The sequence below is a fragment of the Anabaena subtropica FACHB-260 genome, from assembly GCF_014697105.1.
GTDB lineage: Bacteria > Cyanobacteriota > Cyanobacteriia > Cyanobacteriales > Nostocaceae > Trichormus > Trichormus subtropicus.
In genome coordinates, this window is sequence record NZ_JACJRF010000005.1 from 1 (window position 1) to 57,671 (window position 57,671).

Here is a 57,671-nt window from a genome sequence, read left to right on the forward strand (position 1 = left end):
GTTCTTCTTCGCTCTCTGCGATTTCAATCTTAAAAGTGCGGCTCATGGTTATTTTAATTTATCGAGTTTGTTTCCTCTATTATATGCACCTTCATATTAAACTGGTATAAGGAGTAAGGAGTAAGGAGTAATGAGTAATGAATCATTACTGAAATATAAGGTTTAAAGCCCAGTGGAATTGTGGGCGTGAGCTTCCCTTGCTCCCTTGGTTGTTCGCGCAGCGTCCCGTAGAGAAGCCCCCACCCGCAAGTGACGTGGTTTTCTCTCCCTGCTCCCTGCCCCCTGCTCCCTTAACTTTGCTACTATCTTCTTTGAGTTCCTACTCTCGCCACAAAGCAATACCGCCCAACAAACCAGTGATATTAGGGATCAGCTTGACATTTAAAGGTAGCTGAAAATTTACCCTAACAGCTTCACCACCGCCGATATAAAGATAATCATAGTTGAATAGTCGTTGCAAAGATGCGATCGCCTTTTCTAAGCGACGGTTCCATCTCTTCTGACCAATTTTATCTAAAGTTGCCCGTCCTAGTTGTTCTTCATAAGTTTCCTTCTTCCGAAACCGATGATGTCCCATTTCCATATTCGGCACTAATTTACCATCCACAAACAACGCCGAACCAAACCCCGTCCCCAAGGTAATCACCAATTCCACACCCTTACCTTTAATAGCACCAAAGCCTTGCATATCTGCATCATTAATCACCCGTACAGGTTTATTTAAGCGTTGTGACAGCGCCGTTTCTAAATCAAATCCAATCCAATCTGAATGTAAGTTGACTGCTGTTTCAGTGACACCAGAGCGTACCACACCAGGAAAACCCACGGAAACCCGATGAAATTCGCCTTGAGCAGCAGCTAACACCATAATGGCATTGATTATAACCTCTGGTGTGGCAGGTTGGGGTGTATCGACACGCGCCCTTTCTGTCACAGGATTTCCCGTAATATCCAAAACTAAAGCTTTGACACCACTACCACCAATATCTACCGATAAAGTGCGAATTGAACCGTTATCTTCAACCATTGAGTCTTTACCTTTTTACTGCTGATGATTTGGCTATTATGCTTTGAAATGAGAGCTAGGGACTAGGGAGATAAGAGAAAGAACTGTTGACTATGGACTCAATACGGTTCGGATAAGCAGGGGGTGCAGGGGAGGCAGGGGAGGGAAGAGAGTTATTATTAAGCAATTTCTCTTCCCCTGCTTCTATTCTCCCCCTGCACCCCCTGCTCGCCTCAACAGATAACTCTGTTAACCGAACCGTATTGACTATGGACTAATGAGTTATGCTCTCATCCAGTTAACATAAAAATGATGCGATATTAGTAGGCGAAAGCCACATTCTTTCATTTTTAATTTCTAAAAATGCACAGTTTTATTCCCCCAGAACGGTTTTTCCCCTACCTTACCTGGACAGAAATTCAGGAAATGCCAAATAAAGAGAATGTGGTTATCATCCAGCCTGTAGGGGCAATTGAACAACATGGACCCCATCTGCCATTGATTGTTGATGCTGCCATTGGTGTAGGGGTGTTGGGAAAAGCTTTATCTAAACTTGATACTAACATTCCCGCCTACGCCTTACCCATCCTCTATTATGGTAAATCCAACGAACACTGGCATTTTCCGGGGACGATTACCCTTAGCACAGAAACGCTGACAGCAACAATCATGGAAGTGGGAGAGAGCATTTACCGTGCAGGGTTTAGAAAATTGGTGTTAATGAATTCCCACGGGGGACAACCCCAAGTCATGCAAATGGCGGCGCGAGATTTGCACGTAAAGTATGGTGATTTTGCCGTGTTCCCTTTATTTACTTGGCGTGTACCACATATAACAAAGGAATTGTTAACACCAAAGGAAGCTACACAGGGAATGCACGCTGGAGATGCGGAAACTAGTATCATGCTAGCGATTCTGCCCGATCAAGTAAAACTAGATAAAGCGGTAGCAGAATATCCCCCAGAACAACCAGCAGGTAGCTTATTAAGTTGGGAAGGCAAATTACCCGTGGCTTGGGTAACGCGAGATATCAGTAAAAGTGGTGTGATTGGTGATGCGACAACTGCAACTAAAGAAAAGGGCGATCGCATTTTAGAATCCGTCTCTGATGGTTGGGTAGAAGCTATCAGAGAAATTTACGCCTTTTGTCCACCTGTGTAAAGCAGGGAGCAAGTGGCGTAGCGGGAAGAGAAAATTAACAACTAACGACCAATGACCAATGATGATCAATTAAATTTGTTAGTGTAGGGTTAGTGGAGTAGTTATAATTTAGCCAAACTGTTTCACAGTTGACGGGCGAGCAATTGCTAAAAAACATTAATAATTAGAGATAGCAGTTATGACGGCATTTGAACCTAACGGACTCAGTTCTTATAGCCAAGAAGATGTACAGCGAATTTTACAGCTGGCGATCGCCCGGCAAGCTGATGACCAAGATAAAGAATTTAGTTATGAGCAATTGTTGGAAATTGCTACTGAGTTACAGATATCACCGGATACTCTCAAGCTAGCAGAAATAGATTGGCGATCGCAACACAACGAATTACGTCAACGGCAAGCATTTAATGCTTACCGCTTCACAAAATTTAAGAAACGCCTTGGTAATTATGCCATTTTCAATAGTTTTCTACTGTTGGTAGATTTTGTTGGTGGTGGTACTATTACTTGGTCGTTATACTTCCTGCTTTTCTGTGGTTTGACATTAGGGTTGGATGTGTGGAATACATTTCAGACTAAAGGCGACGAGTATGAAATGGCTTTCCAGAGATGGAATCGCAAACATCAAATCAAACAAACTATCAATACCTTTATTAATAAATGGTTTAAAGCCTTACAAGTTTAAATTCTGAAGGTGAGACAAAATTAATAACAGGTAAGATAGGCATTCAATTGTAGATTGAATCTAATCAACAAAATTAGGTCGGGCTTGCTGTGTAGCTTTTAGTTTGGTTTCTAAAGCTGACCAATTTTCTTGCTCAATTAGATTAATTAATTCATCAAGATTACGGCGATATTGTTGCAATGACCCTAGTAATGCTTGGCGATTATACTGTGCCATCATTACACCTAACTCTGGATTACCGCCACCCACACGGCTAGTATCTCGAAAACCGGAACTAGCTAGATTTTGGGCTAACTGTAAAACATTGGGATCAGTTTCGCTGATGCAAGCAGCAACTAACGAGGAACTAACCATCACTGGTAAATGAGAAATCCAACTCACAGCGAGGTCATGTTGCTGGGGTTGACAATAGTAAATATTAGCGCCAAGCGATCGCACAATTTCCTCCACAACTGCGATCGCCCCTTTGGGTGTTTTCGCTTCTGGTGTCAACACATAGGGTCTACCAACAAATAAATTTCTTTGGGCAGATTCTATACCACTATCTGTATTTCCCGCCATTGGATGACCACCGACAAAGTTTTCCCAGAGGGGTGAAATCGCTTCAACTATGGGTGCTTTCACTGAACCAACATCAGTCACTATAGTAGCCTGGGGTAGATGATGAATCAACTGCTCCACTTGGGGAACAATAAGACCGATGGGCGTACAAATAAATACCAGCTCTGCGGCTGTTAATAAGTTCATCTCCACAGAGGCTTCATCGACACTACCTAAAGCGACGGCTGTTTCACAGGTAGATTGTTTGCGGCTGACACCTAAGACATGATGACCTTGCGATCGCAAATCATAACCCAATGAACCACCAATCAAGCCTAGACCTAAAATTCCAATTTGCATTTTTAGTCATTAGTCAATAGTCATTAGTTAATAGTCATTAGTCATTAGTCATTAGTCAATAGTTGTTCTTAAGTACGAATTAAAGAAATTATGAGGTATTAGATGAATGTAGAGGAATTGCTGGCACAATACGCAGTAGGAATCATAAATTTTAGTGGTGTTGACCTCTCGGAAGCAAATTTGAGTGGTGTCAAACTCTGTGGTGTGAATTTTAGCAAAGCAAATTTGAGTATAGTTAACCTCAGTGGAGCAAACCTGAGTGAAGCTGACTTCAGCTATGCCAAAATGAACGTAGCCAGACTGAGTGGTGCAAATCTGACGAGTGCGATTCTCAATCATTCCAGCCTCAATGTTGCTAATTTAATTCGTGCTGACCTCAGTCGCGCTCAATTGCGAGGGGCTTCGCTGGTACGTGCTGAGTTAGTTCGTGCTGAACTGAGTCGTGCTGATTTATCTGATGCAAACCTGAACAGCGCTGATTTGCGAGAAGCCACACTCCGCCAAGCCAATCTTCGTCACGCCAACTTAAGCGGAGTGATTTTAAAAGGTGCTTCACTGGTAGGAGCTAATTTAGAAATGGCTAACCTCAACGCTGCTGACTTATGTCGGGCTGATTTAACTAACGCCAATCTGCGAGATGCTGAACTAAAACAGGCTAATCTTCGTCACGCTAACCTCAGTGGTGCAGATTTAAGCGGGGCGAATCTCCGTTGGGCTGATTTGAATGATGCAAATCTGAGCTGGGCTGATTTAAGTGGCGCAAAATTGAGTGGGGCTAACTTAGTTGGAGCAGACTTAAGCAATGCAAATTTAACCAATGCTAGTCTAGTTCACGCAAATTTAATTCAGGCAAAACTAATTAGAGCCGAATGGGTGGGTGCTGATTTAACTAGCGCCATTCTCACTGGTGCAAAACTTTACTCTACTTCAAGATTTGGTTTAAAAACCGAGGGTTTGATTTGTCAGTGGATTGACTTAAGCCCTACAGGCGATCGCTCCATTATCCAAAAGTTTGATACTGAAGATCCACAAGACTTTTTTAATGAAACGCCTCCAACCATCCAGATTATTGTTGATACAGCCTTAGAAGCAGAAGCAAATTTCGCCTTAGCTGGCGCTTATTTTCACATCGCCCAAGAATACCAATTGCTCAAACAACCACCCAGCATGGAAATTGGCTGTCGCCGGACTGTATTTACATTCCGGGTAGATAGCGATGTCGCCTTGTTACCTACAGCTTGTCTAGCAATTTTGCCTTTTAAAGATGCAGTGAATACACAAAAAAATATTGAATTACTTCTGGCAATGATAGACAAAGAAAATATATCTCCATTGGGAGGAAAAACATCCCATCGGCTGAAGCAATTAACTACTGCGATCGCGCAAGCTATAAGTCAAGCACAAATTATTAAAAGAACCAAAAAAAACTTACATTTAGCCGCAAAAATTAAATTTTTCCAAGCTCCTACCCAAATCATCTTAACCAATTCCAGCGCTCAGACTTTGATTGTGTATGACAACCCCAACTTTGGTAAACGATTTATTAACTCTTCCAATACTGAGATGACTTTTTCAGGCGATATATCTAGTGAATCTGTCACCTATCCTCTACCTGCATTAAATTCACTTATAGATTTTGTCAACAGTTTCCACTATGTGAATGAATAGTAAAGGGAGATGAGGAAACAAGGGTGATAACTTACTCAAAGACTCTCCCCCACGCCCAATTCCCAATTGATCAAACAAACTGTCGGAGGAAACAAATACCTGATATGTTCAATAAAATGATGGGTCGGACTCGTTACGTAGTATGTCGCTTGTTTCTGCATTTAAGCGGCTCTGACATAGCGCCAATTTTGGGAGAATTAAATCGGATTGGTAGAGAGGCGATCGATGCAGAAGGTGAGTTACAAGTTTTAGGCGAAGGATTGGTAGAACTTTGCGAAACCCTGTTGCGTTACGATGAATACTGGCTTTCTGCTGCTAATGAAGGTGATGTATTTTGGAGCGAAGGCGAAGCCGGAGATTATGTCAATGATTTGTTTAGCGACTCTGCGGAAAGATATGGCGCTGATTTAGAGTTAGACACTGATGATGTTGATCAACCCCTGTCTTTACCTGCAACACGCAACATCATCATCATGCTGACAGTCGCTTACGAAGGGGAAGTACCAGACTTAGAAACTGATCTGGCTAATATTCAGGCATTGAAGCAAGCTTTAAAAGCTTTAATCAATTTACACTACAACAATAAACTCAGGGCTGTACAGGTGCATTTCTCGCCAGCACGTTTAGGGGATGAACTCAGTAACGATCAGCTATTGCAATATTATCCAGAGTTGATACCTTTATAACTTGTGGGGTTGTCCGTACTACGACCCATCAGAGAACTTGTTAAGCTCGAAAATAAGACGACAATGCCATGATCATGACCATACTACGTAAAGTTACAGTGATTTTTTTAGCAGTCAGTTTGTGTCTGACAACCGTCGCCTGTGGAGGAGGAAACCAAACCACCTCTACAAATCGGAACGTTAGCCAAACTTCTGCTGCTACTAAACTAAATGACGGTCAGTATCAAGTACAACAAGCTACTTATGATGATGCCTCTGGGGAATACACTTTATTTTTACTCAACAGTAATCCCCCAACCTTTGCCACTGAAAATTTACAAATGGCAAGGCTGACCGAAGATGAAGTCAAGGAAGGTAAGAAAAGTTACCTGAAGGTAGAAAATGGACAGCCAGTTTTATACTTGACAGAAGATTTTAAAATTGAGTACGTCCATAACGTCACCGAGAATAGAACTAATCCCCAAACAGGACAGCAAGAAACAGTCGTAGTTCGCCGGGAAAATGGCTTTTGGGCCCCCTTTGCCGGTTCTGTAGCTGGTAGTATAGCTGGTCAAGCAATTGGTAATGCGTTGTTTAGACCCCAATACTACGTTCCCCCCGTGTATCAACCAGGTGGAGTAATTAGAGGTTTTGGTGGATATGGTAATAGTTACGACCAAGCCGTATCCAGCTACCGCAGTCGTTACAACGCACCACCCGCAGCCGTGAGAAATCGGACAGCTTTCCGTTCTACAGGGACTATTAGAAGGTCGCCTAATACTTCCACCGTCCGTACTGCACCACGCACCACAACAAACCGTCCTTCTGGTTCTGGTTTTGGTGGTAGTACTCTCAGACCTTCTGGTCGTTCCAGCACTACCAGACGCAGCCCTAGTGGCAGTAGTTTTGGTAGTGGACGTTCTCCTGCTCGTCGTTCCACTGGTTTTGGTACCAGACGACGCTAGGAAATTCTCGATTAACGTGTGCCTCCGTTGGAGACTCACGTCGATTAATACCGTGCCTCATAGATGCCAATAACCCAAAAAGGAGTATCCAGCGTGCTGGATCTCCTTTCGTTATTTATGATTCTAATTTTATGCTACCACTACTGCTGGTTGTGGCCAGCGTCCCACGGCTTTACCAATGATGGCCAATTCTTGCATTAAGTGGTCGAAACGGTCTGGTGTGAGGGATTGTGGCCCGTCAGATAGGGCTTTTTTGGGGTTGGGATGTACTTCAATCATCAGGGAATCAGTACCGGCTGCGATCGCCCCCATTGCCATTGATGGCACAAACTCTGCCCAACCTGTACCATGACTAGGATCAATCATAATTGGTAGGTGAGTTAATTTCCGCAACACTGGTACTACAGATAAATCTAGAGTATTACGCGTATATTGCCGATCAAAGGTACGAATACCCCGTTCGCATAAAATTACATTGGGGTTGCCTGCTGCTAGAACATACTCGGCCGCCATCAACCAATCTTCAATTGTGGCTGCCATCCCCCGTTTCAGCAGCACTGGTTTTGCCTGCGCCCCTACTTTTTTCAGCAGGGAGAAGTTTTGCATATTTCTTGCACCCACCTGGATCACATCAGCTACTTCCGCAATAATATCCAGTTCCGCCGCATCCATGACTTCTGTGATCACACCCAATCCGCTAACTTCCCGCGCCTTTGCCAACAATTCCAAAGCACTTTCGCCATGTCCTTGAAAGGCGTAAGGTGAGGTGCGGGGTTTATAAGCACCACCGCGCAAAAACTTAGCTCCACTTGCTTTGACACGCTGCGCCGTCTCAATGATCATTTCCTCATTTTCTACGGAGCAGGGACCAGCAACCACTACCAAGGGATGGTTTTCACCAAACACAACTGCACCATTAGGAGTATCAACTACTACTTCCGAGGCTTCGCCATGACGATATTGGCGACTAGCTCGCTTATAAGGCAGTTCTACCCTTAATACTTGCTCAATCCAAGGGCTAATTTCTTGAATTTGTAAGGGGTCTAAGTCAGCAGTTTCACCTACTAAGCCAATTACCACTTTGTGTTGACCAATAATTTTTTCAGGTGTTAATCCCCAGTTACTTAGTTCCTCGCTAATCCGGTTGATTTCTACTTCCGGGGAACCGACTTTCATGACTACTATCATATAAAAATCCCTATTTAACAGTGATCAGTTCTCAGTCAATCTGGTTCTGTTAAGGATACTTTCGCCTAGACCGATGTTTATCGGCGGTTAATTGCGTTCCTAACTGTTGACTGCTCCGCAAAACAGTAGGCTTTATCTTGGTTCTTATATATTAATTTGTGATCTTATCAACGATTTAAAATAAATATTTATACTATAAAATATCCAAGCGCTTAGTGCTTTTTGTTACCGCCTATTGGGTCTATATCCAGTTCATTTAATTACTAACAATATGCTTGGTTTTGCTGTTAATAGGTAATTGGTTTTTACCACCACTTATATTATGAGTGTTTAAAAGAACATGATATGAGTTGATTATGATTAATTTGTACTTAGTAATGTTGAAGTTATTCAAATATAAACTTCAACATTGACTCTAATCATTTACCCAAAAAGACAGTTATCTGAACACTTGAGCGCCGCTTTTTACGCCTTTTTTTGCCGCGTTTCCCGCCAACCTTCTACCATTCGTCCCCAGTTGGTGCTAAATTCACCAAACCCCAAGAGACTACCAGTTCTTTCTTCATCCCAAGAGGCAGACAGAACTCCATAAGTTATCCCCAACACCCCCAAACCAAAAAATCCCATGTTCACTAACAAAACAGCGATGGGAGGTAGTTGGATAGAGGAATAATTAGCAAGCAGATAACTAGCAACTAAAGTCGTGATGCCCAAAGCCGTGGGTACACCACAGAATGCCGCTACACGACGGATCATCCTCTGGCTTACCACTTCGGGAATTGCCATCTCTTGTTTAGTGTAAGGTCGCTGCTTTTTCTCTTGTTTATCGGCTTCTTTTAGCTGTACTGGTGACTTACTTGGAGCTTTTGCAGGTTTTTGGCGCTTTTTTTTCGGCTCAAAAGGCAAACGACTGCGTTCAGATTCTTCAGCAGGCATAAACGGTAGTCCCTATCCACGAATACCCAGACGACTAATCAACGCTTGATATTTTTCCCGACTTTCTTGTTGCAAGTAAGCTAGAAGACGCTTGCGATGACCAATAAGTTTTAACAATCCCCGGCGGGAAGAATGGTCTTTTTTGTTGGCTTGGAGATGCTCACTCAGACGGTTAATCCGTTCGGTCAGCATAGCGATTTGGACATCGGTAGAACCGGTGTCAGTGCCATGAACTTGGTAGTTATTAATTATTTCTTGTTTGCGCTGTTGCGTCAGAGCCATGACTGATTCAATTTATATTTGTTCTAAATGTATGCAGCAGTCTCCCATCATATCATAGCCCCTAAGTTGTGTGGGAAATCTACGACATTAACCAGGAAGCGATCGCATTCCCCCAGTCCGGGGTTTTGGCTATGGACTAAGAGTTGGCGTTATTTTGGTAAGATTCCAACACTCCACTACGAATCATCAGTTGCGGCCAAATCAACAAAAAAAAGCCCATCCAAATTAATATAGGAATGGCAACTATTACAGTCAGCCAAATAAGTTTCCACAATAACCAGCTACCAATAATTATGCTTACACCTGTGAGTAATATTGACCAAGGCTGACACCACCAAGGTTTATAATCCCAAGGATTGACAGTTTTTTGCTCAGACATAAATTATATTTTCTTCAATTTTAAATTGAGATGGTATTTTCTGGTCACCTGGGTGACAAATTGCTCTGCGAGTATTCCCTAGTTCCGGGTTATTCTCGCTCGACTGGGAATCAATATATTAACGCCTTCGTCTTAATTGTTCTCTCCATTCTTCTAAAGAGATGTATCTGTTTTCTATAACATCTAGGGCCTCAATTACACCAGTTGTATTAGAGACACGAAACCAATAAATTGTTGTATTGTGATCTGGCTGATCTTCATAGACGCGAACTTTGTAATAAGGATCATCAGTTACAGGAAAACCATCGACAATAGCAGCTACCTTGATAGTTCCCTTGGATAGTCTTTGAATTGTTCTGACTTTACGTTGTACTTGCGGTAGATTCCAGACTAAGTTAAAAGCTGTTTTTTCATCAATCTCTTTAGCCGCCTGAGCAATATCGACAAGATTAGTGTTATTGCTTCTAGATAAAAGTTGCGGTGAAGCTAGTTCGTTCTGTAGTTGCCTTGGAAAACCTTGAGCGTTCTGTAAGCTTGCTGGAGGCATTGCTTGTCCGGGTATTTCTATTAGTAAAGCACTGATCAGAAAGTACCAGATAGTTCTTTTCATGCAGCTATCCTTCAGGATATTTGTACTACTTATAGCGTTTGAGTTGATTTTTAGATTTCTATTAACAAATTTTAATACAAAATTAGAAAATTATTAAGTATTTGAGTTAGTAATGTAATATTTAAAACAAATCTACTTTGCTAGAGATCATTGATTAAGGTAGGTTTTACTACTTCTTTGCGATTTTATTTTACAGCGTTATACTAGATGGCTAGTCAGAATTACGAGTAAATAAATGAACATAGTTTTATTGGAAATTTGACTACAGGAATTGTATTTGTTTATCAGCGTTGCTTGTCATTATCTTGAGAAGCTAGAGAATAACTCTGAAGCAGTACTGCTTTAACTCATCACCTAAGGAGACGCATACATGGCAGAATCTACCGTAGAATTTTCTAACTTAGAAAAATTTCAATCCAGTAATAGTACTGTTAAAATTAGCGAAGCTGATACTGAGATTATCAAAGAAATTCAATCCCTACTCAGCAAAAAAGGAGTATACAAGGGTAGTATAGATGGCATCGCAGGTAATCTTACCCAAAAAGCATTTGCAGAATTTAAAGAGAGTATTTGGTTAGATTCTCCCGAATTATTAGGGACAACTACGGCTGCTGCATTGCTGGAGATTGCACAAGAGCATCAAACGAATGAGGAACAAACTCGCACACTTACCCCTTTACCTACATCAACATTGGGGACTAAAACTGGACGCTCTTTGAGGTTAGTGACTGGAGAAACAGTTCATGAAAATGAATTGGTCGTATCTGGGATTCCTTTAACTTGGGGAGAAGTCACTAAGGGATGTGACCCTGAAAGAAACCCAGAATCAAAGGCAGTTATTAACAACATTATCAAAGCTGCCAGGGGCTTTGGCAAAATTCGAGATAAATACGGCAGCCCTATTTCTATCAATTCTGCCTATCGTACAGCTGCTGTCAATCGCCGTATAGGAGGCGCTCGCTTTTCTCAACATATTAACGGTCTAGCACTGGATATTGCTCCTGTAGATGGGAACTTTGGCAGACTTTTACAAATTTGCCGTGCTTCTGACTGCACGGGTTTGGGGCGAGGTATGCACAGAGGTTTTATTCATTGCGATTGGCGGCCAGGTGGTCGTGTGGTTTTTGATTATTAACCAATTCAATGTTTAATATGTTGCTTTAACTGAAGTTATGAGTCACAAGAAAATCTCATAACTTCGGTTTTTTCAGTTGTACTTTTCTACGACTTCGCACACTAAAGTTGCCAACTTATCAGCACTATCGGGAACAGCGATCGCTTCTGCATTTTTTCCCATTGTGGCTAATTTATCGGGTGAGCGTAACAAATTTAAAACTTGTGTTTGCAGTAAGTCTGCTGTTAACTCCGACTGCTTGAAGGTTAAAGCCGCGCCAGCTTGAGTAAACACTTCAGCATTGTAAGCTTGATGGTCTTCCGCCGCAAAGGGGTAGGGAATCAAAATAGCTGGTGTACCACACACTGCCAATTCTGTTAAACTACCAGCACCAGAACGACTGATGGCTAAACTAGCACGTTGCAGCAAGGCTGCCATATTGTCGTAAAAAGGTAATTCTATATATTGGGGGTGTTTGAGGGTATCGACATCGGGATCGCGATCGCCTGTTAGATGAACTACGTAAGCGCCTGCATCAAACCAAGCTGTGGCTGCTTGACGCACTAATTTGTTTACCGCCACCGCGCCTTGGCTACCACCGAATACGACAATTAAAGGGACACCTCCGGGAATGGGTAAATCTAGTTGAGAATTATTGCTTGTATTTAAGAATTGCGATCGCACCGGAGTACCGACACAAACATTGGTAGCACGAGGTAAATACTTCGCCGCTACATCAAATCCTAAGGCGACTACACTACACCAAGGCCCAAAAAAGCGGGTGACTTTCCCTGGTAAAGCATTAGATTCATGAAAAATTACAGGTAAACCTAGAGAACGCGCCGCAATTACAGCAGGCCCAGCAATATATCCGCCTGTGGTGACGACTCCTTGAAAATTCCCTTGCTTCAAGAGTCGGCGGACTTTAAAAACCGAACTTATCAGCTTACCTAAGATTAATAAAGATGAAATTCCGAACCCTTGCTGAAACCCTTCGACTGCAATAGTATTCAAAGGATATTGTTTAGGGACTAGCTGAGTTTCTAACCGATTGGGGACACCCAGCCATTCAATCTCATAATCTGGTAGTTTCTGGGCCAGTGCGATCGCCGGAAACAAGTGTCCACCAGTCCCACTGGCAGCTATTAGTAATTTTATTGGTGCGTTTACCATTCAAAGTCTACCGTTTAGCGCCTAGCTTAACTAAGATAAAACAATTTCCTGACCTTCTCTACTCTCATCAGTAAACTCTTTGCTATGAATAAGATGATTTTTTTGTTACTGAAACGCCAAAGTAGATTTCCCAAGAGTATTTGGCTAATTTTGTGTATTTTCTCCCTGGGTTTAGTCAATGTTTGGCAACCTACCCAAGCAACCCAAGTTGCTCAACGTACTACGTCCCAAAATGCGCCTACGGAATTAAGAAACCTGTTGACGCAAGTTGATACAGCCGCTAGCAAAGGTGACGTTAAAGGAGTATTGCAGTTCTATAGCCCGAACTTCACTCATGGAGATGGGTTGAACCGCCAAACTATGGAAAAAGCCTTAGTTACATTTTGGCAGCGTTATCCCAAATTGCAATACACCACACAACTACAATCTTGGAAGAATGAGGGTAATGCCATTATTGCAGAAACGGTGACAAACATCACAGGTTTACCGTCAGGGAATAATAACTTGGCTCTTAATGCCACCATTAGATCCCGTCAGCGTATTATGGGTGGGAAAATTGCCCGTCAAGAAATTTTATCGGAACGTACTTTAATTACTTCTGGAACCAAGCCACCCCAAGTAGATGTTAAATTACCACAACAGGTAAAAGTTGGTCAGCAGTATAATTTTGATGCGATCGTGCAAGAGCCATTAGGTGAAGATTTACTGCTAGGAACGGCATTAGAAGAGCCAATTCAAGTAAATAAATATTTCAACCCTACATCTATAGATTTGCAATTACTCAATTCTGGTGGTCTTTTTAAAGTGGGACGCGCTCCATCCACTCCTGGGAATCGCTGGGTTTCTGCTGTTATTATGCGGGGTAGCGGTATGACAATGGTGACACAGCGCTTACAAGTGGTGAGATAGGACAATTTTCATCTGGGAATTTGATAGGGTGTGTTATGCCGCAGGCTAACGCACCCCATGATAATGTCCATAAAATAGCCGACAAATACATTTACTCCTAATTAAAAAAGGGGAAATAACCTTTTCAAAGACTATCTTTTACGGCAGATTTGAGAGGAGTTAAAAATTTTAGGTAAATAGAGCGAGTTGTATTAAGTGAGGGGAAATTGAAGGGGAGTTTAATAGTAAAAATAGTACCTTTGCTTAATTCACTCTGCACATTTAAGCTACCGTGATGTGCTTGAGTAATTGCTTGTGAGATTGCTAATCCTAACCCAGAACCGCCAGTGTTACGAGAGCGATCGCTATTCACGCGATAAAATCGATCAAAGATGTGTGGTAACTCTTGTAGGGGAATACCAATCCCTGTATCTTGAATCTGAATTACAGCATAATGGTCACTACAGCTTAAGCTAACCGTTACCTGTCCGCCTGATAGGGTGTATTGAATGGCGTTGATGATTAAGTTAGAAAACAAACGATAAAGCTGGTCTTGATTACCTAGTATATTAATAGGAGTTGACACTTGTATTAATGATTTTAGTGTTACACCTGTAGCGATCGCTAAGGCGGCAAACTCTTCTATTAAGTCGTTGATAATATCATCTAAACAACAAATATCACAACGCATTGCTATAGGTGGACAATCTAACCGCGCCAATAATAATAAATCTGCTACAAGAGTTGTGAGACGCAGGTTTTGACGTTGGATAGTTTGTAAAATCTCCCTCGCTTCTATTTCATCTAATTCGGACATCAACAGTGCTGATTCTACTGTTGCTTGCGTTGCTGCTAAAGGTGTTCGCAATTCGTGCGCTGCATCTGCTGTAAACTGCTGGATTTGTCTATAGGATTTATAAATTGGTTGCATCGCTAATCCAGCTAAACACCAACTAGCAAGACCAACTAAACCTATGATAATTGGTGAACCTAATGCTAATGTTAGCTTCACGGCATCTAAATAACTACTGAAGTCTGCCAAACTCCGTCCTACTTGGATATAACCCCAATCACGATGATCTTGGGTATGCAGCCTCAAGGAAATTTGGTGATAAAGCTTGTTTTGACTATCTTTTAAAGTTTGCCATAATTCTTGATTAAAACTAGATGATAATCCTTGGGGATAAGAACCTGCTATGGCAAATAAACGCCCAGAATTATCAAAAAAACGTACATAATAATCACCTTGATTAATGGCGCTGAGAGTATGACGTTGGGAATTTAATGATTCAGAAATACAGCTTTTTCCAACTACACAAATATTAGGTAAAATGTCTTTGATGACTGGTTCTAATTGATTAGGTTGCTTTAATTTTAGTTCAATAGTATCGTGTAAAGTCCCGGCAACTGATTCTATTTCTCTATCTAATGTTACCCAATAGGCATGAGCAATTGCTCTGTAAATACCAAAGCCGCACAGAGTTAAAATCAACGCCATCACGAGCGCATACCAAAGAGCTAAACGCAGACGTGTTCGTTGAAACAGTTTATTCTGATTCATGGCTAAGATTGAGACGATATCCCATACCATGCAGAGTTTCAATCATATTTTCGCAGCCACTATGGGCTAATTTGCGACGTAGTAATCGAATTTGTGCTGCTACTACATTACTAACTGTTTCTGAACTAACTTCCCATAATTGATAGCGAATTTGTTCAGTAGTAACAATTTGATTTGGATGCTTCATAAAATATTCTATTAGTTGAAATTCTTTGTTGGTTAAGGGAATTTCCTCTTTATTTCCTAAAGCATTCTTAGTAGCAACTATATTGTTACCATAGTCTAGAGTTAAGTTGCCCACAGTTAATTCTTGTGGCTGAAAATGGGGCGATCGCCTCTGCAATGCTCGCAATCTTGCGAGTAATTCCGCCATACCAAATGGCTTGACTAAATAATCATCAGCACCTGCATCTAACCCAGCAACTTTGTCTTCCATTCTGTCTTTAGCTGTGAGCATTAAGACAGGTAAATAATTGTTGTGAGAGCGTAATTTTTGACATAATTCCAAACCGGAATTTTTGGGAATCATCCAATCAAAAATAGCTACTGTATATTGTGTCCAACTATTTTCTAAATATGCCCAAGCTTCATCACCATCTAATACCCAATCAACTAAGTATTTCTGTTGTGTGAGAGTACGCTTAATAGCAGCGCCTAAATCTGGTTCATCTTCAACTAATAGCACTCTCATAGGGTCTATCGATTAAAACTAAAACGTGCGTCTACTTTTTCACCTTTGACATCAGCAGAAATTTTTACTTGATATTGACCAGGTGCTTTTTCGGTTAGTATTCCTGTGTAGTGTTTATCTTTAGCAGCATAAGCGAAAGGAATAGTTTTTTGTTTGCCATCCGGTAGTTGTACTTGACCCGTCACTTTAGCATTGGATACAGCTTCGTGGCTATCTCCTGTTTGTAAATATAAATCTATATGAGTTTGATTAGCTTCTTTTACTGGCACAAACTCTAAATGATATTTTCCTGTTTCTACTACTTGACCACCTTGCGTAGCACCATGCTGACTCTCTGTTTTTGCCGCAGGGGTAGGTGTTACAGTTGGACTGTTTTCTGTACTCGCTGTTTGATTACTGTTATTACAAGCTCCTAAGAAAATTAGTGCTACACTGCCTAGAACAATCACACTTGATTTTAATGATTTCATAAATTTACTCCTTACTATAAATAATTTCAACGGGCGATGATAATCTAATCAAATACTGTGTCTATTTTTTGGTTATTTTCCATAATTAAAAGAGTTGGTTTATTGGGCATCAAGAATTTACCAAACTGGGCATATAATGCAGGTAATACGAGTAACGTTAATGCGGTAGAAGTGAACAACCCACCCAAGACTACTACTGCTAGGGGTTGCAAGATTTCTTTTCCTGCACCCGTACCAATGACTAAGGGGATCATTCCCAAAGCTGAGGTAAGAGCCGTCATCAAAATTGCGACTAAGCGCTCCATTGAACCCTCGAAAATTACTTTGTGTAAAGGCATACCCTGGGCTACTTTGTTGTTGTAGTTGTCTACTAACATTAGTCCGTTACGGGTCGCGACGCCAAATAGGGTAATGAATCCTACCAAGGAAGCTACAGAGATGATTCCGCCTCCTAGTGCAATAGAAAAGATACCGCCTACTAAAGCTAAAGGTAGGTTAATCATAATCATCAGCATGGCAGCAATGGATTTAACTGCAAAGTACATTAAAACTGCAATGATTACTAACGCCAGTCCGCCAAATACGAGTAGGTTCTGTGTAGCGCGTTGTTCTGATTCAAACTGACCGCCGTATTGGATCAAGTAGCCTGTGGGTAACTCTATTGCTTCACTAACTTTAGCTTGAATTTCCTCTACAGCAGAGCCTAAATCTCGACCGGAGACATTCGCAGAAACGACAATCAGGCGTGAGACATTTTCCCGGTTAATCGTATTGGGGCCAGTTCCGTAGTCAATGGTGGCGACTTGAGCAAGTGGTATCTTTTGACCTGTAGGTGTATCTACTAGCAAGTTGCGGATCACATCTAAATTATTCCGCGATTCTGGCTGCAACCAAACTGTGAGGTCAAATAATTGCTGATCTTTTAGCACTTGAGATACAACTCGCCCATTGAGAGCAGTTTCTACCGTTTCTGTGAGATGACCGACTGTTAAACCATAGCGCGCGGCGGCTTCACGGTTGAATTGAATTTGTACTTGTTTAATGGGGACTTGGGGTTCGCGTTGTAAGTCTACGAGTCCGGTAATACCAGCCATAGCCGATTGAACTTCCGAACCAATGTGGCGTAACTCTGCTAAATCAGGGCCGAATATTTTCACGGCGATCGCACTTCTTACCCCTGATAATACCTCATCCATGCGATGGGAAATAAAGCCACCAATGTTAGAGGCTACTCCGGGTATTTTGGCAAACTCCTCTCGCAGCTTCTCTATACTCCCTTCCCTATCTTTCAAGCCTTCTGCACTCAGTTCCACATCTAAATGTCCCAAATTCACCCCCCCTGCATCCGCATCACCAGCAGCACGTCCGGCGCGTAACTGTACAGTCTGAAATCGCTCGTCGTTCTTGAGTGCATCTTGTAAAGCAAATCCGACTTGATTTGTCGCCTCTAGGGAACTCCCTGGATAGAGGAGAACAGTATTTACTAAGGATGGTTCTTGAAATTCTGGCAAAAATACCCGTCCCAAACTCGGCAAAATTACCAAAGAAGCAACTAAGGATGCTCCCGCAACGACTAAAATGATGCTGGGAAAGCCAATACTGAACTTAAGAAGCGGTCGATAGATGCGTTGTGACAATGCACTTACCCAGGTATCATCGGCTGGTAGTTGTCGATTAGCCAATAATATCGCGCAAAGCGCCGGGGATAAGGTCATTGCTACTAAGGTAGAGGCAAAAATTGATACTAAATAGGCAACTCCCATTGGCGCAAATATCCGACCTTCCACGCCTGTAAGGGTGAAAATTGGGGCAAAGACAACGCCAATAATTACTGTGGAGAAAATTACACTGACTCTTACTTCTACCGAGGTATCATACACAACCTTGAAGGGATGCACCGGATTGCTTGCTACTTGGTTCTTCCTCAGACCCCGATAACAGTTTTCCATGTCCACAATCGAGTCATCTACCACCGAACCAATGGCTACAGCTAGTCCTCCCAGTGTCATCGTGTTGATACCTTGACCGAACAAGCCTAAAATCATCATCCCAATTAGAACTGATAAGGGAATGGCGCTGAGGGTAATGATGGCGGTGCGCCAGTTCATCAAAAACATCAGCAGAATGATGGAAACGATGATGATACCATCGCGCAGAGAACTGGTAACATTGGCGATCGCAGCTGCAATAAAACTTTCTTGACGGAAGGTTTCGGTAACTTTGACATCTTTGGGTAGGCTAGCTTTAATTTCGGCGATCGCCCTTTCCACCGCTCTAGTCACTGTGGGAGTATCATTCTGCGGCTGCTTGTTGACCATAACTACAATTGCTGGACGACCATTTAAACTGCCATCCCCACGTTTTAAAGCTGCGCCAATCCGCACATCTGCCACATCTTGCAGTAATATCGGTGTACCATTACGGGCGGTGATTGCAGACTTCGCCAGTTGCTCAATTGACTCAACCCGCCCCAAACCCCGAATGATTAACTCTTGGTCTGGATTCACCAAAAAGCCACCAGCCGCATTGACGTTAGCTCCCCTAGCCGCAGCTGTGACTTCATCTAAGGTGACATTGAAAGCTTGCAATTTTGCCGGGTCAACTAATATCTGATACTGGCGAATATCACCACCATAGGCAATTACTTGAGAAACACCAGGTACAGCTAAAAGCCGATTGGTAACGTCTCGGTCAACTAAACGCCGCACTTCCATCAGTGGAGTTGTTTCCGCAGTGAAGGCGTATTGTAAAACTGTGCCAATGGGAGAAGAAATAGGCGAAATTTGCGGATTTTCTACACCTTCTGGTAATTTTTGCTGTACTTGTTGCAATCTTTCTGTTACCAATTGACGAGCTTGATAAACATCAGTCCCCCATTTAAAGATGACTTTGACAACGGAAATGCTGACAGCAGAGGAGGAACGTACTGTTTCTACTCCTGGCGTACCATTTACCGCGCTTTCAATTGGTAAGGTAATGAGTGTTTCTACTTCTTCTGGTGCTAGTCCTGGGGCTTCTGTTTGAATTTCCACTTGGGGAGGAGCGAAGTCAGGAAAAACATCGAGTGGCATTTGGGTGAGGTTATAGGTTCCCCAAATAGTGACTACAATGGCGAGGAGTACGACTAGCCAGCGTTGAATTATTGACCATTTGAGGATGGTGTTGAGCATATTTGATTTAAACGCAGAGTGACGCAGAGGGAAGCGCGGAGGGGCGCGGAGGGTTATTGAGGGGGGGCTGGGTATTTGGAGTGCTGATCAATAATTGGTGTTTTAGGGGTTTTGGTTTGGCGATTAGCCCAGTATGTACCGGACATGAAGGCAACAATGGTTAGGGCTGTTCCTCCCCCAAGTGGTATCCACCAAGGAAGTGAGGCGTTAGAAGTTGCTTTTTTCTCATCTGCTGGGCTGCTTCCATGTTCTTCTGCTTTTACACCTACCCGTAGGGACTGTGCATAAAGTTGTGGTGCGCGTTGAGTGACAATCTTATCTCCCGCGAATAAACCAGTCAGAACTTCAACCATGTCGCCAGATGTTTGTCCTAATGTGACTTCGACGGCTTGGTAAGCATTGCCATTTTGGATGTAGACAAGTTTTTTGTTATTAGCTTCTACAACAGCCGCACTAGGAATAACCAAAGTCGCTGGCGAGGTTTGGTTAGTTAAAACTTCTAACTCGGCAAACATTCCGGGTTTGAGAACTCCACCAGGATTATCGATTTCGGCTTTCACTGGTACGACCTGCGTATCTCCTGCTACTACAGAGTTAATTACTGTAATTCGTCCCGTGAAAGTGCGCTGGCCAGCAATTTTCACCGTCACCCGTTGACCAGCCCTAATTTTGTCTAAATCTTTTTCATATATATTGGCTGTGGCAAACACCCGACTGTCATTGACAATCGTCATCAGTTTCCCCCCTGCATCTTCGAAAGTTTGACCAAGAGTAACTTCCCGATCAGCAACTTGACCGGAAATGGGAGATGTCACTGTCACCAAACCTTTAGAATTACCTCGGATTCCTAGTTGTTGTAGTCGTGTATTGTACGTGTTATTACTAAGATTAATTCTAGTTTTAGCTACTTCAACTGCTGCCTGGGCGCGTTGTAGATGATTTTCGGCTGCAATCACTTCTCGGCGGCTATTGGCTTTGGTGAGTTGGGCTTTGGCTTCGGCTAGTTGGGTTTGCGATTCTAGGACAGTGCGTTGGGGTAAAGCACCAGCATCAGCCAATTGCTTGTCTTTATTGTATTTTTCTTCGGCAAATGCTACTTGAGTTTGGGCTTGGGTGATTTCCGCAGTTGTGATTTGTTGATAGCGATCGCGATTTTGTTGCGCTAACCTTAAATCAGCTAATGCTTGTTGTAAATCAGCTTGACCTTGAGCTAGTTTTTCCTGTGATTCCACACGCAGCGATACCATCTCCAGACTAGATACCACAGCTACAGGTTGACCTTGTTTCACTGAAGCTCCAGGTTCTACCAAAATTTCAACCACTTTAGCTCCGGCAATTGGCGTAGTTATTTCTACTTGCTTACTAGGTAAATTTTCAATTTGTCCTGTTGTTTTAATGCTGAGAGCTAAACGCTGACGTTTGACTGGTTCAACTTTGATTCCTAGCCGATTGACTGTTTCCTCATCAACTTGAATAGAACTCGTTGCTGGAGTCACTTCACCTTCTCCAGAAAATTCATTTCCGTGTCCGGCGTGGGCTAAAACTACGACGGGGCTTGTCAATAATAGTAAGCCGAGAAATGTACCAGACAGACTACGTATAATTTCAAGTGTTGGGAAACGCAGAGAGTTTGGCATAGCTATCACGAATCATGAAGTAGGGAAGCAAAGAAATTACCTCATCCCAGTTTTTCATCTCAAGATGAAATTGGGATGAAATTGAGGAACTTACTCGTTAGTCTCATAAAAAAGAGAAATCAAGAGTTTGAGCAATGGTTATGGGTTTTCACAAGCATGAGTAATTTTTAGAACAATATTCGCAATTAAATGTATCCCTCTAAAGATAGAATTTGAGTATAAATTTGTATTTATTAAGATAAATATCCTTTAATTAACCTAATTTTATTGAGATATTTGTCAGATTCATATTGATCAAGCTATAAAATTTATATACTGCAATAGCAATTGTTTTTTAAGTATGTCATTCTCTGACATTATTAATTTTTCCTGACTTTTATCAGCTATTTATGTTGTTAAAATAACTGACTAAAGTCATTTTGCATGAAAGCAAAATAAATTCTACCTTTTAGGAAAATTTTTGCTCTATATATTTAGTTCTCAGGGTGTAATATCTATATACAGTAACTTTCACAATTGTCTATTTCGCTCATTGACACTTGCAGGTGAATAACATGAGAAATTTTGCTGACCCACAGGCATTAATACTCAGTCAAATCAAAGATAAACTTTGTCATCGTCGAGATTTTAGTGGCTGTGATTTGAGTGGAATTGACTTAAACACGGTTGATTTAAGTGGTGTTAATTTAATAGGAGCAGATTTAAGATTTGCCAATTTATCTGGCTGTATTCTCACAGGTGCAAACCTCTCTGGAGCAAATTTATCACAAGCTAATTTGCGTGAAGCTAAATTATGTGAGGCTTTCTTATCGGAAGCAAATTTAACAAATGCTGATTTAGCACAAGCAAATTTGTGTGGGGCTTTGTTGTGGCGATCGCAATGTCATAATATTAATCTTTGGGGAGCTTCTTTGTGCGAAGCTGATTTGCGTGAAGCAGATATGACTCAAGCTATATTAGTTGAAGCATCCTTAATTGAAGCCAATTTAGTCAAAGCAAATTTGACAGATGCAAATTTGTCTGGAGCCACACTACTAGAAGCTAATTTAACAGAGGTTAATTTAACTAATGCTGATATGACTTGGGCAAATTTAACCAAGGCTAATTTAAGTGATGCCAATCTAGAAGCAGCAACAATAGCCTATGCCAAATTACGCGACACTATCATGCCTGATGGGAAAATTCACAATCTCCAAATAGTGATTTTTGAATGATTTAAAATTCCCGTCGAGAGAAGAGAGAAATAGCGATCGCCAATATCATCACAATATAAACCAAACCATAGCCAGCATGACCAATTAGTGCAAATGTATCAGGTAGTGCTTGTAGACCGTAAACAGCATCATTTTTGAAATTTAATCGAGATAAATCCGGCAATATCAGATACAAAATCTGACTGATACTTTCCATCACAGGATTGCGACTCATCCGGCTCAACTGTACCAGATTTTGAGTAATATTCCCCATTAAATAAACGGCAAAAGTCAAAGCGACAGCCAACAAGGAGCTAGTAAATACCCCAAAGGTAATAGCTACAGCAGTCATTAAAGATAACTGCAAACACAAAAACACGACTGTAATTAAAATACTTGCTGTTGTATGGGGAATATTGCCAAACTGCAAAAATATCAAATAAATTGCCGTCATACTAGCAATTAAAACAGCTAGTACGGAAGATAAGCCAAAGAATTTCCCCGTGATAATTTCTCCACGGCTAACAGGTTTAGCAATTAATAACAAAATAGTCCGTTTCTCTATTTCCTTATTAACTAATCCTGTACCCACAAATACAGCGATAATTAAACTAATTGCACTCATCGCTGCGAGACCGAAGTCTAGAAACATTTTATTTTCAGTTGATGCAGCAAATTCAGGTAAAGCACGAATAGCTACAGCCAAAATCAAAACATAGAAACCGATAATGTATAGGATGCGATCGCGCACCATTTCCAGAAATACATTTTTAGCAATTACAAAAATTCTCATCATAGTTATTTAGTAAATAATCGTTCCCTTTCTCTCCTCATTTCCCCACTTTACTGCTGCGGTGGTGCTGCGCCTGAGAATAATTTACTCAAGCGATCGCATTGTATTTCTGCAACTGCCTTTTTCTCCTCCGGTAATCTACCGTTTATGGTGGTAGTACTGGAAGTTGCAGCTACGGGGTCAATTTGACAAGACTTTCTGAGAAAATAACCACGGGGGTTAGAAGTTGGGCCTGTCCAAATGCTCAGTAAATCTAACCTGTAACCAGACTTAACATTAACCACACGAGGTTCAATACGCCAGAGTGCTTTTTCTTCATATTGAGCTAAATTTTTATCTAACACTTGTCTGCCTAATTGACCTACTCTGACGTTTGCTTCCAGAAGCCATCTTTCAACTTCTGACCAAGGTCTTTCAGCAATTTGTTCTTCAACTAATGGTTGCAGCCTATCCAAAATTACAACTCCATTAGTAGGAATTTTTTCAGGCTCTTCTCTGGTAATTACAAAAGTACTACGCCCAAAATTTTCTACTGACAAACTCGGATATTGTTGTAACCATTTATCTAGAACAAAGTAAAATTGTAGCCAGCAACTTATCATCATACAACTAGCTACCAAAACGATAATTTTTTGCCTAGCTTCTGGTTTAGGAATCCGAGTTTTAGAGTCAGTATCACTTCCTTCAATAAATTCAGGAATTGCTGTAATTAAGGCTGAGATTGTAGGCCAAAGTACAATTGTTCTGGGAGTAATCACTTCTTCTTGATTACCAAAAGCAAAAACACTAACTAAAAATCCTGTAATCACTGCTCCAACGGGCATGAAAGTACCTGGAACTCTCAAAGGATCATCAGTTGTGTACCAAGCTGTACCTGCAATTAAAAATAACCAACCACAAAGTGCAATTATATCTCTGATATAACCTGTGCCAAAATAGGATATTACCCACGAAAAAAGACTTAAATAAATAAATGTTTGCCAAGAATATGCCTTGGGTGGCACTAATACTTTTCTAACACGTTCATAAACATCTTCAAAAATTTTAAATACTCCAAAAAGGTCTTTAAATAAAAAATTCACACCCTTACCTCCCTTATTTGTTAACTATATATCTAGAAAAATAATTAAATGCTTCGACTACCTATTACGAAACAATAAAATAATAGTTACAGCAGTGTAGCTCAAAGAATTGGCGATGAGTGTAGTAGTCACTAAATTTGTATCTTGAAATCTAATTTTACTAATAAAACGGACTTTTTGGCGCTGAAGTGGTGGGGGATTTTCTTTCTTTTTTCCTATCTCATCACTTAAGGAAAAAACAAAAATTCTTAAAAGAAAGAATTTCATTAAGAAAGCAGCAAAGAAAATTATAAAAGTAGTTAAAATGAGCATACCTTGGGTATTAGTTGATCTAAAAACATTAAAGAATATGTAATTCATCAACTCCGCTTTTAGAGTTACTGGTAATACAGGTTCTAAGAAAAAAAAGATTACCCAACCAATTACGCCAGAAAAGGTATTGACGGCGATCGCATAAAAAATGCTGGTCTTTTTATCAAAATTTAATCTTCTATGGTAAATATATCCTTCTATAGGAATAGCAATCAGTAAAAACAACAAGTTAAACAAAATTGCACCAATCGGCCAAATTCTCGGTAGAGTCACATCTTCAAACATAAACACTCAAAAGGAAGGGGAAACTGTAGAGAGTATAACTGTAATACTGAATACCCAGTTCATGATGGCTATTAACTCTCTTGGTGTGCCAGTATACTCCTATTTTTCGTTAAAATACTCAGTAAGAAGGCGATTATTAATTTTGTATTAGAGCATAGCCTCATCACCTCCGGTAAGATGGGAGACTGCCACGTTACAGCTTTTCCACAGATGACAAGAAACGGCATCGGTATCCGCACAGCGCAAGTGCGTTCAGAACGGCTCACTGGCCAAATTCACGTATATGATGGTGTCGGTAAAGGTAAATCTCAAGCGGCTTTGGGTGTAGTTTTACGATCCATTGGCTTGGGGATAAACACACCGAACAATTCCAACCGTGTATTACTACTGCGCTTTTTAAAAGGGCCAGAACGGGATTATGACGAAGATGGAGCGATCGCTGCTTTACAGCGTGGATTTCCACATTTAATTGACCAAGTACGCACTGGGAGAGCAGAATTTTTTGGAGCAGAGGAAATCACAACCTTTGACCGTGCTGAGGCGAGAAGGGGTTGGGATGTCGCCAAAGGTGCGATCGCCTCTGGTTTATATTCTGTCGTCGTCTTAGATGAGATTAATCCAGTCCTCGATTTAGGGTTGCTTTCGGTAGATGAGGTAGTAGAGACATTAAAATCTAAACCCCAAGAGTTAGAAATCATCGCCACAGGACGAGGTGCGCCGCAAAAATTACTGGATATTGCGGATTTACACTCGGAAATGAAACCCCTACACCACCCCACAGCCAAAGAACTTTTAATTAACGGGATTGAAATTTACACCGGCGCAGGTAAAGGTAAATCTACCAGTGCTTTAGGTAAGGCATTACAAGCAATTGGTAGAGGAATCAACCATCCGGGGTCAACACGGGTATTAATTATGCAGTGGCTCAAAGGTGGTAGTGGTTATACGGAAGATGCAGCGATCGCCGCCTTACGGCAATCATACCCTGAGGTAGTAGATCATCAACGCTGCGGTCGAGATGCGATCGTTTGGCGCAATTCTCGGCAAGAATTAGACTACGTAGAAGCCGAACGAGGTTGGGAAATTGCCAAAATTGCGATCGCTTCTGGACTCTATAAAACCATCATTCTTGACGAACTCAATCCCACCGTTGACTTGGAACTACTTCCTGTAGAACCAATTGTCCAAGCCTTACTTCGTAAACCCCGCGACACCGAAGTTATCATTACTGGACGTTGCCAAAATCACCCCGCATATTTTGACCTAGCCAGCATTCACTCCGAAGTCTACTGTCACAAACACTATGCCAATCAAGGCGTAGAACTAAAACGAGGTGTAGATTTTTAAATTAGTTATTAGTCATTAGTCATGAACTTTTGACTATAAACTATGGACTATAGACTACTGACTTTTGACTATGGACAATCAAAATCTGCTTGACTGGATTACAGGAGGATTGGCGCTAACTATTTTTCTAGGTGGTTTACTGATGATGTTTACCACCATATTCACCACCAAAAGCAAATAATTACACTTAGTTATATGGGGCATTGGCTAATTTCCATGCCCAATCCCCAATCCCAGCAACATAAGTTGAAAAATTGATAAAAAACTTTAAAATAGGGATTTGGTGGAGGTGCATTATGAAAGTAGCAATTACAGGCGCAACAGGATTTGTCGGTACTCGGTTGGTACAACGACTACACAAAGAAGGTCATCAAATAATAGTTTTAACTCGTAACACTACATCGGCTCGAAGACATTTTCCGGCACAGACCTTTGGCAATGTAGAAATTGTGGCTTATACACCCACCACCTCTGGGGCATGGCAAGATGTAATTGCTGGTTGTGATGGTGTAGTCAATTTGGCAGGAGAACCCATAGCTGAGACACGTTGGACACCAGAACATAAACGTGAGATCCTCAACAGCCGTCAGCTAGGAACACAAAAAATAGTCGAAGCCATAGCGAAAGCCAATCCCAAGCCTACTGTGTTAGTTAATGCTTCCGCCATAGGTTACTACGGCACAAGTGAAACTGCTACCTTTGATGAGAATAGTTCATCTGGTGGCGATTTTCTCGCCCAAGTTTGTCAAGTTTGGGAAGCTGAAGCGCAAAAAGTCAAAGAATCAGGTGTGCGCCTAGTCATATTACGTTTGGGTATTGTTCTGGGGTTAGGCGGTGCTTTAGGAAAAATGATTACCCCTTTCAAACTTTATGCTGGGGGGCCTATAGGGAGTGGTCGGCAATGGTTTTCATGGATTCACATCGATGATTTGGTGAATCTGATTGTGCAAGCCTTAACTAACCCACAACTAGAAGGCGTATATAACGCTACTGCACCAAATCCGGTACGGATGAATGATTTGAGCCAAACTATGGGACAAGTAATGAATCGTCCCTCCTGGCTACCTGTCCCTGGTTTTGCACTCGAAGCTCTTTTAGGAGATGGAGCGATCGTTGTTCTAGAAGGTCAACAAGTACTTCCCAAGCGCGCTTTAGAAGCTGGTATTAAATATCAGTATTCTAATTTACAAACAGCATTGCAAGAAATTTTGAGATAATGTTGTTTGTCAGTTGTCAGTTGTTTGTTCTTGGAAAAATTTTCGGGATACCCAACTGATCAAACCACTGAGAATTGCGCCACCCATAAGGATGCCAATAGCTGGGTTAAATACAGGTTGCCAGAGTTTGTGCCACAAATCTAAACCTAAATTGACTCCGGCTGCTTCACCCATAACAGCGATCGCAAACCAAGCAAAGCCTAGCAATACCAGAAATACATCCGCTACTAAAATCAAGTTGAGCCAGTTTAATAATTTTTCTTTCATAGGAAGTGGGGAGTGGGCTTGCCCTGAGTGCAGTCGAAGGGGAGTAGGGAGTGGGGATAAAAAATAGTTTTAATTAATTTTCTAGTCCCTAGACCCTAATCCCTAACTTCTATTCATTTATTCATTAAACAACCAGCTTTTGACTTTCGCCAAGCTTTGCCAATCAGGTTTTCTGCTTAAACCATCTTCAATACTATTTTGAATTTCATCTCGCCATTCGGGATTGACGAGCATTAATTGTTGTGTAATGTCAATATGTTGGCGCAGGCCTTTTTCACCAGTTTCCAACATGGCCACAGCAAGATTAACCCTAGCTTGTGGGTCTTGGGGATTGATTTTTACAGCTTTTTGTGCAGCTTTGAAAGCTAAGTTTGGTTTATTCTCTAGGAGATACAACCAAGATAGACAAATCCAAGCAGCACTGGCTTTGGGAGCGCGATCGCATACCTCTTTAAATACAGGGATTAAATCAGCAGCAGGCTCTCCAGCTTTATAGCGTTCTAAACCTGTATCAAACAGGGAATCAACAGTGTTAGTCATTAGTTAATTAGTCATTAGTCATTGGTCATTAGTCATTAGCCATTAGTCAGTAGTTATGAGCAACTGACCACTGACCACTGACCACTGACAATTGACAATTTTACACTCCAAATGACTTACCGCAACCGCAGGTCTGAGTAGCATTAGGATTGGTAAATTGGAAACCACCACCAATCATGGCATCGCTATAATCAAGCATTAAGCCATAAAGATATAAAATGCTTTTGCGATCGCAGACAATTTTGAAACCATCGTAATCAAAAACTTCATCCTGAGGGGTGATCTGACTTTCCTGTTCAAAGTCCATCATGTAAGACATCCCAGAGCAGCCACCTTGTCTTACTCCTACCCTCAAGCATAAATCTTGGCCTTGCTTATCTTGGAGGGATTTGACTTGCCGTAAAGCGGCTTCGCTCAACAGTATGCCGCGTTGTTGAGACTGAGTTGCTTGTGTCATCCGCTTGGAAACTCCTTAATTAATGTAAAATATTCCATTCGGGCTTGTGATTGCCCTTGGGTTGTCTTTTAGTTTTTGTATTCATTCTAGCGACAATCATGACGCTAATTGCCAAATTGTCAACACTCCGTCAAAAGCAAGCAAAGATTTTTATTCTAGAATTGAGAGACTCAATATGTTCAAAGATTTGGTATTTTTAGAGTCCCAGCCTTTTAACAGACTGAGTTACAACCAAGCCAAGAACATTATGCTTCGTGGCCAGCCATTCCCAAAAGTTTACTTTTCCATTGCTTGTTTCTGATTAACCTACTCTATGACAAGTTTTAATCGCTCTACCAGTCGTCGGTTGAAGAAATTAACCCAAATTCCTTCTGTATGGGAGGGCGATCGTCGTCCGTTGTCATCACCGCAGACCCCAAATTTTCATTCAGAGTCCAAGGGCGATTGTATTTTGTGGGTAGATGGCTCACAAGGTATTGTGCGGGGAATGGATGTCATATCAGAAGATACTGGGCCAGAAGCGATCGTTCGCACCTTAATGCGAGCAATGGAACATCCCCACAGTCCAGCTAAACCCGCCCGACCCCAAAAGATTGTCGTGCGCGATCGGGAAATCCAGTTTTATCTACGTGGTGTTCTCCAAGATTTGGATATTGCCATCGATTATTCTCCAGAGTTACCTTTAATTGATGAACTGTTTCGGGGATTTACAGAAATCATCGACAGTCAAATTCCCGATGTTCCTCCACAGTATGCCAAAGCTTTACACGAAAAAGCGTATGCTATTTGGCAAGCAGCCCCCTGGGAATTTTTAGAAGAACAGCAAATCATATCTATAGAAATTAATAAATGGGATGTAGGTACACTCTACGCCTCAGTCATGGGAATGCTGGGAATGGAGTATGGGATTTTGTTTTATCGCTCAGAAGATTCCCTCAAGCGATTTCGTTCCGCAGTTTTAAGTGATGAAGAATCCCAAGGACATTTAGAAGAGGCTTTTCTCAAACAAGATTGCTTGTTCCTCACTTTTGAATCTGAGGATGAGGATGATGATGAAGATGAATTTGAAGATTTAGCCGATTTGGCATTATCGGAAATTACACCTACTTTCGGTAACATCCACCCATTAGAAGGATTACGCTCTGTTTTGTATGAGGAAGAGGCTGCTGTTGTCTTCCTCGCTTTGGAAAGCCTTTTTCGCTTCATTCGTGACCATCGCCGCCAATTGTCGAGTGGAGAGTTTACCAGTCTGAATCATCGCTATCGCATTTCTCTACCTGTATCTGATGAAACTACGAAAGCAGTATCTGTAACTGTGTCTACTATGCCACAACTTGCAGCAGAGTTAGAAGAAATGGCAGACTTAGTGATAGATGAAGAAGAATTTGGCGAATTAGAATCGATCGAGTCTCGTTCCTTGCGAGATGACCTAATACCAGAAGACTCATTTCTCAGTTTGGGCGTGGTGTCTTGGGAAATGTTGGAGTATCTGCGTCAAGGGGTGAAGTATCATCAACTGGGTGAATTTAAACAAGTAGGTGATGGTCTACCGGTGATTTTGATTCAAACCTCTCGCCCCAAAGCAAAGACTGTCATCGAAAATATTGAAGCCGCCGGGGGATTACAAGCCATCTGCTTTAATCCGGGGGCTGATCCTGTTGATGGCGATCGCTACGACTTGGGTTTACTGCAAACACAAAATGGTGAATTGTTCTTATTCGGGGAATTTTTAGATGATGATCCAGTTCATGTAGAAGCCCGTCGCAAGTGGAATCAACGCTGTAAAAATACCAAAGGCTTCTGTGGATTAATTATTTCCAAAGGCTTGACTGGTGCTTCCCGTGGTAATCCCCAATTGCGGGATATGATGGCTCTATTTGAAGCGCGATCGCTCTCACCCAAAGATTTAGGTCTCGGAACTCTCCAACTTATGCCCCAGTTTCAATTGGAATAATATCTGGAGTCAATAGGAATATTGGCTTATGAAACAGGCTTAGAAGCACAACTTCCTCAAATAATTCTTTAAATTTGACAAAATCTCTATCTTCTTGCGGGTGGAGATTTTTTCATCCTTAATTGTTACATACCTTTTTTTACCTACACCATGAGAACTACTGTCAGGGAAGTAGCAAAATATTACTGAGGCTGTGCTGATCATCTATTAACGTGAGTTTGACGAACCTCACCTCAACCCCTCTGTCTTGAAAAGTTCTGTTCGGAGGAAGCCTCCGCTCAGACTTTTCGCTCTGACATGGAGAGGGGCTTAAATACCCTGAACTATCAACGAAAAATAAGGTTTTAAAGCCTCTCTCTTCTCTAGTCCCTAAACCCTATTTTCGAGCTAGCCATTGTTACTTTATTAAAATTTCACAAAATATCAGTTTTCTTGTAATTTTTAGTAACTATCTGGGTAAATTCATATTGTGGCTTCACAATATCTAAAAAATAACTAGCACTAGATTTTTTGGAAAACAATCTAACTGAGATAAATAATTAATAAAATCAGATATGTCTGATGTTGTATTTTCAGGTTTTGTCAATAATATTAATCAAATTTTTAGTTATAATTACTTTGACTTTATTCTTTTCTTATAAATAAAAAAGATAAATTGTACTTTTGATAAAGATTAATACAACCGTAAAAAACATGGATATAATAGCTGTACAACGACAAAACAATTGCTGAGACAAGAGGTTTGTCATCATTTATTTTATGGGTGCTAATAGTAAGGAATTAAAGCTATTTATGCTGGATTAATGTAATTAGACATCTAAGTTTTTTTTCGGGAATTTACGGAAAAATACTGTAATTTTGTCAATAATCAAAAATACAAATGAATTAGATGGATAACTTCTTGTTTTACCAAGAGATTATTAAGTTGGACAGATATAACTGATTATCAACTTCTAAATCAAAATATTCCAGTAGATAAATACTTAACTAGATAATTACAACTTTTGGAAAGCTGTGCTGTTGTCAACTACAAAGTAAACTAATTAATAATCAGCAATTGATGAAATATGTAAAAAATAAAAGTATAAATTACAGGAACAAAGGCGAGTTAATTACATCCTTATTATTTAGGTAACAAAGAATTGTAATCAAATTTATCTAAGACTTATAGTGGTTAGTTTCTTGTAAGATTAACTACAGACCTTAGCAAAGGTAGTAGAAATCTTTAAGCTTGGCCTGATTGAGTTGATTATTTCAACGGATTAAGGAAGTTTATTTGCTGTAAGCGCTGCATTTCTTAGCTATTACACCAAAAGTGTATATCCTACATTGAAAAAGAAAGTAATTAATGCAGATTAGGGCAACCTGGAAAAATCAACCAAACCATGACTTCGATGAATCTACTGACTCGATAATATTAACCATGAGAGTAATTGCTTAATGATATTTACTTGAATGTGATTGCTGATGGAAGATACTCTATCCAGAGTTGTGGGTGATATTGAGTGGATGAGAATGTCACATACTTTTGATAATTCAAAAAATTGGAGAATTTTACGGAGTGAACATTAAATAAGTTAGACTCATTTATACAATTTAACTGTCAAACTTTAGTGTCCTATTACTAAGGTTATGGCATGAAATAGTGAGTGTACCCTATTATTCCTTTCTCTGGAGGAATTTATTTCTTATATTTTCTGGAAAAACAATGAATAATTTGACAAAAAGGACATTTTTATCATTAACGGTATCGCTTGTTTCGTGACACAAATTCTGATAATCTTATCGTCTTCATCTTTGATTAAGTTGTTTTTGATGATGTCAATACACAGCAAATAGCATGATAATGACTAATAAAAAATGGGCCGTTAAACGCATAACTGTTAACTTAGCAGCACAAGAAGCAGAAAAACTGGAAAAATATTGTCAACAGACAGGTAGACCAGCAACTGATGTGATTCGAGAACTTATTAGAAGCTTAGCTGTATCAGATGACAGCAAAGAAGCTGGTCGATAGGAGGTGTTTTAATTTTATTACTGCACGTCTATGTGATTAGTCAAAAAATATCTAAAATGCTTTTTTAATCTGCTTTTACTAACGAAAGTTAGTTTACTGGAATACACACACTTGGAATCAGGTGTCTCTAGTCACCAGGATTAAAAGGAGTAATAAAAGCATATTGATCATCAGGGGCATGACTTTGTTGCCCTTCAATGTACTGCTTGAATTTATATAAGTAGCAAATTCCGACACCAACCCAGTTACAATTTGTAAAGAAGCTGAATAAGGAAGGACGGAATGCGCGTTGCAATCATAGGTGCGGGATTGGCTGGGCTAGCAACCGCTATAGATTTAGCTGATGCTGGCTGTGAAGTCCAAATTTTTGAGTCCCGTCCGTTTGTCGGTGGTAAAGTTGGCAGTTGGATTGATGGCGATGGCAACCATATTGAAATGGGTCTGCACGTCTTTTTTGGGTGCTACTACCAACTGTTTGAACTCATGAATAAGGTGGGTGCATTTTCTCATTTACGTCTCAAAGAACATACCCACACCTTTGTTAACAGAGGGGGAAAGCTTGGTGCTTTAGATTTTCGCTTCTTCACAGGTGCGCCCTTTAATGGGTTGAAGGCGTTTTTTACTACCTCCCAACTCTCATTACAGGATAAACTACAAAATGCGATCGCCTTAGGTACAAGCCCCATAGTACGTGGGTTAATAGACTTTGATGGGGCGATGAGAACCATCCGTAACCTAGATAAAATTAGCTTTGCCGATTGGTTTCGTAGTCATGGCGGCAGTAACGGTAGTATCAAACGGATGTGGAACCCCATTGCTTATGCTTTGGGATTTATTGATTGTGAAAATATTTCCGCCCGTTGTATGCTGACAATCTTCCAATTCTTCGCAGTTAGAAGCGAAGCTTCGGTACTGCGGATGTTGGAAGGTTCCCCTGATGAATATCTGCACCAACCAATTCTGAAATATTTAGAAGCTAGAGGCACAAAAGTTTATACTCGTCGGCAAGTACGAGAAATTAAATATGCTGAAGTCGAGGGAGCAAATCGCGTTACAGGCATAGTCGTTGCTCAAGGTGATGAGATCGAAGAGATTACAGCAGACGCCTATGTTTGTGCTTGCGATATCCCAGGAATACAGCGAGTTTTACCGCAAGAGTGGCGGAAATGGTCAGAATTTGATAACATTTACAAGTTAGATGCAGTACCAGTCGCCACTGTGCAGATGAGATTTGATGGCTGGGTGACGGAACTGCAAGATGAAAATCGACGCAAGCAGCTAAAAGAGGCAGCCGGACTAGATAATTTGCTATATACCGCAGATGCTGATTTTTCCTGTTTTGCTGATTTGGCTTTGACTAGCCCTAGTGATTATTATCGTCAAGGTCAAGGTTCATTATTACAACTGGTACTGACACCAGGAGACCCATTCATTAAGCAAAGTAACGAAGCGATCGCCCAACACGTCCTCAAACAAGTGCATGAACTGTTCCCCTCATCAAGGGAGCTAAATATGACTTGGTACAGCGTAGTCAAATTAGCTCAATCGCTCTACCGAGAAGCTCCAGGTATGGATGTTTACCGTCCTAACCAAAAAACTCCCATAGCAAATTTCTTCCTAGCAGGTAGTTATACGCAGCAAGACTACATTGATAGCATGGAAGGCGCAACAGTTTCAGGACGGCGGGCAGCAAAAGCCATCCTAGAGGATCTTAAAAAATAAAGCCAAAGCTGCTAATCTAATCAAATCTCAAATCCAAAACAGAATGTCTAAGTGGCTAGAGCATAGCGTACAGGTAGAAGTAGAAGCCCCCATAGATTTAGTATGGAGCTTGTGGGCTGACTTAGAGCAAATGCCCAAGTGGATGAAGTGGATTGATTCTGTGAAAGTTCCACCGGAAAACCCTGATATATCGCTTTGGAAACTCAATACTGGTGGACTGGAATTTACCTGGAAATCCCGCATTACTAAGGTAATTCCCCACCAGATCATTCAGTGGGAATCGATTGATGGTTTACCCAATCAAGGCGCTATCCGCTTTTACGATCGCCACGGTCATAGTATCGTCAAGATGACTATTTCCTATGCTATACCTGGCTTTCTGGGTAAAATCATGGATAACTTGTTTTTAGGGCGAGCCGTAGAATCGACAATTCAAGCTGATTTAGAAAGGTTTAGGCAATATGCTTTGAATCTTCATCAGTCATCAGTTAACCTTTAACAGACTATTTAGTAGAGACACGATCAATTGCGTCTCTACTAAGCAGTGTTACAAACTGTTGCTTCTGGAAGCAGAACACCCCCAACTTCATAAACAATACAGCAGACTTGATGAATTTAGAATTTAGAAGTAACACAGGCTTGATACTTGGGCTGGGGACTAATCTTGTGTACTTCATTAACGTGAAATCTGCTGTAATTAGGGACTGCTTCAATCGCATTTTTTACAAAATTGAACGGATTCTAGCTCGATAGGCAGCATTATCCAATCCGTCACGCGTATTAGTAGGTCGGGAATTAATAGCTTTTCTCAGAGCATTGATGCGCTCGCTGGTTCCAGGGTGAGTACTCAAAAATGTTGGTACAGAACCACCGCTTCTCATTAGTTTCTGCATAAAGGAAACCGTTGCAGATGGGGCATAACCGGCCCTTGTTAAGGTTCTTAATCCTCTTGCATCTGCGTCATATTCATCTTGACGACTGCGGGGACGGTTGAGGGCTAATTCCACACCAATTCCTACAGCTGCATTGCGGTCTAAACCTGTGGCTGATGCTACACCACTAGCAAGCGCCCTTTGTCGCATCTGTTTAACTAAATGTCTACCACCAATGTGACCAATTTCGTGAGCCATCACACTAGCTAGTTCCGCTTCATTGTCTGCGGTTTTAATTAAACCTGTATGGACATAAATAAACCCACCTAAAGTAGCAAAGGCATTTACAGCATCATTGTCAACTACTTGGAATGTAAAAGGAAGATTGGGGCGATCGCTATTTGCAGCCAAGCGCTGTCCAATTTGTTCCACATAGCGATTGATTTCCGCATTTCGAGAAATTCTTACCTCGCCGCTACGCAATTGCTGATTCATCTGGCTGCCCAGATCAACTTCCTGGCGATCGGATATATTAGACAGCTGAAGTACTTGCACACCTTGTAATAAAAGCGGACGTAAGTCTATAGCTTTTCCGACTAAAGGTGTACTTAGACACAGACCCAAAGCGACTACCACCGAAATTAATGGATAAAACCAGCGTCGTCGCCACACACGGTAATTTGCCACCAAGCCTTTCCTATTCATATAAATCCGGTTAGAAGATAATTTCGGGAGAACGTTAAATAACATGACGCATCTATCGTTTTCTAAGTTGCACTATTAACTTAGTTATTAGTCATTAGTCATTAGTCATTAAGTAAGTCGGTGCAATAAAACCAAACTATGTGAAGAAAAGTAAATAAAGCTCAAACTCTTTCTCCCCCTGCCCCCTGCCCCCTGCCTTATTCCAACAATAATTATTTACGCCGACCTACTTACTCCCCTGCTCCTTCATCTCCCCAATCTCAATTTCTCAACTCATGATAAACTGGCGCGTAACTGCAACTGCTAATAGTGGAAAAGTTGCTGTATACCTGATAAAACTTGTTGTGAGAATCAATTACTCTGCGTTAATCTGGAAAAATTTTTATGGCTATTTTAGATTCTAAAGGTCGCTTGTTTGGCAAAGTCAATATTCTCGATTTAGGCGCTTTGCTAGTGATTGTGATGGTTATATTTGGCATCTTTGTATTTCCAGGTACTTCTGGTACTGTTGCTCAAGTTGGCGCTAAAACAATACCTTTAGAGGTAGATTTAGCAGTCCGTGGTTTGAATGTGCGCGATCCAGAACAGTTATTTGAAAATGGGTTCAAAAAAGGTGGTAAAACCAAAGTCATTATTCGTAATCAGCCTTACGGAGAGATTGAAATTAAATCTGTGCAACTTTTACCCAGAACAGTGGTAGTTTCTCAACCGGATGGTTCTGTCAAAGAATTACCAGATCCCAAAGCTAATAACTTTAGTACAGATATGCTTTTAACCTTAAACGGTAATGCACAAGTTACTAAAGACGGCCCAGTTTTAGGTAATAGTAAAGTAAAAATTGGTATGCCCTTTGAGTTGGAAGGCTTCAACTACAATTTTAATGCAACTGTCATCGATGTCAGATTACAAAGTTAGGGAATAGTAGACGTTGCAATGCAACGTCTACAGGCGTTATTATTTTTGCTCCACATCCACTGATTGCGGTTTTCCCCAAAGGATACGTTCCTGTTTGTAAATGGCAATTCCTGGTTTAGCGCCTTTGGGTTTATAAACGTGTTTAGGCTGAGTGTAAACGACTGGTACTTGGTCACTCTGACGACCGCGACTGTAATAAGCTGCTAAATCGGCTACACACTGCAAATCAGATGCTTCGGGAACAGTTCCTGGTTCTAAACGCAATAGTACATGACTTCCGGGAATTTCTTGGGCGTGGAACCATAAGTCATAATCTCCTGCTACCCGAAATGTTAACTGGTCATTTTGGCGATTGTTGCGACCAATTAAGACTTGGAAGCCGTTAGGGGTGACATAGTTATGAAAGTTAGTGGTAGCAGTTTCATTTTGATTACGGCTGCGATACTCTAACTCTTCTAGATATTTCTGTCCGATTAATTCGTCGCGGATTTCTTCTAAGGCTTGTAAATCTTCTGGTGTTTGGTAGTTATCTATTTGGGAAATCGCAGCTTCTACCTGCTCTAAATAGTCGATTTCTGTCTGTACTTCTTGCAGTAGTGGTTCGACAGCTATACGGGCGCGTTTGAGTTTTTGGTGCTGTTTGTAAAGATTTTGGGCATTCTGCACAGCATTTTTATCTGGCTGGAGAGCGATCGCCACAGGCTCGCCTGTCTCAAAATCAGGGATGGTAATTTCTTTCATCCCTGGTTCCCAGGTTTGCAGGTGCGCCATTAATAAATCGGCTTTTTGGCGATATTCATCAGCTCTATCTGATTGCTGTAAGCGATCGCTAAAGGTTTGGGCTTTATTGCGTAATTTGCCCAGAATATTACTTAATTTTTGACTCAGTTGATGGCGCAATTGGGCAAATAATTGTTGATTTAGCTGTTTGCTATAGTATTCATTGATTAATGTTTGAATATCTTTTGTTGGTGCAACAGCACCCCAACCCATGACTGTATATCCGTTTACCATCCAAGCTGGCTGAAATTTTCCCGCATCTAAGGCGTGTAACCATTCTTGCCAGCGTGTAAATAAACGTTCCCAGTCTTCAGGCGTTAAGGCATCGGTAGTTGTATCTGGTGCTATTTTGGCTACTAACAACATCGACTCTACTAAAACCGCACTCAAGCCGCTATAACTTTTGAGTAACTGACGCTTAATTGCTCCTGGTACTAAACTCACCCTTTCTTGCCAACGTGCTTGAGTTTCTTGCAAACTAGGGATAGTGCCGGTAAGTTTGGGCGGTGTTTCGTAAGGTTGTCCGGTTTGAATGGGACGGACGCTTGATTGTTGCTGACTCACTTGATGGGCAGCAGTAATAATTATATTGTTAGCATCGGTGAGAATGAGATTACTGTATTTGCCCATAATTTCCCCGTAGATGTGGTACAGGACATCATCTCCAGGGCGACGAGCAAATTGTAGATCAATCACACGCTCCCAGGGAGCGATCGCTTCAATAGCGACTAAGGCTAATCCCCCCAACTGGTGTACTAATTGTTGGCTGAAGGTGAAGGTATCTGGTGTGCGTGGTGGTGGATCACCAATACAAATGTGAGTTGCTTGGGGATGCCAAGATATTTGTAGCCAACCTCTGGTGTTGAGGGTGCGTAAAGCTATAGCAATAGTGTAGCGATCGCGCTGATAAACTTGCTCTAGGCGAGATGGTAGCCAGTGAGCGCGGAGTTCGCTACAAGTAGCTGTGAGGGTCGTAAAGTCTACTGGTTGCACAACAATGAGTCACTGGCACTTACAGGTCAATGGCTAGTATACTTCTATCTTCTCTAAATTCTTGGTTAATAAAATAAAAAAGCCGTTACCTGCTCTGGAATTTTACAAGTCCAGACTGTCGCCTGGGAAATATTATGGACTTACTTATTGACAAACAATAGTAGTTTTATAAAAACAAAAAATTTAGGGAAAAGGTGTAATAGGAAATTTTCCCTAATTTCTTAGTTTTAATTACTACCAATTCCCTATCAATCAATTACAAAGGGGGATAAAAAGATTCTACTTGGTAATCAATGCTACTTCTTTAAGTTGTGGTGTCAACAACTGAGTGTATATTCCATCTAGTTGACCCGCCACTCCGTCCCAACTATATTTGTCGGTAACGTGTTTTCTAGCAGATCCACCTAACTCATCTCGCCATTCTGGATTCATCAAAATTCGATCAATTGCCACCTTGAAAGCAGCAATATCTTTTGGTGGTACTAATAAACCCGTTTTTTCGGGAACTACGGTAAACTGAAGTCCGCCAACATCACTGGCTACTACAGGTGTACCACTTGCCATTGCTTCAATTGCCACAAGTCCAAAAGGTTCATAGTGGCTGGGAACAACGCAAACATCAGCAGCAGCATAGTAGGCGGGTAAGATATCTTGACTAAGACGACCAGGGAAACTAGCAATATCGCCCATTCCCAATTCTTGTACAATACCCTCAATGCGATCGCGCTCTCTGCCATCGCTATTACCCGGAGTGCTACCACCGCCAATAATTAGTTTTAGTTTGTGAGAGTCACGCAATTTAGACTCATTAACTGCACGTACTAAGGTTTCAATACCTTTACGTTGGTCAAAACGTCCTACGTACAACACAACTTTTGCTTCTTGATCAATTCCTAATTCAGTTCTGGCTGCTTGTCTACCAATTGAGCCAAAGCGTTGAATATCTGTACCACAAGGAACAATATCAATGTAGCCTTTAGCAGAAACAAGCGATCGCATATGTTGCTGTTCTTGGGGACTAGTAGCAACAATTCTTTCGGCTGTTTCTAGTACTTGTTTTTCTATCGATAAACGCTTAGTGGCAATTAAAGGAATCGTATCTATAGCTTTATACTTAACTGCCCCTAATGAGTGATATGTATGAACTTGTTTGCTACCTTGGATTGCTTTTAATTGCATTCCCACCCAACTAGAAAGCCAGTAGTTTGTATGCACTAATGGATAATTGATGTTATTTTCCTTTTGAAATTGAAGCAATTGTTGTACAAATTCTGGTAAATGCTTGAAACCATTATCTCTTGGTACAAACTCCTCTGGCCCTGCTGTTAAGCGAATTGTTCGACAAAGTGGGCTGTGGTGAACAATAAACTCTTGTTCAGTACTCACTCTGCGGCTAAACATATCCACTTGCCATCCTAATTGGGCTAATGCTTTACCCACTTCGCGCACGTAAACGTTTTGCCCTCCAGCTTCTTCTTTGCCAATTTCAATTGCTGGGTCTCCATGAACTGAAATTAAAGCTATGCGTTTTTCAGTGTTAGAGTTCATAGTTTGTGTGTGTTGCTGATTTTAAGTAAAGTAGCGGTCAGTTCCAGGTGTGCTGACACCACTATTGCGTGAATTATGTAGGAAGTTTGAGTAATCTTTATTTTAATTTAATATGTCAAATATTTTTATATATCTAATACAGTAATTATAATTTTTTGCTCAGTATTTACATTTAATCTCTTTATATATAAATGGTCATACATATATCTAATGCTTGTGATAGATGAACTTCTATTTGGCTAGTGATGAATATGCAGATATACTTTTTTCTGTGCTACTAATTTCTAAATTTTTTCACTAATGCCTCATCATATTGCTTCAGCAAATATACGCGAATTCGTAATTTATAGATTTTTGATTAACCGTATTTTCACTTAAAATGCTTCTTGAATTTACGTAACTTTACGTTCCTATCTGGGATATATCCTTAAATATCCCCAGTAATTACTTAATTTTTTTAATGAAATTAAATGACTATATTCATTAAGGCTTGGGTGGCTAATATTACTAATAACTAAATAAAATTTTTGTAATTCACAATACAGTTTTTCCAGGAAAATCCTGAGAGAGTTATAAGTCATAATCAAAGAATTTTAAAAATATGGAAAATGGAAAAAATTAATTTTCCATGCCCTCTTAACTAATAATTAAAATTCTTCCTCCAAATAAAATTACATCTCACATTTAGCTCTCTCCTCTCTCTGAAAAATAGTTGCTATTTCTTGGCCAATATTGAATTAATTAATAGATAAGCCTCAAAACTAACTGGACAAATTACTGCAAAAGTAGGCGGGGTTAAACGTAATGAAACCAATAAAACAAGATAAATACTGTTGTTAATCCGCAATTATAAAAAAGAGTTATACCAATTTGAACAATGATTGCGACAGATGGACGGAGAAAAACCAGATACACCAAGCGGTTTTCAATCCCAAATCTTAAAATCCAAAATCCAAAATGGTATTACCTATTAGCTTACCCATTATCAACCAGACGTATGATCTGACCTTGATATTACGCAATAAACCGAAAATTCCATGTTTGGGTAAGGGTTGTAGAAGTATAGAAATGTAAGGGTGTAGGTATTCAAAACCCCTATACCCCGAAATCCTCCCACACGAATAGTCTAGTTGCTTCAGTCCTAAACTAAAAACCCCTTGAGTTTAATCAGATATTGATTGAAACTCAAGGGGTTTACAAATTATTCGACTTTTACTGTAATCTATCTTAGATATACGTAAGCAATTAAAATTGATTCCAGTCGAGAAATTTTACCTTGCCCTCACCTTGGTACTTCTGACTCTGGAAGATGAAAGAAAATTTACTGGATTTGAACAAGTGCAATAGGCTACGCTCTGACGTAGGTGATAGCTACCTTTGGCATAACTTACTGGTACTATCAGTTCATCTAAACTAACAAGATCAGCCAATATTTACTCAAAAATAGCGAACACCTACGGCGGGGCATAGCTTATCAGCTTATCGCACTTACAAAAGTGGCGACAATTCACCATTGAGACAGTGAATCGTTATCTATTAAAAATTAAAAATCAAAAAACTCTGACTTTTAATTTTTAATTTCTGACGCTGGTCACTTAATTAGTGGCTTGGGCTGCTAATATCTGCTTCAGCTTTTCTAATTCAGAAGCCCAACGTGGATCTGGACGAATAGCATCTGAATCAGTAGTTGTGGTGGTATTTTCACGAGTACCACCGCCGCGCCGAGACTTCTTAGCGCCTTTTTCACGACGATTGCCTTCTTTATTGGTGTTAGGAGCAGCATGACCACCAGAGGTAGTTGCTGCTTTAGGAGTTGGTTGCTCCTCGCCTTCGTCACCTTTTGTGCGTGGTAAGGCTTTTTCTAACTTGATGGGCGTTTCTTTAAACAATTGACCATTATACTTTTCTATAATTTGGTCAGCTTGTTCATCATTATTTACTGTCAAGAACCCAAAACCACGGCATTTGCCAGTTTTGCGGTCTTTGATTAGTTTAGTCGTCACAGCATCGCCTTCTGCGGCAAAAACAGCTTGCAATTCTTGACGATCTATTTCTTCTTTTGGCAAATTGCCTATGTATAGGCGCACGGACATGAACTATACCTCCAGAGTTGAATGAACATGGTGAACATGGCAAGGCAATAAATCAATTGCTTGGCTTTGACTTTTATTTGCTATTGACCAAGACTGCCGTAAACCAATTTTTTTACTCCAAACTGTCAACTTATACAATACAGTTTTTTGTTGGGATCAAGCTTGTTTAATCATAGAGCGTACAAACGCTCAACTACTACCACCTTAATTCTAAAAGTTTTAAATTTGTTGTTTTACTGCCTATTAACAGTAAGATTTTTTTGTCTGCCCTTGCCCGCAGAGTTAAATACCACTCCTTACATTATCACGGTATTTTCTACGTAGCTAGTTCACCATACACTTTTCTAGCATTAGTATTAAGAAATCGTAGCATAAAGTACATCTTTTTTTTCAAGCATAAATAAATGAAACAAAAACCAGCCTGTGGCTGGTCGATTTGCTGCTGTGTTGGGAGGATAAAACAGATAGATTGGCGCAGGCAACCGTGTAGCAATAACTAAGCTCACTAGCTGCGTTATTTTGATTGCTTATTATCTCTCAAGAAAAAGTAACATTTTTTAAAATAAATTGCAACTTTTATTTACATTTCCATTGGTCAATAGTCAACAGTTTTCTCCCCTGCTCCCTGCTCATCTAACCTACGAGGAAAATATAAGCTCCCCAAGCTTGGGCTGCGACAGCCAAAATAGTAGACCAAATGGGATGAGGACTATGAATAGATTTACCACTTTGGGTTTGTATGGTTTGGATATCTATCCAAGGTGTGGCACCTCGACGAAACCAGCCTGTAACAATAATCTGCCGACCCATTAAATCTTGGGGATTAATTGGTTGTCCTAGCCAAGAAACATGGTGTAGTTTCACCAAGCCTGTGCTGGATTGGAGAATTAAGTCTTGAGATAAAAAATTACTCATGCCTTGGCGGCCTAATAGCTTACCGACAAATTGCACGGGAATGCTATCTATGGGTAGGCTAGAAGGATTGGTTAACAAATATGGTAGTTGTTGATCAGTTTGGACGCTGTTTTGTTTGATGTTGGGAAAAAAGGAATTCATCCTGATGACTATACCAATGCTAAAGCCGATGAGTAGGCAACCTATAACGAATGACCAGTCTTCATAAATCCACTTCAAATTTAAAAACTTGAATGCGAAGGCTGTTTGCCAAGTTAGCCAAATCAACCCAGCAAATACGAAACCTAGAGGAAGTCCCAAAAAAGGAGCTGTTTGCAGTAAGAATGATTGATGGGTAACTTGTAATGTTTTCTCGCTGAGTGATTTTTGGCTAGTCAGATGAACTTCTGGGTCTATATGCCAATGCTGGGCTATTTGACATAGGTTACGAATGCGATCGCCAATTAAGGGATGGGTATTATTAATTGTCAACCAACGGCGATAGGGGTTGACGCTATCCCACATCAACATAGATTCAAAGGTGAGATGTCCGGCAATACTCCCTAGCGAAATACTTTGTTGATAGCTTACTGGCAGTAAAATATTTAAACTTTCCAATTGACCACTTGTTTGTGCTTCCCTCTGCACATCTGCCGCAATGCCGATACTGATTTTCAGCAAAGCGCGTGTTAAGGCATTGGGATTACCTGTAATTTCCGCAGCTAGGCGATCGCTATGGTAAGGTCTGAGTCGTGAGTACAGCAACGCCGTACCAGTTAGCACACACCACAACCCATAAACCAAACTAGAGCCAATAGTAAACGGCCAATGAAATACACCTTTTGATAATTTGTCTGCCCATGCAGCAAGTTGCTGATAGAGTTTGTAAATTGGTAGTGTTATCAGCAGTACCAACGACATGATGACAAAATCTTTGTGTGTAATCTGCCCTAGTTGTGAAGCATAGATTGTGGCAATTTCATCATCTGCTAGTTGCTCTAATAACCCTTGACTGACAACTATTCTGGCATTTCGGGGTAAATTACCATATGTCAATGCTATCGGTGCTGATATGGGTAAAATTCTGAGTTGGGGTGATGGCCAGTGTCGCTGTTGGCAGTAACGATGCAGCACACGGGGCGTTTCCCGACTGTAGTTAGGCAATATATCTTTAGATAACTCTTTTTGACCATAGAAATAAGCCAATAGCCAATCTAGCAACCAAGGCGATATGGCGATCGCTACAAACAAAACTACAAACACTAATCGGCTAGGATCTCGATATAACAGCTGCAATGGTTCCAAGTAAGGTAGCTTGACTAACGTTATGTTAATGGTTGCCATGACGAACTTGAGGATTTCTCGCAGCACCCAAAACACAGCCATGAATGTACCTGCTGATAGCAAGCGCAAGGGTATGAGGCTGGGCTTTTTTAAGGGTTGCCAAACTTTAGCGCGTTTTGCTTGTCGCCAATAAATCCCGAATTCTTTGGGTTGGGTGTAACTTGGAGAGTTTAATAATCCATTGTTACCTACATATTGATTTTGAAAGTCGACAGATGGCACAGCTGATGAATACCGAGGTTGGGTATTTGCTGCTGTCTGTGCTGGAGAATTATCTGCGGTTGCATGATGAGAATTTGGTGATTTTTGAGAATTTTTGCGTTTTTTGGTTAAGTGTGTTAGCGCAACATTGGCCCATTCTTTCACTTGGGGGTTTTGGCTTTCAGTCAGGGTTTGACACAGGGCGATCGCTTTACGAAGTTCGCCACTGCGAGCATAAGCCATTACTAAGCCCACTCTGGCTTGCAGGCTAGCATTTCCCTGACTCTGATAGGTGGCTATGGGTTCTAGTTGAGCGATCGCTGTTTGATAATTTCCCTGTTTGAGGGCCGCTAAACCAGCCTCCAAAGCCGATTCAGTATGTGAAGGCATAGAAATTCTGGCACTCCCATCTCTGCTAATTGACCTACGGTGATGCAAAAGCGCGGATCTCATACCAATTCAAAATTCAAAATTCAAAATGAACAAACCCAAACCTGACAGGGTTTTCTGAGTTGATGTTTGAGTAATGAGTTTTGTTGAACTGATTTTAAATGCCAGTAAATTCCAGCCTAGCAATTTCTAATTCATAATTTTGAATTATTGTTCTACTGTTGGTTGGCTAGAAAAAACTGGGGCGATCGCGCTTAGTTTTAACTCTGGATGATCTCCCTGTAACTGTTGACAGTTCCACTCATTGCGGAACAGTAAAACTGGACGGTTCATGCTGTCTTTGACTGTGGTGGTGTTAAATATACGTCCCACCTTGTTCAAAGCTTCCCAACCACCTTCGACCCAACGGGCGACGCTGTAGGGTAATAGTTCCAGAATGGTTTCTACACCATACTCGTTTTGTAAGCGAAACTGCACCACCTCGAATTGCAACTGACCCACAGCTGCCATAATTGGGTCGCGCTTGGCTTCATCGCTTGAGTACATAATTTGCACTGCACCCTCTTCGCGCAATTCGGAGATGCCTTTCTGAAATTGCTTAAATTTCGAGGGGTTTGGGTTGCGGAGAGTCGCAAATAATTCTGGTGAAAAATACGGAATTCCTTCATATTCCAGCTTCTGCCCCGTGTAAATTGTATCGCCGATCGCAAAAACACCTGGATTATTCAACCCGATCACATCACCTGGATAAGCTACATCAATCGATTCCCGTTCTTGGGCAAACAGTTTTTGTGGGCGAGACAGGCGCACAATTTTGCCAGTCCGGGCATGATTAACTGTCATATCTTTTTCAAACTTACCAGTGCAGACCCGGATAAAAGCGACGCGATCTCTGTGCTTAGGGTCCATGTTGGCTTGCAGTTTGAAGACAAAACCGGAAAACTCTGGGTATGTGGGAGGTACTTCACCGACGCTGCTGATGTGAATACCTGGTTTCAGGGCATAGTCTAGGAAGTACTTTAGGAATAACTCTACCCCAAAGTTCGTCATGGCGCTACCAAAGAAAACAGGTGTCATCTTTCCTTGATGCACCAAATCTAAGTCTAGTTCCGGGCCGACACCTTCTAAAAGTTCTAAATCATTCTTGAATTGGTAGTACAAATCTTGTTCTAATAGTTCTTCAATTCTGGGGTCGCCCAATTCTAGGGTTGTATCACGGGCTTCCTTGCTACCGTGGGCGCTACGTTCAAACAGGTGGATTTGTTGCTTGTGACGATCAAATACTCCCTTAAAGCGATCGCCCATGCCAATCGGCCAGTTGACGGCGTAGGTTTGTAGACCCAATTCTTTCTCAATCTCGTCTAATAGTTCTAGTGGTTCCCTACCTGGACGGTCGAGTTTGTTAACAAATGTGAAGATTGGTAAGCCTCTTAGTTTACACACTTCAAATAATTTCCGTGTTTGCGGTTCCAAACCTTTAGCCACGTCAATTAACATCACCGCATTATCAGCCGCCGCCAGGGTGCGATAAGTATCTTCACTAAAATCTTGGTGTCCTGGGGTATCAAGTAAATTAATTTGGCAATCTTGGTATTCAAACTGTAATACTGTAGATGTGATGGAAATACCCCGTTGTTGTTCCATTGCCATCCAGTCTGAAGTTGCCTTCCGTTGCGCTCTACGGGCTTTTACCGCACCAGCTTCGTGAATAGCACCCCCGTACAAGAGTAATTTTTCTGTCAGCGTGGTTTTACCAGCGTCAGGGTGAGAGATAATGGCAAAATTGCGGCGAAGCTCAACTGCTTGGTGGAGTTCCGTCTGTATTTCAGTTGACATAAATTGTATTGACTTCCTTGTTGCGTAACTTAACTTAATTTTTTTCTACTTTAGCGAGTCTTTTAATCTTAAAACAACGATGCTCGTGATAGGGTCATAGAAGGAAATTCAAAATATTCTACGGTTTTTAGCAAATTTAGAATACATTACCTTTTTGTGTCGTTGTGTTTAAAAAGTGATTTTATTAACCACGGAGGCACAGAGGTACAGAGAAGTAGAGAAAAATTTATTTCTATTCTCTACACATTAATTATTATAAATATTTCCCAAAAATTGAGATTTTAGGAATAGATGATTGAGTATTTACCTAAATCTCAACTGTCCCAATTTTTAATAAAGCAAATTTAGAAGCTTGGCAACAGATGCCTACCAATCCTGGAAAACTCACTCTTAATAGGAAATGTTCCCGTAGCATCTCTTAGGGATGACTTTGCCAGCGTTCAGTTGTTGCTTTTGCCACTGTCAACTGATACGCAACAGCGAGGTAAAATACAAAATTGCCCCACAACTTGAAGCAGAGTAGGGCAAAGGACAGTTAAGCACTGTCTGTAGTCTGTCCCACAACAACGGAGTTTCGTCAGACTTCTGTGACGCTTTGTTTTGTGTCTATTCCATTGTTATTCTTGATAAAAGTTTATGTTTCCAACACACCGCCCTCGCCGTTTGCGTACCCATCCTCAATTGCGCCGGATGGTTCGTGAAACTGTATTAACTACCAATGATTTAATCTACCCTTTGTTTGCTGTACCAGGGGAAGGGATAGCCAACGAAGTCAAATCTATGCCTGGTGTTTACCAACTGTCGGTAGATAAGATTGTTGAAGAAGCAAAAGAAGTATACGATTTAGGTATTCCGGCAATTATTCTGTTTGGTATTCCGGCAGATAAAGATACGGATGCTACAGGTGCTTGGCATAATTGTGGTATTGTCCAGAAAGCTGCGACTGCGGTAAAAGCAGCAGTACCAGATTTGATTGTAATTGCGGATACTTGTTTATGTGAGTACACAAGTCACGGTCATTGTGGTTATTTGCAAGTTGGTGATTTGACTGGTCGAGTCCTGAATGACCCCACCCTAGAATTGCTGAAGAAAACGGCCGTATCTCAAGCTAAAGCTGGTGCGGATATTATCGCGCCTTCTGGAATGATGGATGGCTTTGTAGCCGCTATTCGGACTGGTTTGGATGAAGCAGGATTTCAAGACACGCCGATTTTGTCCTATGCTGCTAAGTATGCTTCGGCTTATTATGGTCCATTTAGGGATGCGGCAGATTCTACACCGCAATTTGGAGATAGAAGAACTTACCAAATGGACCCAGGTAACTCCCGTGAAGCTATCAAAGAGATTGAATTGGATATTGCCGAAGGCGCTGATATGTTGATGGTTAAGCCAGCTTTGGCTTACATGGACATTATTTGGCGGGTGAAGGAAGCTAGTAATTTACCTGTGGCTGCTTACAACGTGTCTGGTGAGTATTCTATGGTGAAAGCTGCGGCGTTGAATGGTTGGATTGATGAACAGCGTGTGGTGATGGAAACCTTAACTGGGTTCAAGCGTGCTGGTGCGGATTTAATTTTAACTTATCACGCTAAAGATACGGCGCGTTGGTTATCGTAGGGTAGGCTATCTCACGCAGAGGCGCGGAAATATAGGGTTTTTCGTGTTTAGGCGTGAGATTGATTTTCGCCACAGTTACGGGAATACTCAAACTCGGCTTCTTGTTCTCTTTTTCCTTGGGAAAAAATTGGGCAGAGTTTTGTGTTTGCACTCATACAATCCATGTGTGGTGTTTTGGCGCAAACTAACAGTAAGATACTCAAGATAAATAACAAACCGCAAATTGCGGCTGTTTGAATTGCAGAGATATCTAGTACGCCGTGAACAACAACTTCTCGTAGTACTGATACGATGGCTACTTCTACGGCTACACCTACAGAAATGCTATGTTCTTGCAAGTAGACCATTAATAGTCTAAATAATTCCACCAAAATCAAGATGAAGAGTATTTTTGCCGTGACTACTTTATAGTTGAGTGGCTGAGTAAGTGCCATAAATATACCCCACAACTGTATTAGCATGACGACGAATAAAACTAAGCATAAGACTATGACTAATAAATCTTGAAATGCTTCCATCTGCCTAACAATAGCATGACGATCTAACCAGCGATCGCAAAATAAAAATCTACTCTTGGCACGTTTTTTGAGTTTCTTGTTCATGTGGATAGGGGTTAGTTGGAGACGACAATAATTAATTCACCCCATATCTCATTTTTACCGTAGGTTAATTATTCTTACCTCCGCGTGGTTGAGAATTTAAATTTTGTACTTGTTGTAACAATTGTTCGGCATTTTTTGCCCATTGGGGATTACCTTGGGTACTATATAAATTCTTGGCATGATTAAATACTTTTGCCCCTTCGCTATATTGCCCTAATTGGGTAAAAACTAACCCTGCACCGTAATAAGCATGGGGATAATTAGGATTAGCTTCGGCTGACTTCCTGAAGGCTGCTAATGCTTCCTGGGGTTTGCCTTGTTGAAACCAGACAACACCAAGATTATAATGAGCTTCTGAATATTTAGGATTGATTTTTATCGCTTGATTAAACGCACGTTGGGCTTCATTTAATTTACCTTGTTGCAGATAAGAAATTCCTAAATGATAGTGAGGTTCAGGGGCATTTTTACTATATTCTACTGCTTTATTAAAAGAAGCGATCGCGCCTTCCCAATTTTGTTGCTGTTGTCTGACTAAACCCAAATTATAATGAGCAAAACCTAGTTTTGGATCTAGTTCTAAAGCCCGTTGTAAATAGTCGTTAGCTTGTTGTAAATTATTACCTTCCAATAATGAGCCGCCTAAATTAGCAAAGGCTAAAGCAAACTTAGGATCGCTTTGAGTAGCGCGATAAAATGCGTCGGCGGCTGGTTGCAACTTTCCGGTTTGTCGCAGTGCTAAACCAAGATTGTAGTGGGCGGCGGCTAAGTTAGGATCTAACTGGGAAGCGGATTGAAAAGCAGCGATCGCATCTTCTACTCTCCCCGCCTGAATTGCTTGTAATCCCTGATTTAATAAGGTTGTGGAAGTAGGCAAACTATATTGTGCTAACAGTTTCATCTGGGAATCTGGGATTATAGGAATACTTGCATTGACAGGTGTCAAGCTTTCACCTAGTAATATCAAACTCAGCAATGCTGGTATCCGATATTTATAGAATGATAATCTCATTGATTGACTAACTCACAACAGTTTTCGTGATCTTTACTTCAAATAAACTGACGTAAAAAATTACGTTTTAACAAAAATTTTAGATTCTGCATTAAAGTTTGTATCGCTTAACCTTTCTTAAGGTAAATCTTACGAGAGGCTACAATTTTTCTCAGCATTGGTTAAAGGAAGGATAATGACAAATTAAAGAGAGGATATTTCTTGGATTATTCATCTCTGAAAAAACAGGGCAATGCGGTATTGAGACTTACCGCAAGGGAGGTTTTATGAGCGAAAAAGTCAGATTAGGTTCGCGGAATGTTGCCATTGTCGGCCCTTATTTAAGTGGAAAAACAACACTACTAGAAAGCTTATTATTTGTCACAGGAACGATTTCTCGCAAAGGCAGCGTTAAGGATAGTAACACAGTTGGGGATAGTGCAGCAGAATCGCGCGATCGCCAGATGAGTGTAGAAATCAGTACCGCCAGTGCTGAGTATAACGATATTCGTTTTACTTTTATAGACTGTCCGGGTAGCGTGGAATTTGCTCAAGAAACATATAACGCTTTAATGGGAGTTGATGCGGCAATTGTAGTTTGCGAACCAATACGTGAAAGAGTCCTCACCCTTGCTCCTCTATTTAAATTCCTAGACGATTGGGAAATTCCTCATCTTGTCTTCGTTAATAAAATGGATCGGGCAAACATTCATGTCCTGGAAACATTACACGCCCTCAAAGCAGTTTCTAGCCGTCCCTTAGTAGCCCACCAATTCCCCATCATGGCAGGGGAACAACTTACTGGCTTTATCGACATGGTGAGCGAACAAGCCTATCAATACCATCCCGGCGCACCAGCTGACCCCATTCCCTTCCCTGAAAATCTCAAACAAGAAGAACATACCGCACGGGCAGAAATGCTCGAAGCCTTAGCAAATTTTGATGACCACTTATTGGAAGAACTTTTAGAAGATATTGAACCACCACCAGAAGAAATCCTCAAAGATTTAAAAATGGAATTAGGGGCAGATTTAGTAGTCCCCGTCTTCTTTGGTGTAGCGGAACAAGATTATGGTGTGAGACCTTTATTAGAAGCTTTACTACGGGAAGCACCAGAACCAGAAACCACAGCAGCCCGTCGCCTCAAAGGTAAAGCCAGTAATACACCTTTAGCCCAGGTATTAAAAACCTATTACACTCCCCAAGGTGGCAAACTTTCCCTAGTGCGGGTTTGGCAAGGCAAACTCACCGATGGTATTGTCCTCAACGGCGTGCGTGCTGGGGGAATTTATCGCCTCATGGGACAACAACAGCAGTCGGTGAACGAAGTTGGCGCAGGTGAAATTGTTGCCCTCAGCCGTTTGGAAGGAGTTAAAACCGGGGATACCATCTCCACAGAACGGCCGATGGAATTAGCCAAAGTCGAACAGATGGAACCAGTTTATGCCCTTGCCATCACACCTGAAAAGCGCAACGATGAAGTAAAACTCAGTAGTGCCATCACCAAACTATTAGAAGAAGACCCATCTTTAGCTTGGGAACAACACGGCGACACCCACGAAGTTATCCTTTGGGGACAAGGTGAGATTCATTTGCAAGTTGCCCTTGATAGACTACGCCGCAAATATAACTTGCCGATGTCTACCCACCTGCCACAAGTACCTTATAAAGAAACCATCCGTAAATCAGTCACCTCAGTTCATGGACGCTATAAACATCAAAGCGGGGGTCATGGACAGTTTGGTGATGTGTTCCTTGATATCAAACCCTTACCACGTGGTGAAGGCTTCAACTTTAAAGAAACTATTGTTGGTGGTGTAGTGCCTAGACAATATATTCCTGGCGTAGAAATGGGTGTACGGGAATTTCTAGTACACGGGCCTTTGGGCTTCCCAATTGTGGATGTAGCAGTGACACTAACAAATGGTTCCTATCACACCGTTGATAGTTCGGAACAAGCCTTTAAACAAGCTGCCCGTTTAGCAATGCAAACTGGCATTCCCCAAGCCCAGCCTACCTTATTAGAACCGATTTTGCGGGTGGAAGTGACAACACCAAGTGAATTTACCTCTAAGGTACTGCAACTGTTGAGTGGTAGACGGGGGCAGATTTTGGGCTACGAAGGCAGACATGATTGGCAAGGTTGGGATAATGTTTCTGCTTACTTGCCACAAGCCGAGATGCAGAACTTTATTGTAGAGCTGCGATCGCTCACTCTCGGCGTTGGTTCTTTCCATTGGGAATATGACCACCTACAAGAAGTCCCAGAAAAGCTTGCTGAACGTGTACTTGCTAGTAACGGTAATGGTAATAACGGCAATGGCAAGTAGTATCAGTTAACAAATGTCTCCTCTATTCAGAATCTTGGAGTGGTAATATTTATCACTCCAATTTTTTTCACAACTAACCTTTTGATGGGTTAGTAAATTTCTTCAATGCTATGACTAAAAATACTAATAATAGAGAAGCTGTAATTAACTGTGAACCAAGCTCAATTAGCTGTGTTGGATGTGTTAAATCAGGCAAACCCGGAATGCTCTAAACTAGTAGAAGACATTGGTAGTTTTTCATATAAGATGAATAATCAGACTGATGAAATAATACAAAAGTTTCAAATATTTAATCCCCGACTTCTCCAAAAAGTAGGGGATTTATAGTTAAAAATCAACGATTAATTATTTTTGCGATCGCTTGCTACTCGACAAACAATTTCCATAGAGGCAGCATCAGCAGTTTTAGGCTTAGGAAAAATTTCCTCTTCGATTTTATCTTCACTAGTTAATTTACCGTTGGAGGCATAAAGTGAAAATCTTTTAGAGAATAATCTACCTTGACTACAGGCTGCATGAAGTGTTCTCTTCGCTATACCGTTACCATGTTGCTGGACAAGAGTGTAATTAGTGCCATTTATAGATGCCAAATCTAAAGCAATTGGAAAACCACGACTATCCGCGCCTACTTGAATATAAAAATTATTATTCTTTGTTTCGGCGATGGCGTTCCGCCCACCGTAGATGATCGCTATCCCACCCAATGACAACGAGGCGATGACTATCAGACCACTAAATCGTTTTAAAAACATCAGATATAAATTGAATAACTATATTTTCTTTGTATTCATAAAAATTATTTTTTGGCGCGGTAATATCACTGGAAATTGTTAAATTCACGATACAATAGTTAAAAAAAATTATTATTCTCAAAATAAAATAACCGTAGTGGGAACACTACGGTTATTCTGGGTGGACTACTGAACTCTAGCCTTTGCAAAAAGTTTGCGTCTTACAACTTCAGCTCTTTACCTATCTGTAATCTCTTTGAAAGTACAGTGTAACTGCTGTAAATGTATTCGTCATTACTGAATTAAGTAATTGATCATGGTGAAATCTTCATCTAAATCCTCTGTAGCTTCATGTATTTAGTAAAATTGATAAATTCATACATTCTCTTTTTACCGTAATATTACATAGAATATTCAACTTAAGAATACGTTCAGATGAAAAGATACCACTTGTAAAGCTAAAATTTATACGCTTACTTAAGGAAAAAAATTAAGTAAGTAATACTGAATCAATCTATTTATGCGATCGCTTTAAGAGTTAATCACTATCAGAAGTTAGGGATTAGTACAGCATGGCAGAAGTGTAGCAATCATTAAAAATCAATGAAAAGTTTACACCGTATTCATTTTGAATTCTGAATTCTGAACTTTGTAGCTTGCTTTCCTTGAGCAGGCGTAAGCCTACCCTGAATGTATTCCGCTTTGCAGTACTAGTCCCCAAACCTAACGAAATGTACCTTACTCAAACAGGAAACCCTATTAATGTGGTTCAATGTTACTAAATATTTGTTCACTAGCTATACTTTTAATTAATGGCAGAATTTCCAGGATTGATACATCTAATAAATAAGGTACAAAAAATACTTTTCGTAGTGAGAATACTTGTCACAATTAGGAGAAATAATTTTAAATTTTCCATGAGTGAATTTTAAATTTATTCGCAGAAAGTAAAGCTATAGTGTATTTAGCAATGCTGCTGTTAGTGTGGCTGAGGTTAACTCCGAATGCCAAGGTATTTTATGAATTAGTTTGGAAAGACCTACTCGATGACAGGCAAAAACGCAAGATATAATGCTTTTCTGCGGCTAGTGTCTGGTAATGGAGCAGCATTTGGGTCAGAATCTCGCTACTCGCTTACCAGTAAAGAAGTGGTAATTGGACGTGACCCCAGCTGCCAAGTTGTCTTAGATGCCATGATGTATCGGATGGTATCCCGTCGTCATGCTGTGGTTCGTCCCGTCGCTTCATCCGTAGATAGCAAATTTAGTTGGGTACTTTGTGATTTAAATAGTGCCAATGGTACTTATTTAAATGGTCAACGCTTGTATGGGTGTCAGGAGTTACACGCAGGCGATCGCATTTCTTTGGGTGCTGATGGGCCACAATTCCTATTTGAGTATGCAGTCGCTCCCCAACCTACGATTATCACCAACCAAGTTGCACCCCTACCTTCAGCCAAAAACCCCCAAAAACCAGATTCGGTCAGCTTCACTCAGCTTTTCCCTATCATTTCTACGGGTAAGGATTTGACCCGGAAAGCTTACCTTGTCCCAGGAATGCTGACAGTAGTATTTGTGGTGCTGATGTTTGCCACAGTAGGTAGACCACAAGCCAATCAAGTCATCGTCGCAACTTACATCGCCTTGGCTGCTTACTATTTTATTTACCAACTGTGCGGCAAACCTAAACCCTGGTGGGTGTTAGTCAGTGCAGCTTTGACAACAACGTTAATCTTACTCAGTCCCTTATTAAATTTATTTATTTACATTTTTCGTGTGATTCTTCCTGGTGATGTACCAGCAGTAGATGAACCAGTCAACAGCCTCACAGAGTTATTTGTGGGGTACTTTTTTGGCGCTGGGTTGATGGAAGAATTACTCAAAGCCTTACCTATATTAGCGGCTTATCTCATTGCCTTAGGACTACCATCACCTTGGCGGGAGCGTATCGGTATTTGGGAACCTTTGGATGGGATTCTTTTAGGAACAGCTTCGGCTGTGGGCTTTACTTTATTGGAAACTCTCGGTCAATATGTACCAGCCGCGTCCTTACAAGCGGGTACAGATGTTGGGTTACAAGTCTTGATTGCTAGAATTTTGGGTCTGCCAGCTGGACACATGGCTTATAGTGGTTATTTGGGATATTTTATTGGGTTAGCTGCTCTCAAACCCCGTCATGCTAAACAAATTTTGGCAGTTGGCTACCTCAGCGCCGCCGCACTCCACGCTTTATGGAATACAGCCGGACACAGCAATAATTTACTATTAGTTGTTGTTGGGGTATTATCTTACGCTTTCTTGATGGCTGCAATTCTCAAGGCTAGAGCATTATCACCAACGCGATCGCAAAATTTTGCTACTCGTTTTCTCGATCCTAAATAGAGAGTGGAAAATAGTGCAGAGAGATTATTTTTTCTCTCTTGGGGTAGATTGTGCCAATTTTTTCATCAGCTTATAGTTAGATTATGATGGCTTTTTTACGTCTAAAAAGTAATCCGGAAGAATCAAAAATTTCCCACAAGAGCTTCACCTGTGAGCAAACTTGCTGTTAACAGGAGTCAAATCAAGGTCAAAATACATAACAAAGCTACAGAAATTAAGATTCAGTTTGAGAATCATTGAGTTGTCTGATAGCGTAGTAAGCGATCGCTACACTCGCCTTTGCCTGCTCAACTTCTGATAAATTAATCCAATCCTGATTATTAACGTTGTCAATTACAGATGCTAAATCTTGACCTTCACTACTCCGCATAGCATAGGCATAGGGACGAGCTAAGATTGACAAGTCATCTGCTGCCCATGTAGGTAATACACTTTGTACACATTCTACTAGTTGCTCACCCAGAGATTTTTGAGAAGCAAAGATTTCTGCCGCCTTGGTGGCTATGGCGTCCAGCCAACCTTGAGGGACACCAGCCGCAAAAGCTGTATGTAAATTTTCTTGAAGATGATCTATAACTGGCAATACTGTATTACAATTGTAGTATGAAGAGTTAGTGACCCCAGACCACAGACTGTCTAGTTTATCGTAAAAAACTTGCGCTCTGGTTGTGAGTTCTTCATCTAAAACATCTTGGATAGCAAATTGTCGTTCTAGCTCATCAAAATATGTTTCTGATTCATCATCAGTAGGATTCCAAGGATAAGCTGCATCCTCTGGTTCTAACAAAGCTGCTAATAAATCTAATTCCATTTGAGATACTACAGAATGGCAAGCGTCTGAACCGTTAATTTTATGAGTCATTGATTGCCTCCTGATAAATTAATTTAGTTGACATTGACAGCTACAGCAGTCAGATTGACATTTCCGCAAAAAAATCGTTTTTTTATAATCTTCAAATCAGCCATTTACTACACTGTGTATGTGAGTTGTCAGTTGCTAATTGTCAGTGATTTTGGATCTAGTTTAATTCCCCGTCCCTATGTGGGCAGTTTGAAAATATCTCTGTGCCAAGGGGACAAGCTACATGAATGCAACTGAAAACTGATAAAGTCTCCATTCCCTTGTGGATAGAGATTTTTAAAAGAAAATCCCTAACTCAAATATATAACGGGGAGAATAAAGGGACTATGAGGAGAATTACTTTTAAATATTTTTCTGATTTAGAATTTAGTATTTTCCTCAGCTAGAATCCTACGGCTCAAAGCCCACAAAAAGAGCCTGAAAATCTCCATTCCCCATTTTTCATTCCCCATTTAAGAATCTTCAACAATAAATTCCCAAATTTCACCTCTAGAACTACCAAACTTTAATTGCATACCCGATTTTAACGGAATTTCTTCCCGCAGGAGTTGTTGCCAACCATTGGGGCCAAAAAACCAAGTGGTGCCATAAGTAGAAAAATCTTGGAGATAATAGATGCGGGCTTGAGTTGTGCCGGTAAAAGTATTCCGACATAAAATTTCCGCGTGTCGTTTAGAAACTGAAGGTTCAGGAATGACGATATCATTATCTTTTGTACGACCGATGCGAGTAACACCAACCCGTAAAAACCAACTGCGCCCTCCGGGGGAGAGCGATCGCAATGAAGCGATCGGGATCGGAGAATTAGAGTTAGGAATAGTAGTATCTGGCATTTCCGTCACACTTTCATCAAAACTTTTGATGAGTTCACCATCAAAGTCTGGATGTAGGTAGAGAACGGGTAAAGTCCAAGCAGGTTGATTGTACTTATATAGTGTTAGCAGTTCTTGCCTAGCTTCTGCCACTGCTTCATCGATTGGCTTACGCGATCGCAACGCTTCTGCAAAAGCTTGAATAAAACTATGGCTTTCATGGTCAGCTATTTCATCCCGCATTGCCAAAACTGCGGGTACACCATGACGAATTAAAACTTCTGCCAGACTACTAGCCGGGATAGCCTGATGATTCACGGCTGCTGGTTGCGCTCCCCAACAGGCGTTAAACACTGCTAACTTTAAAGCACTGCGGGTTAAAACTTGGGCTAATTCTATGCCATTGAGGCTCATTCCTGGGCGCAAAAATAGTAATCCGCCG

Annotated in this window: 49 protein-coding genes (1 of these 49 running past the window's edge); 19 read left to right on the plus strand and 30 right to left on the minus strand. The window is 41.0% G+C overall.

Annotated features, from left to right (window positions below; translation table 11 throughout):
- Nucleotides 1-319: 319 nt before the first annotated feature.
- The gene (locus tag H6G18_RS04160; RefSeq protein ID WP_190405827.1) at nucleotides 320-1,027 is read right to left on the minus strand and encodes an ROK family protein; all 708 of its coding nucleotides are present in this window, start codon (nucleotides 1,025-1,027) and stop codon (nucleotides 320-322) included.
- Between the two features lie 342 nt (nucleotides 1,028-1,369).
- Here H6G18_RS04160 and H6G18_RS04165 point away from each other — a divergent pair, with 342 nt between their 5' ends.
- Nucleotides 1,370-2,167 (plus strand): creatininase family protein, encoded by a 798-nt coding sequence (locus H6G18_RS04165; protein ID WP_190405828.1) that lies wholly within the window; start codon nucleotides 1,370-1,372, stop codon nucleotides 2,165-2,167.
- Between the two features lie 178 nt (nucleotides 2,168-2,345).
- Entirely contained in the window at nucleotides 2,346-2,849 is a 504-nt protein-coding gene (locus H6G18_RS04170) for a 2TM domain-containing protein (protein WP_190405829.1), read from the plus strand.
- Between the two features lie 60 nt (nucleotides 2,850-2,909).
- On the opposite strand, the gene H6G18_RS04175 is transcribed toward H6G18_RS04170, so the two are convergent.
- Entirely contained in the window at nucleotides 2,910-3,749 is an 840-nt protein-coding gene (locus H6G18_RS04175) for a prephenate/arogenate dehydrogenase (protein WP_190405830.1), read from the minus strand.
- 102 nt (nucleotides 3,750-3,851) lie between these two features.
- Here H6G18_RS04175 and H6G18_RS04180 point away from each other — a divergent pair, with 102 nt between their 5' ends.
- The 3 genes from H6G18_RS04180 (at nucleotide 3,852) to H6G18_RS04190 (ending at nucleotide 7,047) form a co-directional block, all read left to right on the plus strand.
- Nucleotides 3,852-5,417 carry a pentapeptide repeat-containing protein gene (locus tag H6G18_RS04180; RefSeq protein ID WP_190405831.1) on the plus strand — a complete coding sequence of 522 codons (1,566 nt, stop codon included), beginning with the start codon at nucleotides 3,852-3,854 and terminating at the stop codon, nucleotides 5,415-5,417.
- A 95-nt stretch (nucleotides 5,418-5,512) separates the two neighbouring features.
- Nucleotides 5,513-6,103: a DUF1517 domain-containing protein gene (locus tag H6G18_RS04185; RefSeq protein ID WP_190405985.1), complete on the plus strand. Its 591-nt coding sequence runs from the start codon at nucleotides 5,513-5,515 to the stop codon at nucleotides 6,101-6,103.
- Nucleotides 6,104-6,171: 68 nt separating this feature from the next.
- Nucleotides 6,172-7,047, plus strand: a complete 876-nt coding sequence (locus tag H6G18_RS04190; RefSeq protein ID WP_190405832.1) for a hypothetical protein — start codon at nucleotides 6,172-6,174, stop codon at nucleotides 7,045-7,047.
- 129 nt (nucleotides 7,048-7,176) lie between these two features.
- Here the strand turns inward: H6G18_RS04190 and aroF are convergent, their stop codons facing one another.
- The 5 genes from aroF to H6G18_RS04215 all read right to left on the minus strand — a co-directional run bounded on the left by aroF (nucleotide 7,177) and on the right by H6G18_RS04215 (nucleotide 10,442).
- Nucleotides 7,177-8,235 (minus strand): 3-deoxy-7-phosphoheptulonate synthase, encoded by a 1,059-nt coding sequence (gene aroF / locus H6G18_RS04195; RefSeq protein WP_190405833.1) that lies wholly within the window; start codon nucleotides 8,233-8,235, stop codon nucleotides 7,177-7,179.
- Between the two features lie 465 nt (nucleotides 8,236-8,700).
- Nucleotides 8,701-9,171 carry a PAM68 family protein gene (locus H6G18_RS04200; protein WP_190405834.1) on the minus strand — a complete coding sequence of 157 codons (471 nt, stop codon included), beginning with the start codon at nucleotides 9,169-9,171 and terminating at the stop codon, nucleotides 8,701-8,703.
- A 12-nt stretch (nucleotides 9,172-9,183) separates the two neighbouring features.
- The gene (rpsO, locus tag H6G18_RS04205) at nucleotides 9,184-9,453 is read right to left on the minus strand and encodes a 30S ribosomal protein S15 (protein ID WP_011321314.1); all 270 of its coding nucleotides are present in this window, start codon (nucleotides 9,451-9,453) and stop codon (nucleotides 9,184-9,186) included.
- 136 nt (nucleotides 9,454-9,589) lie between these two features.
- On the minus strand, nucleotides 9,590-9,832 hold the full coding sequence (locus H6G18_RS04210) for a DUF6737 family protein (protein WP_190405835.1): 243 nt from the start codon (nucleotides 9,830-9,832) through the stop codon (nucleotides 9,590-9,592).
- A gap of 118 nt (nucleotides 9,833-9,950) precedes the next feature.
- A complete protein-coding gene (locus H6G18_RS04215) occupies nucleotides 9,951-10,442 on the minus strand; it encodes a hypothetical protein (RefSeq protein WP_190405836.1) in 492 nt (163 codons plus the stop codon).
- Between the two features lie 370 nt (nucleotides 10,443-10,812).
- On the opposite strand from H6G18_RS04215, the gene H6G18_RS04220 reads away from it, so the two are divergent.
- Nucleotides 10,813-11,577 carry a D-Ala-D-Ala carboxypeptidase family metallohydrolase gene (locus H6G18_RS04220; RefSeq protein WP_190405837.1) on the plus strand — a complete coding sequence of 255 codons (765 nt, stop codon included), beginning with the start codon at nucleotides 10,813-10,815 and terminating at the stop codon, nucleotides 11,575-11,577.
- Nucleotides 11,578-11,649: 72 nt separating this feature from the next.
- Here H6G18_RS04220 and murG read toward each other — a convergent pair whose 3' ends face one another.
- On the minus strand, nucleotides 11,650-12,729 hold the full coding sequence (gene murG / locus H6G18_RS04225) for an undecaprenyldiphospho-muramoylpentapeptide beta-N-acetylglucosaminyltransferase (RefSeq protein WP_190405838.1): 1,080 nt from the start codon (nucleotides 12,727-12,729) through the stop codon (nucleotides 11,650-11,652).
- A gap of 84 nt (nucleotides 12,730-12,813) precedes the next feature.
- On the opposite strand from murG, the gene H6G18_RS04230 reads away from it, so the two are divergent.
- Nucleotides 12,814-13,638, plus strand: a complete 825-nt coding sequence (locus H6G18_RS04230) for a nuclear transport factor 2 family protein (protein WP_190405839.1) — start codon at nucleotides 12,814-12,816, stop codon at nucleotides 13,636-13,638.
- A gap of 124 nt (nucleotides 13,639-13,762) precedes the next feature.
- Here the strand turns inward: H6G18_RS04230 and rppB are convergent, their stop codons facing one another.
- Genes rppB through H6G18_RS04255 form a run of 5 tightly spaced genes read right to left on the minus strand, consistent with a single transcriptional unit; the run spans nucleotide 13,763 to nucleotide 21,146 of the window.
- The gene (gene rppB / locus H6G18_RS04235; RefSeq protein WP_190405840.1) at nucleotides 13,763-15,178 is read right to left on the minus strand and encodes a two-component system sensor histidine kinase RppB; all 1,416 of its coding nucleotides are present in this window, start codon (nucleotides 15,176-15,178) and stop codon (nucleotides 13,763-13,765) included.
- Nucleotides 15,165-15,869 (minus strand): two-component system response regulator RppA, encoded by a 705-nt coding sequence (rppA, locus tag H6G18_RS04240; protein WP_190405841.1) that lies wholly within the window; start codon nucleotides 15,867-15,869, stop codon nucleotides 15,165-15,167. Before rppA ends, rppB begins: the two co-directional genes overlap by 14 nt.
- Nucleotides 15,870-15,874: 5 nt before the next feature.
- A complete protein-coding gene (locus H6G18_RS04245; protein ID WP_190405842.1) occupies nucleotides 15,875-16,339 on the minus strand; it encodes a hypothetical protein in 465 nt (154 codons plus the stop codon).
- A gap of 44 nt (nucleotides 16,340-16,383) precedes the next feature.
- Nucleotides 16,384-19,509: an efflux RND transporter permease subunit gene (locus H6G18_RS04250; RefSeq protein WP_190405843.1), complete on the minus strand. Its 3,126-nt coding sequence runs from the start codon at nucleotides 19,507-19,509 to the stop codon at nucleotides 16,384-16,386.
- Nucleotides 19,510-19,562: 53 nt separating this feature from the next.
- Nucleotides 19,563-21,146 carry an efflux RND transporter periplasmic adaptor subunit gene (locus tag H6G18_RS04255; protein WP_190405844.1) on the minus strand — a complete coding sequence of 528 codons (1,584 nt, stop codon included), beginning with the start codon at nucleotides 21,144-21,146 and terminating at the stop codon, nucleotides 19,563-19,565.
- Between the two features lie 554 nt (nucleotides 21,147-21,700).
- On the opposite strand from H6G18_RS04255, the gene H6G18_RS04260 reads away from it, so the two are divergent.
- Nucleotides 21,701-22,360 carry a pentapeptide repeat-containing protein gene (locus H6G18_RS04260; protein ID WP_190405845.1) on the plus strand — a complete coding sequence of 220 codons (660 nt, stop codon included), beginning with the start codon at nucleotides 21,701-21,703 and terminating at the stop codon, nucleotides 22,358-22,360.
- A 1-nt stretch (nucleotide 22,361) separates the two neighbouring features.
- On the opposite strand, the gene H6G18_RS04265 is transcribed toward H6G18_RS04260, so the two are convergent.
- Genes H6G18_RS04265 through fraC form a run of 3 tightly spaced genes read right to left on the minus strand, consistent with a single transcriptional unit; the run spans nucleotide 22,362 to nucleotide 24,811 of the window.
- Nucleotides 22,362-23,135, minus strand: a complete 774-nt coding sequence (locus H6G18_RS04265) for an ABC transporter permease (protein WP_190405846.1) — start codon at nucleotides 23,133-23,135, stop codon at nucleotides 22,362-22,364.
- Nucleotides 23,136-23,182: 47 nt separating this feature from the next.
- Nucleotides 23,183-24,214 (minus strand): septal junction protein FraD, encoded by a 1,032-nt coding sequence (gene fraD / locus H6G18_RS04270; RefSeq protein WP_190405847.1) that lies wholly within the window; start codon nucleotides 24,212-24,214, stop codon nucleotides 23,183-23,185.
- A 57-nt stretch (nucleotides 24,215-24,271) separates the two neighbouring features.
- The gene (fraC, locus tag H6G18_RS04275) at nucleotides 24,272-24,811 is read right to left on the minus strand and encodes a filament integrity protein FraC (protein WP_190405848.1); all 540 of its coding nucleotides are present in this window, start codon (nucleotides 24,809-24,811) and stop codon (nucleotides 24,272-24,274) included.
- Between the two features lie 210 nt (nucleotides 24,812-25,021).
- On the opposite strand from fraC, the gene H6G18_RS04280 reads away from it, so the two are divergent.
- A complete protein-coding gene (locus tag H6G18_RS04280) occupies nucleotides 25,022-26,158 on the plus strand; it encodes a cob(I)yrinic acid a,c-diamide adenosyltransferase (protein WP_190405986.1) in 1,137 nt (378 codons plus the stop codon).
- Between the two features lie 296 nt (nucleotides 26,159-26,454).
- The gene (thyD, locus tag H6G18_RS04285; RefSeq protein WP_190405849.1) at nucleotides 26,455-27,375 is read left to right on the plus strand and encodes a thylakoid membrane protein ThyD; all 921 of its coding nucleotides are present in this window, start codon (nucleotides 26,455-26,457) and stop codon (nucleotides 27,373-27,375) included.
- Between the two features lie 9 nt (nucleotides 27,376-27,384).
- Here the strand turns inward: thyD and H6G18_RS04290 are convergent, their stop codons facing one another.
- The 3 genes from H6G18_RS04290 to H6G18_RS04300 all read right to left on the minus strand — a co-directional run bounded on the left by H6G18_RS04290 (nucleotide 27,385) and on the right by H6G18_RS04300 (nucleotide 28,639).
- Nucleotides 27,385-27,642 (minus strand): hypothetical protein, encoded by a 258-nt coding sequence (locus H6G18_RS04290; protein ID WP_190405850.1) that lies wholly within the window; start codon nucleotides 27,640-27,642, stop codon nucleotides 27,385-27,387.
- Nucleotides 27,643-27,759: 117 nt separating this feature from the next.
- Nucleotides 27,760-28,182, minus strand: a complete 423-nt coding sequence (locus H6G18_RS04295) for a hypothetical protein (protein ID WP_190405851.1) — start codon at nucleotides 28,180-28,182, stop codon at nucleotides 27,760-27,762.
- 100 nt (nucleotides 28,183-28,282) lie between these two features.
- On the minus strand, nucleotides 28,283-28,639 hold the full coding sequence (locus H6G18_RS04300; protein ID WP_190405852.1) for an iron-sulfur cluster assembly accessory protein: 357 nt from the start codon (nucleotides 28,637-28,639) through the stop codon (nucleotides 28,283-28,285).
- Nucleotides 28,640-28,952: 313 nt separating this feature from the next.
- Here H6G18_RS04300 and H6G18_RS04305 point away from each other — a divergent pair, with 313 nt between their 5' ends.
- The 4 genes from H6G18_RS04305 to H6G18_RS04320 all read left to right on the plus strand — a co-directional run bounded on the left by H6G18_RS04305 (nucleotide 28,953) and on the right by H6G18_RS04320 (nucleotide 34,831).
- Nucleotides 28,953-30,593 carry a DUF6930 domain-containing protein gene (locus tag H6G18_RS04305; protein WP_190405853.1) on the plus strand — a complete coding sequence of 547 codons (1,641 nt, stop codon included), beginning with the start codon at nucleotides 28,953-28,955 and terminating at the stop codon, nucleotides 30,591-30,593.
- Between the two features lie 1,840 nt (nucleotides 30,594-32,433).
- A complete protein-coding gene (locus tag H6G18_RS04310) occupies nucleotides 32,434-32,610 on the plus strand; it encodes a ribbon-helix-helix protein, CopG family (protein ID WP_190405854.1) in 177 nt (58 codons plus the stop codon).
- A gap of 282 nt (nucleotides 32,611-32,892) precedes the next feature.
- The gene (gene zds, locus H6G18_RS04315) at nucleotides 32,893-34,332 is read left to right on the plus strand and encodes a 9,9'-di-cis-zeta-carotene desaturase (RefSeq protein ID WP_190405855.1); all 1,440 of its coding nucleotides are present in this window, start codon (nucleotides 32,893-32,895) and stop codon (nucleotides 34,330-34,332) included.
- A gap of 43 nt (nucleotides 34,333-34,375) precedes the next feature.
- Nucleotides 34,376-34,831: an SRPBCC family protein gene (locus H6G18_RS04320; protein ID WP_190405856.1), complete on the plus strand. Its 456-nt coding sequence runs from the start codon at nucleotides 34,376-34,378 to the stop codon at nucleotides 34,829-34,831.
- 223 nt (nucleotides 34,832-35,054) lie between these two features.
- On the opposite strand, the gene H6G18_RS04325 is transcribed toward H6G18_RS04320, so the two are convergent.
- Nucleotides 35,055-35,909, minus strand: a complete 855-nt coding sequence (locus H6G18_RS04325; RefSeq protein WP_190405857.1) for a M48 family metallopeptidase — start codon at nucleotides 35,907-35,909, stop codon at nucleotides 35,055-35,057.
- Between the two features lie 384 nt (nucleotides 35,910-36,293).
- Here H6G18_RS04325 and H6G18_RS04330 point away from each other — a divergent pair, with 384 nt between their 5' ends.
- Nucleotides 36,294-36,824 (plus strand): DUF4330 domain-containing protein, encoded by a 531-nt coding sequence (locus H6G18_RS04330; RefSeq protein WP_190405858.1) that lies wholly within the window; start codon nucleotides 36,294-36,296, stop codon nucleotides 36,822-36,824.
- Between the two features lie 39 nt (nucleotides 36,825-36,863).
- Here H6G18_RS04330 and H6G18_RS04335 read toward each other — a convergent pair whose 3' ends face one another.
- The 5 genes from H6G18_RS04335 to prfC all read right to left on the minus strand — a co-directional run bounded on the left by H6G18_RS04335 (nucleotide 36,864) and on the right by prfC (nucleotide 46,903).
- Nucleotides 36,864-38,597, minus strand: a complete 1,734-nt coding sequence (locus H6G18_RS04335; protein ID WP_190405859.1) for an Rqc2 family fibronectin-binding protein — start codon at nucleotides 38,595-38,597, stop codon at nucleotides 36,864-36,866.
- Between the two features lie 279 nt (nucleotides 38,598-38,876).
- The gene (locus H6G18_RS04340) at nucleotides 38,877-40,145 is read right to left on the minus strand and encodes a glycosyltransferase family 4 protein (RefSeq protein WP_190405860.1); all 1,269 of its coding nucleotides are present in this window, start codon (nucleotides 40,143-40,145) and stop codon (nucleotides 38,877-38,879) included.
- A 1,595-nt stretch (nucleotides 40,146-41,740) separates the two neighbouring features.
- The gene (locus H6G18_RS04345) at nucleotides 41,741-42,238 is read right to left on the minus strand and encodes an RNA recognition motif domain-containing protein (protein ID WP_190405861.1); all 498 of its coding nucleotides are present in this window, start codon (nucleotides 42,236-42,238) and stop codon (nucleotides 41,741-41,743) included.
- 633 nt (nucleotides 42,239-42,871) lie between these two features.
- Nucleotides 42,872-45,067 carry a zinc metalloprotease HtpX gene (locus H6G18_RS04350; protein WP_190405862.1) on the minus strand — a complete coding sequence of 732 codons (2,196 nt, stop codon included), beginning with the start codon at nucleotides 45,065-45,067 and terminating at the stop codon, nucleotides 42,872-42,874.
- 207 nt (nucleotides 45,068-45,274) lie between these two features.
- Nucleotides 45,275-46,903: a peptide chain release factor 3 gene (gene prfC / locus H6G18_RS04355; RefSeq protein WP_190405863.1), complete on the minus strand. Its 1,629-nt coding sequence runs from the start codon at nucleotides 46,901-46,903 to the stop codon at nucleotides 45,275-45,277.
- Between the two features lie 636 nt (nucleotides 46,904-47,539).
- On the opposite strand from prfC, the gene hemB reads away from it, so the two are divergent.
- Nucleotides 47,540-48,520, plus strand: coding sequence for a porphobilinogen synthase (gene hemB, locus H6G18_RS04360; protein ID WP_190405864.1), 981 nt, complete (start codon nucleotides 47,540-47,542; stop codon nucleotides 48,518-48,520).
- 47 nt (nucleotides 48,521-48,567) lie between these two features.
- Here the strand turns inward: hemB and H6G18_RS04365 are convergent, their stop codons facing one another.
- On the minus strand, nucleotides 48,568-49,122 hold the full coding sequence (locus H6G18_RS04365; protein ID WP_190405865.1) for a phosphate-starvation-inducible PsiE family protein: 555 nt from the start codon (nucleotides 49,120-49,122) through the stop codon (nucleotides 48,568-48,570).
- A gap of 64 nt (nucleotides 49,123-49,186) precedes the next feature.
- On the minus strand, nucleotides 49,187-50,134 hold the full coding sequence (locus H6G18_RS04370) for a tetratricopeptide repeat protein (protein ID WP_190405866.1): 948 nt from the start codon (nucleotides 50,132-50,134) through the stop codon (nucleotides 49,187-49,189).
- 266 nt (nucleotides 50,135-50,400) lie between these two features.
- Here H6G18_RS04370 and H6G18_RS04375 point away from each other — a divergent pair, with 266 nt between their 5' ends.
- Together H6G18_RS04375 and H6G18_RS24580 are read left to right on the plus strand one after the other, a co-directional pair.
- Entirely contained in the window at nucleotides 50,401-52,443 is a 2,043-nt protein-coding gene (locus H6G18_RS04375) for an elongation factor G (RefSeq protein ID WP_190405867.1), read from the plus strand.
- Between the two features lie 150 nt (nucleotides 52,444-52,593).
- Nucleotides 52,594-52,770, plus strand: a complete 177-nt coding sequence (locus H6G18_RS24580; RefSeq protein ID WP_206757207.1) for a hypothetical protein — start codon at nucleotides 52,594-52,596, stop codon at nucleotides 52,768-52,770.
- A 14-nt stretch (nucleotides 52,771-52,784) separates the two neighbouring features.
- On the opposite strand, the gene H6G18_RS04380 is transcribed toward H6G18_RS24580, so the two are convergent.
- Nucleotides 52,785-53,195, minus strand: coding sequence for a hypothetical protein (locus tag H6G18_RS04380; RefSeq protein WP_190405868.1), 411 nt, complete (start codon nucleotides 53,193-53,195; stop codon nucleotides 52,785-52,787).
- 1,025 nt (nucleotides 53,196-54,220) lie between these two features.
- On the opposite strand from H6G18_RS04380, the gene H6G18_RS04385 reads away from it, so the two are divergent.
- Complete coding sequence (locus H6G18_RS04385) at nucleotides 54,221-55,555, plus strand: PrsW family glutamic-type intramembrane protease (protein WP_190405869.1); 1,335 nt, start codon at nucleotides 54,221-54,223, stop codon at nucleotides 55,553-55,555.
- A 214-nt stretch (nucleotides 55,556-55,769) separates the two neighbouring features.
- Here H6G18_RS04385 and H6G18_RS04390 read toward each other — a convergent pair whose 3' ends face one another.
- Entirely contained in the window at nucleotides 55,770-56,417 is a 648-nt protein-coding gene (locus H6G18_RS04390) for a hypothetical protein (RefSeq protein ID WP_190405870.1), read from the minus strand.
- A gap of 452 nt (nucleotides 56,418-56,869) precedes the next feature.
- Nucleotides 56,870-57,671: the 3' portion of a CHAT domain-containing protein gene (locus H6G18_RS04395; RefSeq protein WP_190405871.1), read on the minus strand. 779 nt of this gene lie beyond the right edge of the window; the window shows 802 of its 1,581 coding nt (coding positions 780-1,581); its start codon lies beyond the right edge, outside the window; the stop codon is at nucleotides 56,870-56,872.

What these genes read in the sequence shown, in the direction of transcription:
- H6G18_RS04160 (WP_190405827.1), bottom strand. Translation starts at nt 1,027, where the DNA reads ATGGTTGAAGATAACGGTTCAATTCGCACTTTATCGGTAGATATTGGT.
- H6G18_RS04165 (WP_190405828.1), top strand. Translation starts at nt 1,370, where the DNA reads ATGCACAGTTTTATTCCCCCAGAACGGTTTTTCCCCTACCTTACCTGG.
- H6G18_RS04170 (WP_190405829.1), top strand. Translation starts at nt 2,346, where the DNA reads ATGACGGCATTTGAACCTAACGGACTCAGTTCTTATAGCCAAGAAGAT.
- H6G18_RS04175 (WP_190405830.1), bottom strand. Translation starts at nt 3,749, where the DNA reads ATGCAAATTGGAATTTTAGGTCTAGGCTTGATTGGTGGTTCATTGGGT.
- H6G18_RS04180 (WP_190405831.1), top strand. Translation starts at nt 3,852, where the DNA reads ATGAATGTAGAGGAATTGCTGGCACAATACGCAGTAGGAATCATAAAT.
- H6G18_RS04190 (WP_190405832.1), top strand. Translation starts at nt 6,172, where the DNA reads ATGATCATGACCATACTACGTAAAGTTACAGTGATTTTTTTAGCAGTC.
- aroF (WP_190405833.1), bottom strand. Translation starts at nt 8,235, where the DNA reads ATGATAGTAGTCATGAAAGTCGGTTCCCCGGAAGTAGAAATCAACCGG.
- H6G18_RS04200 (WP_190405834.1), bottom strand. Translation starts at nt 9,171, where the DNA reads ATGCCTGCTGAAGAATCTGAACGCAGTCGTTTGCCTTTTGAGCCGAAA.
- rpsO (WP_011321314.1), bottom strand. Translation starts at nt 9,453, where the DNA reads ATGGCTCTGACGCAACAGCGCAAACAAGAAATAATTAATAACTACCAA.
- H6G18_RS04210 (WP_190405835.1), bottom strand. Translation starts at nt 9,832, where the DNA reads ATGTCTGAGCAAAAAACTGTCAATCCTTGGGATTATAAACCTTGGTGG.
- H6G18_RS04215 (WP_190405836.1), bottom strand. Translation starts at nt 10,442, where the DNA reads ATGAAAAGAACTATCTGGTACTTTCTGATCAGTGCTTTACTAATAGAA.
- H6G18_RS04220 (WP_190405837.1), top strand. Translation starts at nt 10,813, where the DNA reads ATGGCAGAATCTACCGTAGAATTTTCTAACTTAGAAAAATTTCAATCC.
- murG (WP_190405838.1), bottom strand. Translation starts at nt 12,729, where the DNA reads ATGGTAAACGCACCAATAAAATTACTAATAGCTGCCAGTGGGACTGGT.
- H6G18_RS04230 (WP_190405839.1), top strand. Translation starts at nt 12,814, where the DNA reads ATGAATAAGATGATTTTTTTGTTACTGAAACGCCAAAGTAGATTTCCC.
- rppB (WP_190405840.1), bottom strand. Translation starts at nt 15,178, where the DNA reads ATGAATCAGAATAAACTGTTTCAACGAACACGTCTGCGTTTAGCTCTT.
- rppA (WP_190405841.1), bottom strand. Translation starts at nt 15,869, where the DNA reads ATGAGAGTGCTATTAGTTGAAGATGAACCAGATTTAGGCGCTGCTATT.
- H6G18_RS04245 (WP_190405842.1), bottom strand. Translation starts at nt 16,339, where the DNA reads ATGAAATCATTAAAATCAAGTGTGATTGTTCTAGGCAGTGTAGCACTA.
- H6G18_RS04250 (WP_190405843.1), bottom strand. Translation starts at nt 19,509, where the DNA reads ATGCTCAACACCATCCTCAAATGGTCAATAATTCAACGCTGGCTAGTC.
- H6G18_RS04255 (WP_190405844.1), bottom strand. Translation starts at nt 21,146, where the DNA reads ATGCCAAACTCTCTGCGTTTCCCAACACTTGAAATTATACGTAGTCTG.
- H6G18_RS04260 (WP_190405845.1), top strand. Translation starts at nt 21,701, where the DNA reads ATGAGAAATTTTGCTGACCCACAGGCATTAATACTCAGTCAAATCAAA.
- H6G18_RS04265 (WP_190405846.1), bottom strand. Translation starts at nt 23,135, where the DNA reads ATGATGAGAATTTTTGTAATTGCTAAAAATGTATTTCTGGAAATGGTG.
- fraC (WP_190405848.1), bottom strand. Translation starts at nt 24,811, where the DNA reads ATGTTTGAAGATGTGACTCTACCGAGAATTTGGCCGATTGGTGCAATT.
- H6G18_RS04280 (WP_190405986.1), top strand. Translation starts at nt 25,022, where the DNA reads ATGACAAGAAACGGCATCGGTATCCGCACAGCGCAAGTGCGTTCAGAA.
- thyD (WP_190405849.1), top strand. Translation starts at nt 26,455, where the DNA reads ATGAAAGTAGCAATTACAGGCGCAACAGGATTTGTCGGTACTCGGTTG.
- H6G18_RS04290 (WP_190405850.1), bottom strand. Translation starts at nt 27,642, where the DNA reads ATGAAAGAAAAATTATTAAACTGGCTCAACTTGATTTTAGTAGCGGAT.
- H6G18_RS04295 (WP_190405851.1), bottom strand. Translation starts at nt 28,182, where the DNA reads ATGACTAACACTGTTGATTCCCTGTTTGATACAGGTTTAGAACGCTAT.
- H6G18_RS04300 (WP_190405852.1), bottom strand. Translation starts at nt 28,639, where the DNA reads ATGACACAAGCAACTCAGTCTCAACAACGCGGCATACTGTTGAGCGAA.
- H6G18_RS04305 (WP_190405853.1), top strand. Translation starts at nt 28,953, where the DNA reads ATGACAAGTTTTAATCGCTCTACCAGTCGTCGGTTGAAGAAATTAACC.
- H6G18_RS04310 (WP_190405854.1), top strand. Translation starts at nt 32,434, where the DNA reads ATGATAATGACTAATAAAAAATGGGCCGTTAAACGCATAACTGTTAAC.
- zds (WP_190405855.1), top strand. Translation starts at nt 32,893, where the DNA reads ATGCGCGTTGCAATCATAGGTGCGGGATTGGCTGGGCTAGCAACCGCT.
- H6G18_RS04320 (WP_190405856.1), top strand. Translation starts at nt 34,376, where the DNA reads ATGTCTAAGTGGCTAGAGCATAGCGTACAGGTAGAAGTAGAAGCCCCC.
- H6G18_RS04325 (WP_190405857.1), bottom strand. Translation starts at nt 35,909, where the DNA reads ATGAATAGGAAAGGCTTGGTGGCAAATTACCGTGTGTGGCGACGACGC.
- H6G18_RS04330 (WP_190405858.1), top strand. Translation starts at nt 36,294, where the DNA reads ATGGCTATTTTAGATTCTAAAGGTCGCTTGTTTGGCAAAGTCAATATT.
- H6G18_RS04340 (WP_190405860.1), bottom strand. Translation starts at nt 40,145, where the DNA reads ATGAACTCTAACACTGAAAAACGCATAGCTTTAATTTCAGTTCATGGA.
- H6G18_RS04345 (WP_190405861.1), bottom strand. Translation starts at nt 42,238, where the DNA reads ATGTCCGTGCGCCTATACATAGGCAATTTGCCAAAAGAAGAAATAGAT.
- H6G18_RS04350 (WP_190405862.1), bottom strand. Translation starts at nt 45,067, where the DNA reads ATGCCTTCACATACTGAATCGGCTTTGGAGGCTGGTTTAGCGGCCCTC.
- prfC (WP_190405863.1), bottom strand. Translation starts at nt 46,903, where the DNA reads ATGTCAACTGAAATACAGACGGAACTCCACCAAGCAGTTGAGCTTCGC.
- hemB (WP_190405864.1), top strand. Translation starts at nt 47,540, where the DNA reads ATGTTTCCAACACACCGCCCTCGCCGTTTGCGTACCCATCCTCAATTG.
- H6G18_RS04365 (WP_190405865.1), bottom strand. Translation starts at nt 49,122, where the DNA reads ATGAACAAGAAACTCAAAAAACGTGCCAAGAGTAGATTTTTATTTTGC.
- H6G18_RS04370 (WP_190405866.1), bottom strand. Translation starts at nt 50,134, where the DNA reads ATGAGATTATCATTCTATAAATATCGGATACCAGCATTGCTGAGTTTG.
- H6G18_RS04375 (WP_190405867.1), top strand. Translation starts at nt 50,401, where the DNA reads ATGAGCGAAAAAGTCAGATTAGGTTCGCGGAATGTTGCCATTGTCGGC.
- H6G18_RS04380 (WP_190405868.1), bottom strand. Translation starts at nt 53,195, where the DNA reads ATGTTTTTAAAACGATTTAGTGGTCTGATAGTCATCGCCTCGTTGTCA.
- H6G18_RS04385 (WP_190405869.1), top strand. Translation starts at nt 54,221, where the DNA reads ATGACAGGCAAAAACGCAAGATATAATGCTTTTCTGCGGCTAGTGTCT.
- H6G18_RS04390 (WP_190405870.1), bottom strand. Translation starts at nt 56,417, where the DNA reads ATGACTCATAAAATTAACGGTTCAGACGCTTGCCATTCTGTAGTATCT.